This window comes from Tenacibaculum sp. Cn5-46 (genome assembly GCF_022347705.1).
Lineage (GTDB): Bacteria > Bacteroidota > Bacteroidia > Flavobacteriales > Flavobacteriaceae > Polaribacter > Polaribacter aiptasiae.
This window is the reverse complement of the sequence record NZ_JAKRGD010000001.1, coordinates 634,387-692,057: the sequence shown is the minus strand read 5'-3', so window position 1 is coordinate 692,057 and position 57,671 is coordinate 634,387. Positions and strand designations below refer to the sequence as shown.

The following is a 57,671-nucleotide window of genomic DNA, read 5'->3' as shown; positions in this document are numbered from 1 at the left end:
ACAGTTTCTAAAGAACCTTTCTTATTTGAAATTCACGAATTAATCAACAGTATTAAAGCTGAATTTGCAACTTTAGAACCTAATTTATCTATTGAATTAACACCTGCTGAAACACCAAATAAAGTAATGGATTTAGGAGTTCAAGAAGGTTTAATCAAATCTTTATACACTGCTTTAAACGGAGTATATCGTATGAGTCCAGATATCGAAGGATTGGTAGAAACGTCTAACAATATTGCTCGTGTTATTGTTAAAGAAGGAAACATTAAAATAGGATGTTTAACACGTTCTTCTTCTGAAACAAACAAATGGGATTTAGCAAATTCATTGCGTGCTGCTTTTGAATTAGCAGGATTTAACGTAGAGTTTTCAGGGTCTTACCCAGGTTGGTTACCTAATGTAAATTCAGAAATACTACAAACAGTTACAAAATTATACGAAGATTTACATGGAGAAAAACCTAATGTAGCGGCTTGTCATGCTGGATTAGAATGCGGAATCTTAGGTCAAAACTACCCTAACATGGATATGGTTTCTTTCGGACCTAATATTAAAGGGGCACATTCTCCTGATGAACGCGCTCAAATTTCTTCGACTCAAAAGTATTGGAAGTTTTTATTGGAAATTTTAAAAAACACTCCTATAAAATAGTCAATGATTTACTTAAACATTAAAAAACTACCCTTAAGGGTAGTTTTTTTTTGCCTTAAAACACAGTCTTAAAACAAAATTATCATTTTTAAAAAAAACACATATATTTACAGTAAAAAACTGAAAAAGAAAAAATTAACCAACCAAAAAACGCTATTTAATTGAAAAAAATCTTCTCTATCTCTCTGCTATTGTTGTATGCGCCTATATGTATATTTTCTCAAAATTTACAAGAAAACAAAAAGCATCTCATAACCTTTGATTCCATTATTGGACAAGAAAACACAAACTTAAATTATGGTATTCTTTATGAAGAAAAATACAAAACTAAAAAAGGAAACCATCATTTTTTTAAAACAAATCAATTTCAAAAAGGTAGTGTAAATTATCAAAATGAAGATTTTTTTAATGTTCTTTTAAAATACGATTTAGCTGATGAGCATTTGATTGTTAAAATCAAAAAAGCGTACAAATACTATCCTACTATATTAAGTAATTCCTTAATTAAAGAATTCAAATTAGGTGAATATAATTTTATTAATGATCCTAAATACGGATTCTTAGAAATATTATTCGATTCTGATAAAATCAAACTTTTAAAAAAACACACAAAAGAAAAGCTCAAAAGATTAACCAATACTCATCGATATTATAAGTTTCAAAAACACGAAAACTTATTTTTTTATTATGAAAAAGAATTTATAGATCTTAAAAGCAAAAAGAAACTCTACAAAATCTTCTCTAAAGCAAAAATCAAACATTTTTATAAACAGAATTCTCGTCTATACAAAAACAATAAAGATCTATTCTTCATAAAATTAGCTAGACTTATAGCATCACCTAAATTGTAAAAATGAAAAAGCAAATCCTCTTTATACTCCTTTTATTGAGCATTAAGGTAAATGCTCAAGTAAAAGAAACCAAAATTTCAATTGAATTTAAAAATCTAAACAAAAAAGAAGCCATTGAACATATTCAAAATAATACTAACTACACTTTTTTTTACTTAGATAATTGGCTAGATAATGCTAGAAAATCTAAAAAATTTAACAATGCTACTATTAATGAAATTTTAGATTTCATCTTCACAGACTCAACCTTAAACTATTATATACACGATAACAATAAAATAATACTAACACAAGGTAATTTAATTAGAAAAAGTATTTATGAAGTTGAACAAATTGTTCAAAATTCAAACATTCCCACTGAGAACGTTGTTGAACCTGTAATAATTAATTCTAATACTTACAAAAACACTAAACCAATTAAAATTGGAAAAGAACAAAGAAAAAATCCGCAATCAACATATAATCTAACAGGTATCATAGTTGATCAGAAAAGTAAAAAACCTATTGAGGGTGTTATCTTAATTGAGAGAGCCAAAAATATTTCTACAACAACAAATAAAAATGGTGTTTACAATTTAAAACTTCCATATGGAGAAAATAAAATTGAAGCACTCTTAATTGGATACAATAACATAAAGAAAAAATTAATTATTTATAACAACGGAAACTTAAACTTTAAGTTATCTGAAAATAGTGAACAACTAGATGAAGTAACAATAAATACTAATAAAAATAAAAACACCAAACAGGTAATTTCTGGAATAACCGAACTAAAAGCGGAAGAGATAAAAACTATTCCTTTGGTTTTAGGGGAACGAGACATTTTAAAAGTAGCTACCACCATGCCAGGAATAAAATCATTAGGCGAAGGTGCTGAAGGAATTAATGTAAGAGGAGGTAAAATAGATCAAAATTTATTTTTGTTAGACAATGGTGTTATCTACAACCCTACTCATTTTCTTGGATTGTTTTCCGCTATAAATCCATTTACTACTAATAATATTAAAATATACAAAGGAAATATCCCATCTGAATTTGGAGGCAGGATTTCTTCTGTTTTTGATATACAAACAAAAGTTGTAGATAAGCAAAAACTAAAAGGAGAAGTTTCAATTGGTCCAGTTACAGGAAATGTAAGTATCCAAACACCTATCATAAAAGATAAATCGGGTGTACTAGTAGGAATTAGGAGCACCTATTCAGACTGGGTTTTAAAAAGCTTAAAAGAAGAAAAACTTGCTAAAAGCAGCGCTTCTTTTTTTGACTTTATAACCAAATATGACCATCTTTTTAATAAAAAAAACTCGCTATTTATAACAGGTTATCATAGTAAAGATAAATATCAAATAGCTTCTGACACTATAAACTCTTATCAAAACACAATTGTTTCTTTAAATTGGAAGCACTCATTTAATGATAAAAACACTGGTAACCTTATTCTTTCTAACAGCACCTACAGTTTTAACTCAGATTATGAAAGTAACGGCAACAATAATTTTAATTTAGATTATAAATTAAACGAAACTAATTTAAAACTAAAGTTTAAATACGTACACTCTAAAAAACATAGCTTCAACTATGGATTATCCTCCAAACTTTATAACATATCTCCTGGAAACTTAACCCCAAAAGGAAACAGTTCTTCTGTAATACCAGTTTTAATTCCTAAGGAAAAAGCTGTGGAGAACTCTGTATTCCTTTCCGACAAATACAATATATCAAAGAAATTTTCTTTAAACCTCGGTTTAAGATATACTTTATACTCAGCTCTAGGGGCTTCAACTCAAAATATCTACAAGGAAAACTCTCCTAAAAACGGGGCTACTTTAGAATCTGTTAAAAATTATGAAAACAATGAAATATATAAAAACTATCAAGGATTAAGCTATCGATTATCAGGAAGATATCTTCTAAATAAAAACTTAGCATTAAAAGGTAGTTTTAGCAAACTATTTCAATTTATTCATCGATTAAGTAACAATACATCTGCCTCACCTATTGACACATGGAGACTATCTAACCTCAATATAAAACCACAAGATGGAACACAGGTATCTTTAGGTCTTTTTCAAGATTTAAAAAACAACTACGAAATAAGTCTTGATGGATATTATAAAAAGTATAATAATATTGTTGACTATAAGGTGGGAGCTAGTTTACTATTAAATAAAAATATAGAAACCGAAATCTTACAAGGAGAAGGAAAATCGTATGGTATAGAATTTTTATTGAGAAAAAATACAGGAAAACTAAACGGTTGGTTGAGTTATAGCTACTCAAGATCTTTAATTAAACTCGATAGTAAACACCCTGAAGAAAGAGTTAATAACGGTCTCTTTTTTCCTACAAACTTTGACAAACCTCATGATCTTAACATTATTATAAACTACAAACTAACCAAAAGATTTAGCTTGTCTTCAAACTTTTCCTATCAGTCAGGTAGACCTGTCACCTATCCATCTGGAAAATACATTTTAAATGGAACTGAATATCTACTATATAGTGATCGAAACACATTTAGAATACCAGACTATTATAGACTAGACATAGGATTCAATGTAGAAGGGAACCATAAAATAAAAAAGTTTGCTCATAGCTTTTGGAATATCTCGATTTACAATGTCTTAGGAAGAAACAACCCTTATTCTGTTTTTTTTGAAACAAGAAATGGCAGGGTATCAGCATATAAAAGCTCTGTATTCTCTGTCCCAATTCCTACAATTACTTATAACTTTAAATTTTAATTTATGGATTATTCAAAAAACATATATTATCTTTTTTTCATTTACTTATTATTTTCTTCTTGTACAGAACCTTTTCAAGTAAAATCTCTTAACTATGAAGATTATTTAGTCATAGAATCAACTATTACAAATGAATTTAAAAAACATCAAATTAAACTATCAAGAACTTTTAAAATAGATTCTTCTGCACCTAAATTAGAAACGAATGCTTCAGTTCATATTGTAGACAATAATCAAGTGATTTATAATTTTAAAGAAATTAATGACGGAGTATATGAATCTGAAATAGCTTTTGCTGCAGAAGAAAACAAAGAATATACTTTAAAAATAAAAACTACCAATAATGAGACATATACTTCAACACCTGAAAAACTAACTTCAGAAACTAAAATTGACAACATTTCATATATTTTAGAAGAAAATAAACTTGGAGAAAAGGGAGTTACCTTTAACGTTAATAGTTTCAACCCTAAAAATGATGCCAAGTACTATCGTTATGAATATGAAGAAACCTATAAAATAATCCCTCCGCGCTGGTCTGAATTATCTTTAAAAATAATCTCAGAGACTTTTCCTTACAAAGTGGAAACTGTAGCCAACTCATTAAAAACCAAAATTTGCTATAAAACTCAAAATTCAAAAGGAATTATAATTACAGAAACCGCATCATTATCTGAAGATAGAGTAAAAAATTTCCCTGTTAGATTTATTGCCAATACTAATTATATTATATCCCAAAGGTATAGTATACTTGTAAAACAATATGTTCAAAATTTTTACTCTTACAATTATTACAACACCTTAAAAAACTTCACTAGCGATCAAAGTTTTTTTTCTCAAATACAAACAGGTTTTTTAGAAGGAAATTTAAGTTCTGAATCAGATCCTAACAAAAAAGCAATCGGCTTTTTTGAAGTTTCATCCGTTAGCAGTAAAAGACTATTTATAAACCGTAAAGACATAACTGATAAAGAGCCGGAACCTGACTTTATTGAAGAATGTAGATTTATTGCTCCTCGTCTAGTCGACCCAATATCTGGTGAGTCATACTTAATCAAAGCTTTAAAAGAAGGATATCTATATTATGCTGAAAACGACTTAGGAAGTCCAGATTTAGAAGGACCTTATTTATTGGTAAAGAAAATTTGTGGAGACTGTAATGAATTAGGGACAAACATAAAACCTCCTTTTTGGATTGACTAAACTTAAAGCTATGAAAAACATATATCTATTAATATTAATACTACTTTCAATAAAATGTATATCTCAAGAAAAAAATACTAACACTTATACATTACCACAAGAAAAAATATATCTTCATTATAACTCTAACTTTCTTTTATCTGGAGAAAAATTATATTATAAAATATACAACCTAACAGAAAACAACCAACCATCAAAACTAAGTAAGATAGCCTATATTGAAGTTATTAACGAAAAAAAGAACAGTGTATTTAAACAGAAAATACAATTAGAAAAAGGAACTGGTTATGGAGATATATTCTTTCCAAGTAATTTAAAAACGGGAACCTACAAATTAATTTCCTATACAAATTGGATGAGAAACAACAATTCTTTCTATGAAGATTTCATTTACATTATAAACCCTTTTATCAACAAACTAAAAGCAAAAAAAGCTTCAACTAAAAATCTAAACTTATTAGATAATTCAACAAGAAAAAGTTATGCTAAGAGAGAAAAAGTTACTCTAAAATATCCTGAACAAAAAGGTAATTATTCTATTTCAGTTAGAAAAATCACTAACGATATTCCTTCTAAAACTAGTATAAAAACTTTTTCTCAAAAATATGATTTCGAAAAAGTCAACGATAATTACAACTACATTCCAGAGTTAAGAGGGAACCTTATATCTGGAACTATAGAAAGTTTTAAAAACCAAAACAAGCATGGAAAAAAAATAGCCCTCTCTACTATTGAAGAATATCCTTTTACTAAAATTACAACCACCAATAAAAATGGTGAGTTTTATTTTAATTTAAAAAACAATAACAATTCCAAGTTATTACTTCAAATCCTTGACAAAGACAGAGAAGCCTATACCATAAAAATTAATAATAACCCTTTTATTTATAAAGATTTAAAATTTGACTCTAAAATATCATTAACAGACAGTTTAGTTAAAACTATAAACGAAAGAACAGTTTATATGCAAATAGAAAACTCATATAGTATCATAAAACGAGACTCAATTTACTTTAATAAAAAAAAGGAATTTATATCATCACTTAAAAAAAAGGTATATGTACTTAACGACTACAAACGTTTTAAAACAGTAAAAGAAACTACTGTTGAAATTTTAAATGATGTTTGGTTAAGTAAAGAAAAGAATAATTACACCTTTCATGTAAGAGATCAAAACTTAAAAACGAATAAAGAACTACCTACACTTTTAATTGTTGATGGCTATATTGTTTTTAATCATAATGATTTAATTGACTTTAATACAAATAAAATAAAACAAATCTCCATAGCTAAAGAAAAATATGTTTATGGTGGTAAACTATACCAAGGCATAATAGAAGTTAAAACTTTTGATAAAGATTATTTTCAAAAATCTAAAAACACACTAACAGTCAACATATTAAAACCAGAAAGTTTAAAAAAATACTTCTTTCAAACATATAAAAGCAATAATAAAAGACAAAATAAAATACCAGATTACAGAACACAACTTTTTTGGAATCCTAACATAAAACTAAACAATCAAGAGATTTCTTTTTACACCTCAGATGTAATTGGAAATTATAAAATTGAAATTCAAGGATTTGACAATAAAGGAACTCCTGTACATATTGAAAGTTATTTTTCTGTACAATAAATAAGAGGAGCTATTTTCTAGTTATTTTTTTTGTTTACATTTATCAAATGAATTTTTTAGCCCATCTATATCTATCTGGAAGTGATACTGAGTTGATGATTGGAAATTTTATTGCCGATCATATTAAAGGAAATAAGTTTTCACATTTTTCCGAAGGCATAAAAAAAGGCATTATTTTACATAGAGAAATAGATACTTTTACTGACACTCACGAAATCGTTAGAAAGAGTAAAAGGAGATTACATGAACGTTACAGGCATTACAATGGAGTTATCATTGATATTTTTTACGATCACTTTTTAGCTAGAAACTGGAAAAAGTACTCAGAAATACCACTTGATGTATATACTAATTCAGTATATAAATTACTAGAAGAAAACATTGACATACTCCCTGAAAAAACACAAGAACTACTTCCTTATATGATAAAGTATAACTGGCTCTACAATTACCAGTTTGCCAAAGGAATTCAAGAAGTATTAAACGGAATGAATAGACGAACTCAAGGTAAATCAAAAATGAATTTAGCGACTGAAGATCTATTAATCCATTATCAAACATTAGAAGAAGACTTTACCTTATTTTTTGAGGAACTACGTAATTTTTGCAACTCAAAACTAAATCAGACTGCTTAAACATATGAAAAAAACATTTCTAATCGCTCTTTCAATAATTAGTATTGTTTGTTGTAAAACAACACCTAAAGAAAAAGAAAAAATTACAGGTTTAATTACCGATAAAGCTATGGTTGTTTCTGCTCGTGAAGAAGCTTCTAAAATTGGTTCAGACATTCTTAAACAAGGAGGTAATGCTTTCGACGCAATGGCTGCAACTGAATTAGCTCTAGCGGTAGCTTATCCATATGCGGGAAACATTGGAGGTGGTGGTTTTATGGTATATCGTAAAAATGATGGAGAAATTGGCGCTTTAGATTATAGAGAAAAAGCACCTTTAGCATCATCAAAAGATATGTTTTTAGATGAAGAAGGTAATATTATTAAAAACAAAAGTACTTTAGGAGCTATGGCAGTTGGAATTCCTGGTACAGTGGCAGGAGTTTTTGAAGCTCATAAAAAGTTTGGAAGCTTACCAATGTCTAAAATATTAACTCCAGTAATTGCTTTAGCTAAACGAGGAGTTATTGTTACTGAAAAACAGGAAAAAAGAATAAAAAAATATCAGCCTTATTTTTCAAAGGCTAACAAAGAACCAATCATTTTTGATAAAAACTGGAAAAAGAACGATACTATTAAATATCCAGCTTTAGCAGAAACTTTTAAACGTATTTTAAAAAATGGACGTGATGAATTTTATAAAGGAGAAACTGCTAAACGTCTCGTAAAATTTATGCGAGACAACGGTGGAATTATGACCGAAGAAGATTTAGCTAAATACGAAGCTAAATGGCGTACACCAATCACTTTTTCATACGATGATTTAAGAGTAATATCAATGTCTCCACCATCAAGTGGAGGAATTTGTTTAGCACAAATTATGAATGCTATTGAACCTTATGATTTAGATAAGTATGGACATAACTCTACAAAAACCGTTCAAGTAATCACAGAAGCAGAGAGAAGAGCTTATGCAGACAGAAGTCATTTCTTAGGAGATCCAGACTTTGTAAAAATTCCTTTAGAAACATTAATTAGTAAAGAATACACAAAAGATAGAATGAATGATTTTTCTTTTGAAAAACCAACATCATCAAAAGATGTATCACACGGAAGCATTGAAATGGTTGAGAGTAACGAAACAACACACTACTCAATTGTAGATTCATTTGGAAACGCTGTATCGGTTACCACAACAATTAATGGAGCTTATGGTTCTAAACTATACTGTTCAGATTTAGGATTCTTTTTAAATAATGAAATGGACGATTTTAGCAGCAAACCCGGAGTTCCTAATATGTTTGGTTTAATTGGAGCAAAAGCCAATGAAATAGCGCCAGAAAAAAGAATGTTAAGTTCTATGACTCCTACCATTGTTGAAAAAAATGGTAAATTATGGATGGTCGTTGGAACACCAGGAGGATCAACTATTATTACTTCTGTTTTACAAACTATTTTAAATGTACATGAATTTAAAATGGGAATGCAAGAAGCTGTGAATCAACCACGTTTTCACCATCAATGGTTACCAGATGTAATAATGATGGAACCCAATAAATTTGATACTATAGTAAAACAAGATTTACAAAAAATTGGATATACGTTAAATGAAGAAGATGCTCCAGTTATAGGTAAAGTTGAAGGAATCTTAGTTCTAAACAACGGAAAATTGGAAGGAGGAGCAGATCCTAGAGGTGATGATAAAGCTGTTGGGTTTTAATCAAAAAGATATTACCACAATGAAGCTTCACCAAAAAACAAACTTCCTCTTTTTATCTTTTCTATTTATTTGTAATATAATTTTCATTGTAATCAACTATAACATCTACAATGAATATATGTCAAGCTCGGGTAAAAAAAGGGCCTTATTTGGACTTCATTATATTAAATATTTTTATGTAGTATACTTATTTATTTTTGAGATTTTTGCCTTTCTAATTATTTTAATTTCTAATAATTTAAAATTAACCATATACATTTCTTTAATTCTTCTTATTATTTCGGCTATATTGATTTTTGCAGAACCTTGGTAATGGTTTATATAAATTTATGAAACATATAGAAACTCACAAAGTTCCTTTATTAGAAACTCCTATTCGGTTACAAGAATACGCCGTTGGAATATTTAAAACTATCCCAACAAAATCTGGTATAAAAAAGGCCATAAAAAAAGAGTTAGTTTTTGTTAATGGAAAAATAGCTTCTACCGCTTTATTTATTAGAGGCAATGAAACAATAGAGCTATTTAAAATCGAACAAAATTCTACAGTTAAGAAATTCAATTTTTCTTTAGAAGTTTTGTTTGAAGACGAACATTTGGCTATTGTATACAAACCTTCAGGGATTTTAGTTAATGGAAATTCTTTTGCTACCATCGATAATTCTTTAGAACAAAACCTAACAAAAAGTACTTTATTTGATGCTGTACGTCCGAGACCAGTTCACCGTTTAGACTACCCCACAAGTGGACTACTTTTAATCGGTAAAACGACCTCAAGCATTACTTTACTAAATCAGTTATTTGAAAACAAGAATATTCAAAAGACATATCACGCAATTAGTATAGGAAAAATGGAATCTATCGGCGAAATAAATTCTCCTATCGATTCTAAAAGCGCTCTTACTCATTACAAAACAATACAAACAGTTTCTTCACCACGTTTTACATACTTAAACTTAGTAGAATTAAAGCCAGCCACAGGAAGAAAACATCAACTAAGAAAACACCTACTTTCCATAGGAAACCCTATACTAGGTGACAAGGAGCATTGTATAAAAGAATTAGTTTTAAATGGTAAAGGATTGTATTTACATGCCTCATCATTAGAGTTTGTACATCCATTTACAAATGAGTTAATAAACATAAAAAAAGAGCTTCCAAAAAAGTTTAAAAAAATATTCCCCAAATCCTAAACTAACTTGTCAGTTTTTCATTTTTTTTCCGACTGTATTGGAAACTGTTCTCATATGAAGTTAGTACTCTTTTTTTTAATTTTCTTTAGTTATACAATCACTGCCCAAAATATGAATATTGAAAAGCTAGATGAGATTATAACTAAAAGTTCAGATAGTCTTATGACTAAAAATAACACATGGAAATTTATTTATAAAAACAGAATATTAATTTGTGTTGCTGATAAAAAAGCAAATCGAATGAGAATTATTTCTCCCATAGCCAAAAAAGAACAACTTACTGAAGAATTAATTTTAAATTCCTTAGTTGCAAACTTTCATACTGCTTTAGATGTAAAGTATGCACTTTCAGATGAAATTTTATGGTCAGTTTTTACACATCCTTTAAAAGAATTGACACCTCAACAAATAGAAGATGCAATATCTCAAGTGTACTATGCAAATATAACTTTTGGAACATTGTATTCGAGTACTTCATTAACCTTTCCAGGAAATACAAAAAAGAAAGAACTTAAAAAAGAGATACCGTTTAAAGAGAAAATTTAAACTTTCTGCAAAGAATTTCTTAAAAAAGAAATTATAATTCTTGTACATTTGCAGCTATGCGTATAGATATTATTACCGTAGCTCCAGAACTACTTAGAAGTCCGTTTGAACATTCAATGATGAAACGTGCTATAGATAAAGGTTTAGCCGAAGTACATTTTCATAACTTAAGAGATTATGGGATAGGTTCCTATAAAAAACTAGACGACATGCAATTTGGTGGAGGTGCTGGTATGGTTTTAATGATTGAACCTATAGCTAAATGCATTGAAAAACTTCAAGCAGAGAGAGTGTACGATGAAATTATCTACATGACTCCAGATGCCAAAACTTTGAATCAAGCTACGGCAAATTCTTTGTCATTAAAAGAAAATATCATTATCTTGACAGGACACTATAAAGGTGTAGATCAGCGAGTTCGCGATAAATACATCACTAAAGAAATTTCTATTGGTGATTATGTTTTAACCGGAGGCGAATTAGCTGCTGCAATTTTATGTGATGCTGTTATTCGATTAATACCAGGAGTACTTGGAGATGAACAATCTGCCTTAACTGATAGTTTTCAAGATAACTTACTATCACCTCCTGTATACACAAGACCTTCTGAATATGAAGGTATGAAAGTACCAGAAATATTATTATCTGGTAATTTTCCAAAAATAGAAGAATGGCGAAACGAAAAAGCATATGAGCGGACACAACTAATTAGGCCAGATCTTTTAGATGACTAAACTTATCAATTTCACCAAACAATATCCGATAATAAGTATTATCCTTGGATTTCAGTTATTCCGACTAATCCTTCTCCCTTTTATGGGATTGATGCCACAAGATGCTTATTATCATTTTTACGGTGAAAACTTATCCCTATCATACTTCGATCACCCTGGTATGATAGGCTATATTTTAAGAGGTTTTACTTTTCTTTTTGGAAAATCTGTTTTTGTAGTAAAATTAGCCGATTTTACCATTACAGCACTTACTCTTATTTGTTTTTATAAACTTGCTTCTAAATTTCTTTCTAAACAAAAATTAAACAACGCAATAATTCTTATAACATCTACGCTGTTTATTTCAATACTATCTTTTAACTCAACACCAGATGTTCCTCTTTTGTTGTTTTGGACACTAAGTCTTTTATGCTTATTTAAAGCTATTTTTGAGAATCAAAAATTATATTGGGTTTACGCTGGTATTGCTATGGGACTGAGTTTTAATAGTAAATACACCGCTTTATTATTACAATTTGGATTGATTGCCTTTGTTTTGTTTTCTAATAAATACAGAAAATTATTTTTAACACCTTGGCTATGGATTAGCTTAATTATCTCAATATTAATAACCTTTCCTATTTGGTGGTGGAATTATCAACATGATTTTGCTTCATTTGTTTTTCAATCCTCTAATAGAACTGGAGATATTTCCGAGTTTAACTTATCTCCTGAATATTTTTTAGGAGCTATTTGCCATCAAACTTTATTGCTTTTACCTGTTCTTTTTGGAATTATTGTTGTTTTTACTATCAAATACATAAAAAGAGCATTTATTAAATTCAAACTACCTAGTAGCGAAACATTATTTTTATTAGCCTTTTTCATACCTACGTTTATTGGATTTTTTGCTATTTCTCCAATTTATTGGGTTAAATTAAACTGGATGATGCCTTCATACATCACTGGAATTATTTTAGCTGGAATGTTTATTTCCAAGAAACTCGTTAAATATCAACTAATTTCTTCAATAGGATTACACTTACTACTAAGTCTTCAAGTTTTATTTTATTTAGTTCCTATTAAAAGTGATGATACTTGGGTTGGCTGGTGTGAATTAGCAAGTAAAACAAAAGACATACAAAAAACTTATACTCCTGACACTTTCATCTTTGCTGATGACGGCTATAAGACTTCTGCAGCTTTGAACTTTTTTATGGAAGAAAAAGTTTATGCCCAAAATATTATTGGTTTACCAGCTTTACACTTTGACTATCTAGGAGACAACTTATCATTGTTAAATAATAAAAATGCTATTTTTCTAGATTCTGACAAACGATTTAAAAATAAAAATATGAAAGGAGACATACCTAAAAAACTCCTCCCATATTTTAATACTGTTACCGAACTAAAACCTATAATACTTCATTATAATAACAAGGAGGTTCGCAAATTCTGGGTCTACTACTGTACCAATTACCAAACTAAACCCTAGACATCTTATACAAAAAAAGATACTTAACAACTACTCCCCTCCTCTTTATTGGAACAGCTTTTATCATTGAAATATTTTGGTATTTATCCCCATATAAATCCTTAGGGTCTTTGAAATTCCTACCATCAGTTATATACAAAGCTTCATTTCCTAATTTTGGATTCTCTTTATTAATCCAATAATACTTATGTATTCTATCTAAAGTTCCAAGCCCATATACACTCATATCATTTGGTCTAGCGATATAATAATCTATATGTGCAGCTGGATACCAATTATTCGATATAATAGGAATTTGGTTCAAATCATGCTCTTTAAAAATTATTGATAATTTTTCAGAAGCTTGTTCCCAACCATACATATCTAATAGAACATCATTTTTTCCTAGTTCTTCCTTTTGCATGGTAGTATCGGTAGGCAACATTATTCCTCTATTTATTACTTGTGAAGCTACAATTAACAATACAGAAATTCCAATGATACCAACTGATAATTTCTTTATAATATTCTTTTTTTCTACTACAAACAATGCTATAATTGGTAATAATGTTACATAAGCAACCCCTGACCAATGCGGTAATGTACTTCTATATAGCGAAAGATAGATTGTAGTTAAAATTAACGGAACACTACATAAATAAAAAAAGTATTGTATCGGTTTATTGAACACAAACTTTTTCTTAAAAAAAGAAATCAGTACCAATATAAAAGTAATAACTATGTATGGATTATTATAAACAAACTGTCCTAATACCTCCCTCATAAAAGAATTGATATTAAAATCTAAACTAAATAGTGAAACTCTTTTATTATGAAACTTATAACTAATAAAGTCATTCTCATAATTCCAATAAAAGATTAGTCCAACAGCTATCAAAGGAAAAATAATTCCTACATACAGCCATATATTTTTCAACCAAGATCTTGAAAAGAAAATTATATATAAAACTATACCAAACAATAAAAAAATTGCCTGATATTTAGAATAAACAGCACACGCTGCAAAGAAAAATGCTAAAAGCAATTTAATATTTAATTCTTTACTTGATTTTTGAGGTAAAACCTGAATAAAAAAGTAGAAACTCAATAACCAAAAGAAAACTAATGGAGAATCAGGAAGTATAAATGTACCAGCAATTATAAAACCATAAATATGTAAGTGATACAATAGTACAGCGATAAAGCCTACTTTTTCATCTTTAATATAACTTCCTATTAAAAAAACAACATACATATTTATACTTGTAGGTATAATCGCCGCCAGTCGAATGAAGAGTTCTGAGTCGAAATATAAATTTCCAGTAAAAAATTGGATAAAAAAACCAACCATTGGAGGATGATCAAAATGGCTTAAATCTGGAAATTTTGCGTATAACCAATAATAAACTTCATCGTTTCCAAACTCCAAAACTCCTCCTAAAAAAAGCCTTAATAAAGTTCCTAAAACTATAAGCGCTATTGTCGCTTTTTTATATGACCATTTCATTAACTTAACTTATTTCTTTTAGAACAAAATAATCTCATACTTACAAAACCTATAAATATACCTATAATTGACCCTATAAAAACATCAATCCAAAAATGCTGAGAAAGATATACTCTGGATATACCAGCTATCAGCGCTAGTCCTAACCATAAATATTGTAAAACACTTTTTTTGAAGTATAAACATAGAACAGTAAAGATAGCAAAGGCAGTAATTGTATGACCAGAAGGAAAAGTATTCCAATACGCCATTTTTACACCTTTAATCAAATATAAACTTTCTTCCCCTAAAGCTCCAACTGGTCTTGGCACCCCTTTAAAAATTATTTTTTTAAAAAAGTGAGTTACAACTAGTGTTAAAACTCCACTGGTTAAAAAAATCAAAGACATTCTTTTCTTTATAAAAAGGAAAATTAAGATCAAAACACCAAACATAACTCCGTCACCTAAATGTGTTGTATATTTAAAAAAGAAATCGAAAAAAGGAGTATGAAATTGATTTATATATAAATGAAGTGAGAGTTTATTAAACAAGCATACTAAAAAAAGTGAGCTTAAAAAAAACACTCCATAAATAAAAAACACTTGTTTTTTTACCGATAAGAATAAATCCGTTAGGACATGCTTTTGTTTTTTTAACTCAACACTAGAAGAAATAGCACTACTGTAGTTCATAAACTAAATACTTTTACTAAAATTATTTTAACAATTGACCAACAAAAGTATAAAGCGCAGTAAAGCATTTATTTACAAAGGAATCCCATAACATGTTTTAGGAGTCATTTCGGTTTTTAGGACTTATTCTACATAAATCCGGACTTATTTTATGGTTAAAATTTTAGGGTAAAACACAATAATTCCCTTTTTATATTTTCTTATCACAAAATAAAATTGATCCTATTTAAACTTTACAACAATTCTTTATTCTTATTGCTATAAAACTATCTTTACGACATTCGTAAAACATCAAATTAACTTTAAGTATTTTTAACCATTTATTACATAATTCACATTATGTCAACCCTTTATTAAAACAGCTTTGAAAAATGCTAACAAAAAAATAATTAACCAATAGAGCTTAATTATTAGAAAATAAGTCTTAAATTTGCAGCCACAAAATCAACCTCTGACGAAAATCGTGAATGTTGCTTTTATACAACCATATAAATATTTATTAAAATGGATTTAGTAAAATTTGTTCAAGAAGAATTTGTAACAAAAAACGAATTACCAGAATTTTCAGCTGGAGACACTATTACAGTGTATTACGAAATTAGAGAAGGAGAAAAAGTACGTACTCAGTTCTTTAGAGGAGTAGTAATTCAAAAAAGAGGTTCAGGTACTTCTGAAACATTTACTATCAGAAAAATGTCTGGTACTATAGGTGTTGAACGTATTTTCCCTGTAAACTTACCTGCTATTCAAAAAATTGAAGTTAATAAGAGAGGTAAAGTTCGTAGAGCTCGTATCTACTACTTTAGAGGTCTTACTGGTAAGAAAGCAAGAATTAAAGAAAGAAGAAACTAAGAATTTTTCTTTCCAAAAGAAATTAAAAAGCATTCTGTTCAAACAGAATGCTTTTTTTATTCACAAATGTTAATAAACAACGTTTATATCTTGTTGATATTTAAAACGTTAAATATTTTATTTCAAGAAAATCGTATCATATCTTTGAACAGAGTTTATTCTTAAATAGAAATAGTTACTACTATATATAATTTAAAATAAACTTATAAAGTAACGTTCTTTATATAAAGCTTTTAAAAACTTTAAAGATAGTAGAGAATATCAATTGAAAATAATTATAAGTTATTTCATAATTTATAATTATTGGTTATAAGTAATTATTAATACATTTAACTTTAGAGTTCGTTAAAAGCAAAAGAAACATTAAAATTTATAAATGAATATTTATAAAATTATGTTTCGATTTGAATATAGTTAAGTAGTAATTTCTAAGGAAATAACATAAACACTGTTTTATTTGACGATGTAGCAATACAGGTCAGTGCAAATACTATTTCAAAAGAAAGCCATGTTAGACAAGAAATTGTTTGATATGGCTTTTGTTTTTAATAACAAAAACTGCTTCTTTCTTTTTTATTTTATCATATTCGCAATAAAACAAACTAATTAATAACATTTTAGCATCAAAAAACTCATTGCGAATTCTTAAATTTGCATCACTTCAAAATTAATTTAATTTTTTATCTATAAATATGAACAAGACTGCTAAAATTATGTATACAAAAACGGATGAAGCTCCAGCGTTAGCTACACGTTCGTTTTTACCAATTGTAAAGGCATTTACAAAATCATCTAACATAGAGATAGAAACTAAAGATATTTCTTTAGCAGGAAGGATTCTTGCTAACTTTTCAGACTATCTAACAGAAGAGCAAAAAGTAGAAGATGCTTTAGCCTTTTTAGGAGATTTAGCTAAGAAACCTGAAGCTAATATTATAAAATTACCTAATATTTCTGCTTCTGTACCTCAGTTAAAAGCTGCTATCAAAGAATTACAAGCTTTAGGATATGCTTTACCAGACTTCCCAGAAGAGGCCAATACAGAAGAAGAAAAAGCAATTTTAGCACGTTACAACAAAGTTAAAGGATCTGCTGTAAACCCAGTTTTACGTGAAGGAAACTCTGACCGTAGAGCTCCAAAAGCCGTAAAAAATTACGCAAAAAAGAATCCTCACTCAATGGGAGCATGGAGCTCAGACTCTAAAACTCACGTAGCAACTATGTCTGATGGAGATTTTGCTCACAGTGAAAAATCAACAACAGTTCCAGCAGCTACTGATGTACAAATTGTTCATACAGATGCTAACGGAAACAAAACTGTTTTAAAAGAGAAAGTTTCATTATTAGCAGAAGAAGTAATTGACGCTTCAGTAATGAGTAAAAAAGCTTTACTAACTTTCTTAGAAGAACAAGTAAAAGATACTAAAGAAAAAGGATTATTATTTTCTTTACACATGAAAGCTACAATGATGAAGGTTTCAGATCCTATCATTTTTGGTCACGCTGTTCGCGTTTTCTTTAAAAATTTATTTGCTAAACATGGACAAACTTTTGAAGAAATTGGTGTAGATGTAAATAATGGATTTGGTAATTTACTAAGTAACCTTGAAGAATTACCTGCTGATAAAAAAGCTGAAATCTTAGCTGACATTGATGCTATTTACGCAAGCAACCCAGATGTAGCTATGGTTAATTCTGATAAAGGAATTACCAACTTACACGTTCCTTCTGATGTTATTATTGACGCTTCTATGCCAGCAATGATTCGTACTTCAGGACAAATGTGGAACAAAGAAGGGAAACAACAAGATACTAAAGCTGTAATTCCTGATAGTTCTTATGCTGGATTATATCAAGAAACTATCGACTTCTGTATAAAAAATGGTGCTTTTGATCCAACAACAATGGGAACAGTTCCTAATGTTGGTTTAATGGCTCAAAAAGCTGAAGAATACGGTTCTCATGATAAAACTTTCCAAATTGCTTCTGACGGTAAGGTTCAAGTAATTGATGCTAGCGGAGCTGTTTTATTAGAGCACAATGTAGAAGAAGGTGATATCTGGAGAATGTGTCAAACAAAAGACGCTCCAATTCAAGATTGGGTAAAATTAGCTGTAACAAGAGCTAAAGCTACTCAAACACCTGCTGTTTTCTGGTTAGGAAAAAACAGAGCTCATGATGCTGAAATTATTAAAAAAGTAGAAAAATATTTACCAAACCACGATACAACTGGTTTAGAAATAAAAATCTTATCTCCAGTAGAAGCTACTAAATATACTTTAGAAAGAGTAAAAGAAGGAAAAGACACTATTTCTGTTACTGGTAACGTATTACGTGATTACTTAACAGATTTATTCCCTATTTTAGAATTAGGTACATCTGCTAAAATGCTTTCTATTGTTCCTTTAATGAATGGTGGAGGTTTATTTGAAACTGGTGCTGGAGGATCTGCTCCTAAACACGTTCAACAATTAGTTGAAGAAAACCACTTACGTTGGGATTCTTTAGGTGAATTTTTAGCTTTAGCTGTTTCTTTAGAACACTTAGGAGAAACAAACAATAATAGCAAAGCAAAAGTATTAGCAGAAGCGCTAGATGACGCTACTGATAAATTACTTGACAATAAAAAAGGACCTTCAAGAAGAACTGGTGAATTAGACAATAGAGGTTCTCATTTTTATTTAGGTATGTACTGGGCACAAGCATTAGCTGCTCAAGATAAAGATGCTGAATTGAAAGCTCAATTTACTCCTGTAGCAGAAAAATTAGCTGCAAATGTAGATACAATTGTAAATGAATTAAACTCAGTTCAAGGGAAAGAAGTTAATATTGGTGGATATTACGAGCCTACTGATAATTTAGCTGATGATGTTATGCGTCCAAGTGAAACATTAAATACTATTTTAGCTAGTATTTAATAACACAGTAATAAACAAATTTAAAAAGCAGATGAGATTTCATCTGCTTTTTTTATTTAAACACAATACTTCTAACCTCCTCTCCTACCTTCTATTTAAACATCTATAAATAGCTTTACATTTATAGCTTTCAAAAGTTTATAATTAGTAAATTTGAATTATGAAATTCACCAAAACAACAGAACAAGATTCTAATTATAATGATTTAGAAAAAATGAATATTTCTGAATTATTATTCAACATAAATAAGGAAGACCAAACGGTACCTTTAGTTGTAGAAAAATCATTACCACAAATTGAAAAACTAACTGAACAAATAGTTTTAAAATTAAAAGAAGGTGGACGATTATTTTATATAGGTGCTGGGACTAGTGGTCGTTTAGGAATTGTTGACGCCAGTGAATGCCCTCCAACTTTTGGTGTATCTCATGATTTAGTAGTTGGTTTAATTGCTGGTGGAGATACAGCTATTAGAAAAGCTGTAGAGTTTGCAGAAGATTCAACAAAACAAGGATGGCTAGATTTAGTTGATTACAACATTTCAGACAAAGATATTGTAATTGGTATCGCTGCTTCTGGAACTACTCCTTATGTAATTTCAGCCTTAGAAAAATGTAATGAAAACAATATAATCACAGGCTGTATTACTTGTAACGAAAAAAGCCCTTTAGCATTAACAGCTAAATTTCCTATAGAAGTTGTTGTAGGACCAGAATTTGTCACAGGAAGCTCCAGAATGAAAGCAGGAACAGCTCAAAAATTAGTTTTAAACATGCTTTCAACCGCTACCATGATTCAACTTGGAAAAGTAAAAGGTAATAAAATGGTTAACATGCAACTATCTAACAACAAGCTTGTAAATCGTGGAGAAAACATGTTAGTTTCTGAATTAAAGATCGACAAAAAAAAGGCAAGTCAGTTACTAGAAAAATACGGAAGTGTAAAAGAAGCTATTAAAAATTTTAACAATGACTAAAACTACAACTTTTGATAAAGTAGTAAAACGATTCTTAATTCTACTTGGATTATTAATTGTATCTCCAATAGTTTTAAGTATTGGATTCAAAGCTTTTCGAGTTTTTACCGAGAGCCCTAAAAATTATATAGCCTACACACTACTAACGCTAGGTGGTTTTTTAATTTTATTTACCGTTTATTATGGATTTAGAACTATAAAAGCTTTCTTAGACAATCTATTTCAAAAATAAGTTGAAGTCAAATATCAAATTAACAAAGCTCTTAAATTGGGAACATTGGCCTTCTTACATGTTCTATATTCCCAACATCCCTTTTGCTTTTTATCATGGAGTAAAAGCTGGTAGTTTAGTTTTCTACACAGCAACAAACCCTGGTATTGAAAATTCTGGAATTGGAACAGAATCTAAATACAAAACACTTCAATTATTACCTCAGGAATATTTACCAAAAACGATATTTCATAAGGCTAATTCAAATATAGAAGACACTTTAAAAGCAGTTAATAACAGCAAAATAACATATCCTTTAATAGCTAAACCTGATATTGGTTTTAGAGGCTTATTAGTTAAGAAAATTGAGAATAAAGAAGATTTAATTAACTATCTAAAAAAGTATCCAATAGACATTTTAATTCAAGAGTTTTTAACTGAAGAAAATGAGTGTGGAATATTTTATCATCGACTACCTAATGAGAAAAAAGGTAAAATTACCTCTATTACTTTAAAAGAATTTTTGAATGTTACTGGTGATGGAACATCAACTATTGAAGAACTCATAAAAAAAGATAATAGAGCTAAAATTTATTTAGAGCTAGTTAAAGAGAATTCAAAAAATATAGATTTACAAAGAATTATTTCAAAAGGTGAAAAGATAAAATTATCATCTATTGGAAATCATTCAAAAGGAACTCGTTTTATAAACGGAAATCATCTTATTTCAGAAAAACTTGAAGCTACTTTCAATAAATTAAACAATCAATCTAACGATTGGTTTTATGGAAGATTAGACCTTAAATACGATTCTTTTAATGATGTAGAAAACGGAAATTTTAAGATTCTAGAATTAAATGGAATTTTAGCAGAACCCACTCACATCTATGATTCAGAGAACATTAATTATCTTCAAGCATTAAAAGAAATTAGAAAACATTGGGCACAATTAAACAAAATAGCAAGATATAATCACGACCAAAAAAACGTACCATACAGAACGACAATAGGTTTACTTAAAGACGTTAAAAAACTAGTCAATTATACTAAATATATTGCTAAATTAAATAAAAGTTAATGTACCTTTGTGACCTTTTAAAAAACTCTGTGTCAAAAGAATAAAACAAGGTTTTTCTGGTTAAATTTATTTTTTTTTAACAAAAAATTTAGTTATTATTGTAATACTAACCCCCACAAGTATGAAGGTAAAAATCTCTTTAATACTTCTCCTTATCATTCAAATTCCTTTTTACGCTCAAGTAAAAATTGGAGACAATCCTTCGGTTATACATCCAAGCTCTGTATTAGAATTAGAAAGTCCAGATAAAGTTTTAGTAATTAGTAGAGTTAGTACTTCTGTAATGAATAGTATAACACCACTTGAAGGTGCATTAGTATACAATACTGATGTAAAGTGTGTTTTCTTTTTCAATGGAACTACTTGGGAAAACTTGTGTAATAACGGAACTAGCACTGGAATAAATGTAACAACATCTGGAACTGCACCTACTAGCAATAATACTGGTGATTTTTGGATTGATAATTCTAAAAATAACGCAGTTAGCATTTGGAATGGAACCACGTGGATTAGAATAGATTCCAACCCAACAAGAGGTAATGGACCTCCTCTTTTCAATCCTTCTTTAACACCTATAGCAGGTGATGTATACGTAGACCAAAGTAATGGTAGGATTTATGCGTACAATGGGACAAATTGGGTAGCTGCTGGAAGTAATTCTGGTACAAGTTTAAATATCAATGCAAATAACGGATTAGCTGCTACAACAAATAGTTCTGGCACAACAATAGAACTAGGTGGCGTTTTAATCAAACCTACAATTATAGAAGCATCTGCTGTAAACACACTTTCAATCATAGGTTTACAAGATGGTGACACAACACAAGACGACATAGTAACTGTTAATAAAACCACTGGACAGTTAAGAAAAGTACCTTCTTCTGGTTTCTTTAGAGAAGAAGTTACTGAAATAGTTGCCACAGACGGGCAACTACAATTTACCCCTTCTATACTTATTAGCGATTCTAAAAAAGTAAATGTTTACAGAAACGGAATAAGAATAGATTTTACTGTTGTAAATAATACAACTATAGAAATAGAACCTGAAGCAGTATGCTATCAGGGTGACCAAATAAGAATAGTTCAATTTTATTAAACCCTATATATAAATCTTAAAACAATTATGAAGACAATTACGAACAAATTTAAATTAGCATTAGCCGCCATTGGTTTATTAGCTATTGGTACTGTGAATGCACAGACAACTACAGGTGATATTACTAAACAAGCGGATGCTACGTTAAACTCATCAAATACTGCTGTAAAATTAGTAGACAACAAAGGTACTATTAAGTACTTACAAGCTGTTAATGGTTTAACTTCATTCACAAATACAACTCCTTCTGGTGGTGTAGTAACTACTTGGCAATTAGGAGGTGTATTAACTGATAACACCTATATTACAGCTGATGCTGCTAAAGAATTTGCTTTAGATGGTTTACAATTAGTTACAGATGTTACTACTGCTTCTACTAATGCTGTAGATCGTGAAGCTCACGGTAACGTTGGTACAGGTTTTACTGTGTTAATTAGAGATGAAGCTTCTGGAGCGGTTCAAAAAATGCAATTATCAGATTTATTAAAAGTTGATGGTATTAGAGTAGACTACACACAAGCTGCTAATGCAACTGCTGATGTAGACATTACTGTTACTGGATTACCTACTTTAACAGCTCTTACAACCGCTGCAAAATTATTTGTGTATAGAAATGGTGTAAAGTTAAGATTTGGAACTGATTTTTCAGTTACTGCTGACACTGTTACAATTACATATAGTGCTACTGATTTACCAATGTACGCTGGTGATATTGTAGAAATCCAATACATTAAATAATAATTTTTAATGGTTAATAGTAGTTTTCTAAAATTGACTCTAACAACTTTGGCATTGATTTTTTTTTCTTTAAAAATCAATGCTCAAGAAGTTAGTGTAGTTGACAATAAAGGAACTATAAAAGCCATTAATAATAACAATGTATTTACAGCTACAACAGACCCTAATACACCTACAGTTGTAGCAGTAGAAAATGATATTTGGATTAACACTAGTACTAATCCAAATTCAATAAATATATGGAACGGTACAGCGTGGGTAGACATAGCGCATACCGGCACAACAGGTTCTATATTTTTTGCGGGAACAGACGGTAAACTTACTGAAAACAACACTAATCTATTTTGGGATAACACAAATAACCGATTAGGAATTGGTAACAATACTCCCAATGAGAGTCTGCATATTACAAACAACATGCAATTAGACGGAACCTTTAAAGATAAGGATGGAGATGAAGGAACATCTGGTCAAGTCTTATCTTCAACGAGTACCGGAACAGACTGGGTAGATTTAAATTTAGCTTCAGTAGTTAATAAAACTTCAAATTACACATTAGTTGCTTCAGACAACGGAAAAGTAATTACATTTAATAGTGCTTCAAACGTTACGCTTACAGTACCTACAGGTTTACCTATTGGATATAACATAAGCATTTACCAAACAGGTAACGGAAGAGTTACTATCAGTGGAGCTGGAGGAGTTACTATTTTAAATAGACTTTCAAGGTTTATTACAGCTGGTAGAGATGCAGGTGCTGGATTAGTGGCAACAAGCACTAATACTTTTCATTTAACAGGAGACCTAAGGAGATAAATCAAATATTATGATTAAACAAAAAATTATTTTATTGTTTTTTTGTTGTATTTACTCCTTTACTTACAGTCAAATAGTAAAATACAATAACTTTCCTACAATGAAGCCTCATCATATACTTGATGAAAATTTAGGAAATATTAGTTTTGCTTTTTCGATGAGAGTTATTGAAAGTGATTATAACGGCCCTTTAGTTAGATTAAGAAGAGCTGGAGATAACGCTGAACAAGACTTTACATGGGGAGATAATGATATTGTAGACATAGCAGCCATAAATGCTTGGCGAGGCGGAAGCAATGTTTTTATCCACACATGGTACGATCAAAGCGGATTAGGCAGAGATGCTATTCAAACAACTAGAAATCGACAACCTCGATTTTATCCAGACACAAGTAACCCTTATTTTCAAGGAGATGGATCAAATGACCATTTAGTTATTGATACTCCTAACGGAATTCAAGATGTTACCAATGCTGGAGATGAAGGAACAGTAATTACAATAGCAAGGGCTACAAATAATTATCAACACTCTTTTGGTGTATTAACTAACGCCAATAGATGGGCCACTCACATAAATTGGGGTAATGGAAGGCTTTATTTTGACCCTGGTGTTTGTTGTAATGCTACACGTTCTTTTATCAATAATTCAAACAATAATGTTTGGGAAATATATACTTTTATGAAAACAAACACCAATACAATTGCTCGTTCTGGGGGAACACAGCGATTTAATGGAGTTTATAATAATGGTAGATGTACCCGAACAGAAGATTTTACAATTGGATGGGCCAACGGTAATCAAACAGGAAATCATGCAAGAACTAGTTTTACAGAATTTATAATGTACAACAGAGATATTTCAACGGCACAAATACAAGAAATAGAACAAAATGCAATTACATTTTGGGGTATTTAAATTAATATAATCATTAAAGTAAACATTGTTTAAAAATTTATGATCCACTCTAGTAACATACTAAAGTTTACAGTTACAATTTTATTGTTAACATTTACCATTTCAACACAATCTCAAGAAATCAATGTAGTTGATAAAAAAGGAACAGTTAATACGGTAAACAACAATAATGTTTATACCTCTGCAACAGATCCAAACACCCCTACTCCAGTTGCAGTAGAAAATGATATTTGGTTCGATACAAGCACAACACCAAACACCATAAAAGTATGGGATGGAACAACTTGGTTATCATTAGCTAATAATTTTTGGTCACTAGCTGGTAATGGCGGAACAAATCCTACGACTAACTTCCTAGGAACCAGTGATGGACAAGATTTAGCATTTAGAACAAACAATATAGAGGCTATGAGAATAAACCAATCAAACCAGTATGTCGGCTTAGGAATAGTAGGAGCTACAAGTCCTCTTCATATTAGCAGAGACTTAGCTGATGGTATTGGAATTATTCGTGTTCAAGGAACAGAGCCTGATATTAATTTCAATGATACTGATGGTGGATTTAACACCTTTACATTTGAAAACGCGGGAGTAGCTAAATTTGCTTTCGGAAGAAGAAATACTGATGCTTTTTACATCACTAGAAACGATGGCACTTGGCATGATGAAACATTCAACATTTTAAACAACAACGGACATGTTGGTTTAAACACTGACGCACCTACTGAGCGTTTGGATGTTAATGGTAAACTTAGAGTGAGGGACATCTCTACAGTTACCACTAATAATAATATTTTAACAGCAACAGCAACTGGTGTTGTTGAAAAGAAAGAATTAATTGCAGCTGAAACTGATAATCAAATAACCACAGGAGCAAACGGAGGAGTTTATTTAGGTCCTACTGTTTTTGTCGGTTCATTTATTATTAACGGTCCTGGCGGAGGTTCAGCTACATTTACACAAGATATAACAGGACTACCTTTTCAACCTTCACAAATAACATTTACAGCTCACGCAAATATTGAGTCAGCTAATATTGATAATGATAATGGGGTTGGAAACAACAATGCATGGATTAATAATTCATTCGGGACAATGAATGGTTTTGTAAGAGACACTGGGGCGCCTTTTACACAACAAGTTATCTATGTTGGGGGACACGGAAATTCGATAAATGACATCTCTCGTTATGCTTCTAATTCAAATTGTATAGGAATTAGATACGGAAGTCAAAACGGTGATGATTTAGGGAAGATTACCGCTTCTTTAAATACTTTTTTATCTAATGGATTTAGACTTAATGTAGCCTATTCTTTAGGAACAATAGGATCTACTGCAAGGAGAAATGATGTTTTAAATGAAAGTTTATTAGTGATTTATACAGCTTACAAATAAACATATTTTTTAGCATCAACTACACAATACACAACCCTAACTAATTAATAACCTATTAGTTAAACAAAATTTTAACAAATAAAAGCGTAAGAGTCTCAAAAAAACACATTACTTTTGCAGCTTCAAAATTAAAAGTTTAATCCTCTTAAAAAAATTATAACATTTAATGCACAGAAACCTACTACTACTTCAATAATAGTTTATATAACTATTAAAATATTTTCGTCTGAAAGTATATAGAACAACTATAATAATATGCGGGTGTTATCATAATTATTTTATATGTTTTGTGTTAACTTAAATTCAGTTGAAATCTAACTGAAACATCTTTTAACGTACGTTAAAAAACAGTAAAACCTTATTCAAAAGACGAATCCACTAGCCAGAAGAAAGATATACTTCAACTAATCTATGTATCAAACTTAATTGATTCATGGAAATTTTGAAGTGTAAGTAGGAATTATGCATCACAGTGTAATGAGGACAGTTACAAAACGACAACCATGTGGTTTTTAACTAAATGAAGATTTAATACAGTGGTATTATGAAGACGATAATTAAAATAACAATATTATTATTTACATATTCTGTAGGTGCTCAAACTGCATTTCACAATTTTGGTAATGTAAAAATGCATGCTAATGCTAATATTGGGTTTCATACTGATTTAACTAATGATGGTACTCTTGATGATGACAATGCTGGATTAGTTGGTTTTTATAGTAATAATGAAACAAGAATAGTATCTGGAAATAATAAAGCTATCTTTTATAACGTAGAAATAGATACTAATAATGATTTAGAACTTAGAAACTCTTTAGGAATAACTAATGAGTTAAGCTTTATAAACGGAAAAGTTATCACTCCAAAATCGGACGCTAGTATATCTTTAGATTTTATTCAACATGATTTTTATGCTGGTGAAGATGATAACAGACATGTTGATGGTTACACTTCTGTTTTTGGAACTGAAGAATTTGTTTTCCCTATTGGTGACGACAATAGATTAAGACCAATGATTATTCCTACTCAAAATCAAAATTCTACCTTTAAAGGAGCTTATTTTAACGAAGACCCTAATTCACCAACTACATTTGCTCAAACCTTTTTAACAAACCAAAAGCAAGCTTTTATAGAAAACATTAGTCAACTTGAGTTTTGGGATTTAAATGGAGCAAACAAAACAACAGTTACATTAACTTGGGATAACCAAAGTGATATTGACGCTATAGCTAATAATGTAGAAGAATTAAAAGTTGTTGGTTGGAGCAAGACTGAAAACAAATGGATGGACCTTGGAAGTAGTAATGTATCTGGAGACTTAACTTCTGGTCAAGTAACTTCAAACGAGTTTATTCCTAATGATTATGAAATCATTACTATAGGTGCTGGTGTTCCTGACGGTGAATTAGACGACGTAAATATTATCTTTTCTCCTAATGGAGATAGTACTAACGAAACTTTAGTATTTGAAGGATTAGAGCAATATAACAAAAGCGAATTAGAGATTTATAACAGATGGGGAAACCTTGTTTATAAAACATCTGATTATAAAAACGATTGGAATGGAAAGTCTTCGGGAAGAGCTACAATAAACTCTAATGATGATTTACCAGTTGGAACTTATTTCTATACTTTAAAGTTTGGCCAAGATAAATTAAGTAAAAAACAAAAAGGTTGGGTTTATATTCAGAGATAGAACAACTTCAACATAATTTTAAAATATTTAAAACTTATATGAATACCATTTAACGTACGTTAAATGGTATTTTTTTGACCATGATTTTTCTAGCCAAATTCGCTAGTCGGTAGAAAAACACAGTTCAACTAAAACCGCCATTAATCCTTATTGATTTAAAGCATCTTTGAAGTGTAAATACAAAGAAACATTTACATAACAACAACCATTTTAAATCAATAATTATGAAAACAATAACTAAAATAGCCGTATTATTATTTACATATTCTGTAGGTGCTCAAACTGCATTTCACAATTTTGGTAATGTAAAGATGCATACAAACGCTAGCGTTGGTTTTCATACTGATTTAACTAATGATGGTACTCTTGATAATAACAACGAAGGTTTAGCTGGTTTTTACAGTAATAACGAAACAATAACTGTTTCTGGAAGCAATAAAGCTACTTTTCAAAATGTAGAAATAGATGCTACTAATAATGTAGAACTTAAAAACTCTTTAGGAGTAACTAATGAATTAAGCTTTATAAATGGAAAGGTTGTTACTCCAAAATCAAATGCTAATGTTTCTTTAGATTTTATTCAACATGATTTTTATGCTGGTGAAGATGACAACAGACATGTTGATGGTTATGCTTCTGTTTCTGGAACTGAAGAATTTGTTTTCCCTATTGGAGCTGATAACAAATTAAGACCAATGATTGTTTCTGCTCAAAACCAAAACACTTCTTTTAAAGGAGCTTATTTTAACGAAGATCCAAATTCACCAAATACTTTTGCTCAAACTTTTGTTACAAATCAAAAGCAAGCTTTTATAGAAAACATCAGTCAAGTTGAATTTTGGAACTTAAAAGGAACTAACAAAACAACAGTTACCTTAACTTGGGATAGTCAAAGTGATATTACAGCTATAACTAATAACATAGAAGAATTAAAAGTTGTAGGATGGAGTAAAACTGAAAACAAATGGATGGATCTTGGAAGTAGTAATGTATCAGGTAACTTAACTTCTGGTCAAGTAACTTCAAACGAGTTTATCCCTAATGATTATGAAATCATCACTATAGGTGCTGGTGTAGCTAATGGAAAATTAGATGATGTAAATATCATATTCACTCCAAATGGAGATAGCACTAACGAAACTTTAGTATTTGAAGGATTAGAGCAGTATAACAAAAGTGAATTAGAAGTTTACAACAGATGGGGAAACCTTGTTTACAAAACAACTGATTACAAAAACGATTGGAATGGAAAGTCTTCTGGAAGAGCTACAGTAAATGCTAACGATGATTTACCAGTTGGAACTTACTTCTACACTTTAAAGTTTGGTAACGATACATTAAGTAAAACACAAAAAGGTTGGGTTTATATTCAGAGATAGAACAACTTCAACATAATTTTAAAATATTTAAAATTTATATGAATACCATTTAACGTACGTTAAATGGTATTTTTTTGACCTTGATTTTTCTAGTCAAATTCGCTAATCGGTAGAAAAACACAGTTCAACTAAAACCGCCATTAATCCTTATTGATTTGAAGCATCTTTGAAGTGTAAATACAAAGAAACATTTACATAACAACAACCATTTTAAATCAATAATTATGAAAACAATAACTAAAATAGCCGTATTATTATTTACATATTCTGTAGGTGCTCAAACTGCATTTCACAATTTTGGTAATGTAAAGATGCATACAAACGCTAGCGTTGGCTTTCATACTGATTTAACTAATGATGGTACTCTTGACAACAACAACGAAGGTTTAGCTGGTTTTTACAGCAATAATGAAACAATAACTGTTTCTGGAAGCAACAAAGCTACTTTTCAAAATGTAGAAATAGATGCTACTAATAATGTAGAACTTAAAAACTCTTTAGGAGTAACTAATGAATTAAGCTTTATAAATGGAAAGGTTGTTACTCCAAAATCAGATGCTAATGTTTCTTTAGATTTTATTCAACATGATTTTTATGCTGGTGAAGATGATAACAGACATGTTGATGGTTATGCTTATGTTTCTGGAACTGAAGAATTTGTTTTTCCTATTGGAGCTGATAACAAATTAAGACCAATGATTGTTCCTGCTCAAAACCAAAACACTACTTTTAAAGGAGCTTATTTTAACGAAGATCCAAATTCACCAACTACTATTGCTCAAACTTTTGTTACAAATCAAAAGCAAGCTTTTATAGAAAACATTAGTCAAGTTGAGTTTTGGAACTTAAAAGGAACTAACAAAACAACAGTTACATTAACTTGGGATAGTCAAAGTGATATTACAGCTATAGCTAATAATGTAGAAGAATTAAAAGTTGTAGGATGGAGTAAAACTGAAAACAAATGGATGGATCTTGGAAGTAGTAATGTATCAGGTAACTTAACTTCTGGACAAGTAACTTCAAACAAGTTTATCCCTAATGATTATGAAATCATCACTATAGGTGCTGGTGTAGCTAATGGAAAATTAGATGATGTAAACATCATATTCACTCCTAATGGAGATAGCACTAACGAAACTTTAGTATTTGAAGGATTAGAGCAATATAACAAAAGTGAATTAGAGGTTTACAACAGATGGGGAAATCTAGTTTACAAAACAACTGATTATAAAAACGATTGGAATGGAAAGTCTTCTGGAAGAGCTACTGTAAATGCTAATGATGATTTACCTGTTGGAACTTACTTCTACACTTTAAAGTTTGGTAACGATTCATTAAGTAAAACACAAAAAGGATGGGTATACATTCAAAGATAAAAATAAATGCAACACTTAAGAGACAGCTCTCTTAGGTGTTGTTGGATTATAACCAAAATCAGGATCAGGTAGTTCTATATCTAATTGATTAATAATAAAACCAATACTTGCAAAATGATGTATTGCATGACTATGAGCTTGAGCCAGAGCACTCGCTAAAGTATAATTAGTAGTTACTTTACCAGTTCCTAAATCATCAGTAACAGAAATAATCTTATTGAAATCAGCTGGATTCAATGAATGTAATTGACAAATTACACTATTAAAATATTCAATACCCGCAGCTGTTTTTTCTTCCGCTAATTGATTACGCTCTCTATTAGAAAAATCAACACAATTTGTATCTAAACCACTAAAAATGCACGCAAAAACATCTAAGATATGACGCATGTTGGCTCCGATACTTGAATAGTAAGGAGGCACATTCTTATTACTATATTGTTCATCGGTAATAGAATTTAATAACTTAACTCCTCTTTGTAAGTTTTTCTCAATTGCATCAATCATTTGTAAATCTAAATTTTTCAAGTGTGTCGTATAAATATAGAGCTTTTTACAAGTACTCATAAAATATTTTTGTAAAATTTATCAAACAACTCATTATCAAATAAATAAAACTACATTTCTTCTCTTAAAAAGTCACGATAGCCTGTTACTTCATTTTTTTGGCACGCTCTTTGAAAATTACACTTCAAACGCGGAAGCCGAAAAGCGAACAGAGTAAGCATAACCCTAAAATTAGCAATTATGAGAACAGGGATACTTTTTTTATTAGCAATCATGTCATTAGCAACAGTAAACGCTAATAACACAAACAAATCAACTAGCAAAATTGGGGTTACAAATCGCTATGATGATGTAGTTACCTTCGTAGAAAGAGGTGTGCAATTTCATGTATTTTTAAATGGTGATTTTGACTTTAACACTCACTATAAAAACACTAGGTATGTAGATTATTATGGTAGACGCACTAGAGTAAACCGTGGTGTTAGAATTGAACGTGACTTCAAAGGGAGAGTAAGACGTGTAGGTAATACTTTTATAAACTATGATAGCAGAGGAAATGTAAAACGAATTGGTAGTGTTTATATAAGATATCGTTTTGGACAATTATCTAAAGTCGGTAATTTAACAATTAGATACGATCGTTGGGGAAATCCAAGATTTTATGGAAATGTAAAATTTGATGAGTACTGTGGAGATGATGTATATTATAATGACAACATAGATATTGATATTAATATTGGAAGTGTATTTGATTACGATGATGTATATTTCTACAAAAGAAACTTCAGAAGAAACTACCGTCAATTTAAAGAAGATAATAACTTCTATTATTACAGAGCAGTACCAAATGCAAAAATTGGTAAGAGAAGTAGAATTATTAAAAGACGTAAGCAAAGAAGAAATCACAATGACGATTTATACTTCAAAGCAACTCCAGAACAAAAAGGAAAATCAAGAAGAAATAGATAACAAAAAAGCCTCATCAAATGATGAGGCTTTTTTTATTGATTAAGCTATTAATTATTTAGCAACATTAACAGCTCTTGTTTCTCGTATTACAGTTACTTTAACTTGCCCTGGATACGTCATATCATTTTGAATTTTTTGTGAAATATTAAATGATAACTCAGCAGCTTTAGCATCGTTTACTTTAGCACTCTCAACCATTACTCTTAATTCACGTCCAGCTTGAATTGCATAAGCTTTTTGAACTCCATTAAACCCAAAAGCAATGTCTTCTAAATCTTTTAAACGTTGAATATAAGAATCTAATACTTGTCTACGAGCACCAGGTCTAGCTCCAGAAATAGCATCACATACTTGTACTATTGGCGATAATAAACTCTTCATTTCAATTTCATCGTGGTGCGCTCCAATTGCATTACATACATCTGGTTTTTCACCATATTTCTCAGCCCATTGCATTCCTAATAATGCGTGCGGCAATTCACTTTCTGTTTCTGGCACCTTACCAATATCGTGTAATAAACCAGCTCTTTTAGCAGCTTTAGCATTCAATCCCATTTCAGCAGCCATAATACCACAAAGGTTAGCTACTTCACGAGAGTGTTGTAATAAATTTTGCCCATAAGAAGAACGGTACTTCATACGTCCTACAGTTTTAATTAACTCAGGGTGTAATCCATGAATTCCTAAATCTATAACAGTACGCTTACCAACTTCTATGATTTCTTGACCAATTTGCTTCTCGGTCTTCTTTACAATTTCTTCAATTCTTGCTGGATGAATTCTTCCGTCAGTTACCAATTTATGCATTGATAAACGAGCAATTTCTCTACGAACTGGATCAAAACAAGATAAAATAATTGCTTCTGGTGTATCATCAACAATAATTTCAACTCCAGTAGCAGCTTCTAAAGCACGTATGTTACGTCCTTCTCTACCAATGATTCGCCCCTTAACATCATCAGATTCTAAGTTAAATACAGACACACAGTTTTCTACAGCCTGTTCTACTCCTACTCTTTGAATAGTATTTAAAACAACTTTTCTAGCTTCTTGTTGAGCTGTCATTTTTGCCTCTTCTACAGTGTCTTGTACAAAAGACATTGCATCAGCTTTAGCTTCATCCTTTAACGAAGCTACTAATTCTGTTTTAGCGTCTTCAGCAGACAAACCTGAGATTTGTTCTAGCATTTCTACATGACGCTTATGAAGCTTATCTAATTCAGTTTCTTTTTTATCTAAAAAGTCTAATTTATAATCTAAATCTCCTGCTTTTTTCTCAAGTGATTTATTTAATTTTTTATTCTTATCTAATTCTGAAGAAACTTGACTTTCTTTATCTCTTATTCTCTTTTCTACGTCAGAAACTTTCTTTTCCCTTGATAAAATTACCTTTTCGTGTTCAGATTTTAATTCTATGAACTTTTCTTTGGCTTGTAATATTTTATCCTTTTTTATTGCATCTGCTTCTACTCTTGCTTCTTTTACAATATTCTTAGCCTCTTTCTTAGTCTCTTGAATTAATTTATTAGCGTTAGATCTCTCTAACATTTTAGCAATAAAGAACCCTATTGCTACCCCTATAATCCCTGCTAAAACAGGGAATAATATTCCTTCCATAATTTTGATTTGATTGTATAAAAAAACCTACATTAATAGGGTTTTATAAACTCCAAAAAACAAGTTTAGGACTAACTGGCTTATCAAGGATCCGAATAAATCGGCATGCTTTACTAACCAAGACTCATCCTTTCTAAATAAATAGTGTTGAGTTTAACAAACAATGTACTAATGTAGGCAGTAATATTAAATTTATGTATTTTAAAGAACGTTATAAATGATCTTCTAACAACTTAGTCAATTCATTTATTTTATGTAATACTTCGGTATTTTCTTTAGTATTTGTTAATGATACTATTTCTGCTTTTGACGCATATTGCAATGCACACATTGCTAACACATCTTGTTTATCTGCTACCGCATAATTTTGTTCAAACTTAGCAATCAACTCATTAATGTTTTTTGCAGCCTTACGCATTCCTTCCTCTTCATTTGTGTCTTTCACACTTAACGGATACGTTCTACCAGCAATTACTACATTAACCTTTATTTTTGCCATGTAAAGAACTTTTTATGAATTCAAAAGAGTAATACATTTATCAATCTCTCGAACTAAAGCATTTATTTTGAGTTTTGTTTCTCTCGTGTTTTCGTTACTACCTTCTATAGTTTTTGCAACTTTAAGCAATTTATATTCTTCATCTCTTGCTTTTAATTGTTGCTCTTTCTCTTCTAATAAAATATGTAACTTAGCATTATTTTGAAGCAGAACCTGATTTTCTTCTTTTAAAAATTCATAATAAGAAAGTAGTTTTTTCAACTTATCTTCCAGTAAATGAACTGCTTCTAAAGGGTTACTCATTTAATTTTTAGAATAAAACTATATCTACAAAGTTATTAATATAGATTTTAAATCGCAACTCTTTTGCTATATTTTACTAAAACACTAGTAATTAAGCGTCTAACTCTTTGATATTATTTTAGTATTTTTGTTTAAAACTGTTATCATTTGAAATTTATTTTCTCTTTCTTTTTAAGCTTCGTTTTTTGTTTTAGCTACGCGCAAAAACAATATCCAAAAAACTATTTTTCAGCACCTTTGAAAATTCCTATTGTACTTTCGGGTACTTTTGGTGAATTAAGAAGTAATCACTTTCATTCTGGAATTGATATTAAAACTCAAGGAAAACAAGGAATTCCAATATATGCTCCTGCCGATGGATATGTATCTCGTATCAAAGTAAAGCAATATGGTTATGGTAAAGCCCTATATGTAAAACACCCAAATGGTTATACTACTGTATATGGGCATCTTAAAAAATATGCACCAAAAATTCAGAAGTATGTAAAAGCTATACAGTACAAAAAAGAAAACTATAACACTGGAAACCTTTTTCCTAAACCAGAAAAATTTCCTGTAAAAAAAGGAGATATCATAGGTTATACTGGTGATACAGGAAGTTCGGGAGGACCTCATTTACATTATGAGATAAGAAATACAGAAACCGAACACATTATCAATCCAATGCATTTTGGTTTAACTGTGGCCGACGATAAAAGTCCAAGTATAAAAAAATTAATCGCCTATCCACTTAATGATAATTCTCGTATTAATAACTCTTCATTAAAAACTCTCATATCGTTTAAAAGTATAGGAGACAATAAATTCATCAGTGAAAGTATTAATGCCAGCGGTGTAATTGGTTTTGGAATTAGTGTTTTTGACAGATTAAATGGGGCCTTAAATAAAAACGGTATTTATAGTTTAGAAATGAAAGTAAATGGTAGTAGAGTTTATTACCACGATGTTGAAACTTTTTCTTTTGCTGAAAGTAAATACATCAACTTATTAATTGATTACGAACATTACAAAACCTATAAGAACAGAGTTCAAAAAACTCATAAGGTAGAAGCTAACAGATTAAGCCTTTATGAAGACTTAGTGAACAATGGTAAAATAAATATCGAAAAAGGAGCTAGTTACAATATTGAGATTATTGCCAAAGATTTTAAAAACAATATTTCTACGTTAACTATTCCAGTAAAAGGAGTAGAAAGTAATTTAGTTTTCATGCGAAAAGACACTACTAATTACAAAGTAATAGCCAAAGACTTTAATAAGTTCACGCTTAAAAACATAACTATAGCTTTTCCTAAAAATACATTCTATGAAGATTGCTTCATTGATTTTTCTTTAGACAATGGAATTGCTAAAATTCATAACCCTACCATTCCTCTTGACAAAAGATATACATTAACGTTTGAAACATCATTTTTAAATGAAGAACAAAAGCAACATGTATATATTGCAAATGTTACCAATCCAAAATATCCAAGATACGTTTCAACTAGAAAAAGAATTGATAAAGTATTTACCACTACCAAAGTACTAGGTGATTATACATTATTATTCGATAAGGTAAAACCAACCATCCAATCTTATAATTTTAAAGATGGACAATGGATTTCAAAAAACAAAACTTTAAAATTAAGAATAAAAGATCGCGAATCTGGAATAAAAAATTATCGCGCAACCATAGATGGTAAGTGGGTTTTAATGGAGTACAACCATAAAAAAGGCATCCTGACTTACGATTTTTCCGATAAAAAGTTGGTAGGTAGCAAACATCTTTTTAAACTTGTAGTATCTGATAATGTGGGAAATACTAAAACTTTTTCCGCTACATTTTTCAAAAAAAATAAATTATAAAACCCTTGAGAAAACTACTTTTATTACTACTGTTCCCTTCATTAGTTTTTGCACAAAAAACAGTGATTGTAAAAGGAAAAATTACAAACAAATATAATATACCCATTGAAGGAGTAGCGATTTCCTACTTATCAAAAGGTACAACTACTAATGCTGATGGTACTTATCAATTTACCATTCCTATGCGAAAAACGGTTGCTGTAACTTTTAGTCATGTATCCTATAAATCAGTTGTAAAAAAGTTTACCTCAAGAGGTAGAAAAGTTTTTAACTACTCTCCTACTTTAAACTTCAAATCTCAAGAATTAGAAGAAGTAGTTATAAAGAATCTAAAAAAAGAAGCTCAAGGAATTACTAAAATAGAAGCCAAAAAAGCAACGACTATTTTAGGTGCCAATGCTGGAGTAGAAAATATTTTAATGACACTTCCTGGGGTTAGCAATAACAATGAACTAAGTACCCAATACAATGTTCGTGGAGGAAACTTTGACGAAAACCTAGTGTATGTCAATGGTATTGAAGTATACCGCCCTTTTTTAATTCGTTCAGGACAACAAGAAGGATTGAGTTTTATAAATCCGCATTTAGTACAAAATATTAATTTTTCGGCAGGAGGTTTCCAAGCAAAATATGGCGATAGACTTTCTTCTGTTTTAGACATTACCTATAGAAAGCCTAAAGATTTTGCAGCTAAATTAGACTTAAGTTTATTGGGAGGAAGTTTTTCTATTGAAGATACTTTTTTAAACAATAAACTAAGTGCAATTGTTGGGCTTCGTTATCGAGACAATAGCTTATTTGTAAATAGTAAACAAGTAGAAGTTAATTTTAGACCTCGTTTTACAGATGTACAAACTTTTTTATCATACAAAGCTACAGATAAACTTACCTTAAATTTATTAAGTAACTTTTCACTAAACGATTATAACTACAAACCTTTAACGAGAAAAACTCGTTTTGGTACCCTTGCCAATCCTTTAGAGTTGATTGTGTTTTATCAAGGACAAGAAATAGATCAGTTTAAAACACTTTTCGGAGCTTTTTCTGCGGAATATCAAGCTAACGAAAACTTAAAAATTACAGGAACAGTTTCTTCATTTAACACTCAAGAAGAAGAACATTTTGATATTGCTGCTTCCTATAATTTAGGCCAAGTTGATAGTAATATAGGTTCTGAAAGTTTTGGTGAAGTACAATTTTCTCAAGGAATAGGATCGCAAATCAATCATGCTCGTAACGATTTAGATGCCTTGATTAGTAATGTTCAACTTAGAGCAACGCTAAAAGATGGAAAAAATGAATGGAGAGCGGGAATAAAATATCAAACAGAAAACATTAAAGATCGTATACGCGAATGGGAAGTAATCGACTCATTAGGGTTTTCGGTACGCCCACCTCATCATACAGGAAATAATCAACCTTACCAACCATTTACTGGCCCTATAGAACCTTTTAGAAATATTAGAGCTGAGAATGAAGTAGACATTAATCGTTTTTCAGGATTTGTTCAATTTAGTAGAAAAACAAACTGGGGAGATCATCAGGTTTGGATGAATATTGGTGTAAGAGGACAAACTTGGAAAGTAAAAACAGCTACTACTAGTAGTAGTGATAATCAATTTATTTTTAGCCCAAGAGCACAATTTGCTATAAAACCAGATTGGGAAAAAGACATGCTTTTTAGAATTTCAGGAGGATGGTATTCTCAACCCCCATTTTATAAAGAACTACGTGGTTATGATGGACAAATAAATCCGAATGTAAAAGCTCAAAAGTCTATTCACCTTGTTGCGGGTAATGACTACAGTTTTATACTATGGGAACGTCCATTTAAACTAACTACAGAATTATATTATAAAGACTTATCTGATGTTAATGCTTATTCTGTAGACAATGTTCGTATACGTTATCGTGCCGATAATGTTACTGATGCCTATGCTTATGGTTTAGACATACGTTTAAATGGTGAATTTGTTCCTGGTAATGATAGCTGGGTAAGTTTTGGATACTTAAAAACAGAGGAAAACATTAATAATCGAGGTTATATTGCAAGACCTACCGACCAACGTTTAAAATTTGGTGCTTTATTTCAAGATTATGTACCTAATTTACCAGATTTAAAAGCGCATTTAAATATTGTTTACAATACAGGATTACCTGGTGGGGCTCCTGCTTATGCAGATGTTTATCAATATCAAACTAGGTTAGACGATTATAAACGTGCAGATGTTGGTATTTCTTATGTCTTTGCCGATGTTAACAAACAACACAAGACTGGTTTTTTAAAGAATTTTAAAGAGTTTACCGCTGGTTTGGAGTTATTTAATGTATTTGATATACGTAATTCAATTACCAATACATGGGTTAGAGATGCTTATAGTAAAGCACAATACGGAATACCGAATTTTATGACTGGTAGAGTTTTGAATTTTAGAGTAGGAATGCAATTTTAAGTTTCTTATGTGAACAAATAACAAGAAATTATGAAAAAAACGTATCTGATAATTTTAGGTCTTTTAGCTATTCTTTGTAATTCTTGTTATTCATATAAAATTTATCCGAAAGAGTATAGAAAACTTAAAAACAACAATCCGAAACCTAGTGTATATATTGATAATGATACTTTAAAAAAGGAGCTTAAAATATTAGCTTCTTCAAACTTATTTAATATAATTTCCGATAGCACCAAAGCTGATTTAAAAATAAAACTTTATCCAATAAGAAAGAGCTTTGTTTGTGGGCAACCCTTAACAGCTTCAATGTTAACTATTGGACAATTGCCTGTCTATTTACCAGATGGATATTATTATCGATTTGACGAAATTGAAAATGGAAAAGTAACTAAACGAAAATTTGAATTGAAAATAGCCCAACGTATTTGGTTTTGGGACATGTTTACTTTTAATAAAAATTTTGAGAAAAAAGCAGGAAAAGCAGTTTTAGGTGAATATTACTCTAATAAAAAATAACTACTCAATTAATATAAAATCACAGATATTCTAAGCGAAACTTGGTTGAAACTCACTTAGAATTAATCCCTTTCATACTTAATCTAAGTATTAAAGTGTATTATTCCTTAGTTAATTCCCGTATTTCATTAAATAAAACCTTTTATAAAATTTTAGTTATTTAAACCATTTAAAAGTTTTAAAGTCTATAGGATAGAATAAAACTTTTAGATATGAATAAATTAAATTTAACATTGCTATTTCTTATAAGTGTTGTTTTTCTTTCTTGTAATGAAAACGATAATCCCCCTGAATCAATTGTAATTGCTAATTTTGAAACTGAAATACTATTAGGCGAAAATCAAGCGATTGTAGCTCTTACTAATTTATCTCAAAATGCAACTACCTACAAATGGTCATCTTCTGATGGAGTAATTGAAAATACTACAGACGACAATACTTCAATTTATTTTACAGAAAATGGTACCTATCAAATTACATTAGTAGCATCTAATGGTGTAAGTTCAAATACTAAAACAATTGATTTTACCATTGATAACATCACTAATAGCGGATATACTCCCTATCGTTATCTCGAAAACGATGGTATCTTTATGTATTATGAAACTGACAATGTAGAAGTATATAAAAGCTTAATTCCTGATGAATTTAATATGCCAAGTCGTATGATAGTCTTTGCTTTCTTTAATGACTTTTATAAGTTAGATTTCGGGGCAACACCATATAAAGAAAATGCAATATCAATACTTGTTGAATATCAAGGTCAAGAATTTTTTCACTGTGTTTATATGCCTGTAACCGATGAGCATTCAATGAGAGCTGGTATTATTGGACTAGGCTTACCTAAAACAATGGGAGATATTAATTTTTTCAGAAACACTCCTTTATATTATGGATATGCAGAAAATCAATTAGGAGGTACAATGAATATGAGTATCAATACTGAAAATTATAACATTAGTAACGATGTTAAGCAAGAAATGATTAATCTACAATTATTAAAGTCTCTACAAATTAGAAATGGGAAAATAATAGTAGTTGGGAATACAGGTGGTAATGAAAATAGCGTTATTCAAACAGCTAATCAATATCCGAATTTGATAACATTAAAATTCGGTAAACCATCAATTACAACCAATACCGATGCTATTTCATTTAACCATCCTTTAGATTTAAAACCTTCTCGTATAATTGGTGGCTTCTATCTTAAAAATACGATTCCTTTTGGGTTAACAGGAAATGCTTTTTAATGTTTTAATAAAATACTGTGGGCTATATGTTATATTCCAATGATAATTCTATTTCATTTTAGAATAAAATTACTACCCATAGCTCATGAAAATTGCTCTCTCTTAAGTGAGCAATTTTCCAATGTAACTATGATTTCAAAAATTTTCTAGTATGATAAATTGTTATGAACTAAAAAAACTTTTGAGGAATTATAATATTCTCTTTCTTTATATTGCAAATGATAAAAATTGAAAAAGATAAACGGAACTTATTTTATTGAAAGTTCCATATATAAAAAGTTGGCGTTAATTAAATGATAGTAGAGATTAAACAATGAGAATCAGTCTGTATAAAGAAGAAGAACACCTGGAAATTAATTCGTTAGTAGAAGAAATAGCAAAAGAATTTGAAGAACCGATAGTATCATCAAATTCGTCTACAAAGAAGAATTTTGACAACTTATGGTTAGTAAAGAAGGACGAATTATTAATTGGTACAATTGGAGTTATTAGGCTTAAAAATAATAATGCTATTTTAAAAAGTATGTTTGTTAAAAAAGAGTTTAGAGGTAAAAATATTGGTGTATCAAGATTATTAATCCAAACCGCAATTGATTGGTTACGAGATGAAAAAATTGAGAGAATATATCTTGGTACAATGAACCAATTCAAAGCTGCTCAAAAGTTCTATACCAAAAATGGATTTTTTAAAATTGACAAAATGGAACTACCATCTGATTTTATCAATAATTCGATAGATAATCTCTACTATAGAATGAATTTGACAATAGATAACAATTGACTTAAAATAAAAAAGTCAGTGTACAACAACACCTATAGGTAATGCCCTTCGGGATACTGCGCATAACCAAAACCCTTACACCCACTTCTTATGATAGACTCTAAAACTGGAAATATTAGTATAAATAATATATTGACATTGAAACCTAATTTTAGATTTCAAGAAATAAAAGAATTGAAATTAGGAGAAATCCAAGAAACTAGGGAAATGGGAACTGAATGGAAATGGATTGACATTAAAAACCTAAAAATTGAAAACGAATATTATTTATTTTTTCTTGGGTTTAAAAACGAAAAGCTCAAGCTTATTTCTTTCAATGTTAATACTAAACCTTTTGAATTAGATTCGAACTGGAATTCGTGGACTGAAAAACAAGAATTAAAGAAATATAAATATCTCAAAAAATGGCTGAACATAAAAGTAGGCAAAGACAGTGAATTTGATTGGGGAAGTATATCCACATCATATGATCCCAAAGGAGGTTTTAGCGCTATTAAAATAAAATACAAGAACTAAACACTATAACCCCTTGTGATTCAACAATTAACTAAAAAAAACTTTTCTTATTTTTAAACTACAATTCCTTCAACAAAAAAATCCTATGGATTTTTCAACAATGAAATCATAATACGGATCATTGGTAAGCATTGTAAAACTATAAACTCCAATAATAAAACGATAAGAGAGATGGCAAAAAATAAGACAACTGAAACGGAAGTGAATGTATTTGATTTTATAGAGTCATACGTTGATAATGAACAAAAAAAATCTGATAGTCATAAACTAATAGAATTAATGAGTAAATGGTCAGGATTTGAACCAAAAATGTGGGGACCAACAATTATTGGCTTTGGAAGTTATCACTATAAATATGCTAGTGGTCATGAAGGCGATGCTCCTTTGATAGGATTTTCACCACGAAAAGCACAATTTTCACTCTATGTCTATTCGAAAACAGAAAAAAGCGATGTCCTTTTGAAAGATTTAGGCAAATTCAAAATGGGAAAAGCTTGTATTTATTTTAAGAAATTAGAAGACATAAATATCACAATTGTAGAAAAACTATGTATGGAAACAATCGCTTACCTTAATGAACACCACGAGTGTGCTTGCAGAAATTAGAACAACCAGCCAACAATATCTTTAATTCATTTCTTATTTGCTAACTTAGACCAACGTAACGAAACCATTAATGAACATGTTACGGATCATATAAAACAAGTAAATACTAGAATGAAAAGAATTACAATTTTTTGCGGTTCAAGTTTTGGGACTGACAATAATTTTGAACTTCAAGCAAAAGAGCTTGGAAAAAAGCTAGCTCTTGAAAATATTGAATTGGTTTATGGTGGAGCAAATGTTGGATTAATGGGAGCAGTAGCTAATGGAGCACTTTCAAATTCAGGAAAAGTAATAGGTGTTTTACCAACTTTTCTTAAATCAAAAGAAATAGCTCATACTGGATTAACTGAATTAATCTTAGTGGATTCCATGCACGAGAGAAAAACCAAAATGAATGAGCTTTGCGATGGTGTTATTGCTTTACCTGGAGGTTTTGGAACCATGGAAGAACTTTTTGAAATGCTAACGTGGGGACAATTAGGTTTGCATAAAAAACCAATTGGAATTCTTAATATTAATGGATTTTACAATAACCTTATTACTTTTTTAGATCATATGGTTACAATGGGACTTTTAAAAGAAAGAAATAGAAAAATGGTTTTAATTAGTGACCATATTGATGAGCTTCTTACTAAAATGAAAACTTATCAAGCTCCAACCACTGGTAAATGGATTACGAAAGAAACTACTTAAAATTCAATAAAACAATATCTACTTCTCTGTATTACTAACTGAAGTTTAGTACATTGAACTCTTATAATAAGAAAAGTAAACTAACTTTTAGCTCATATAAATAAGCTGTGATTTATGTCGAGAAAACAACTAAATAAAACAATATTTGAGATATCAAAAATGGATTGTCCTTCAGAAGAAAACCTCATCAGAATGAAATTGGATGGAATCTCAAGCATTGCTAATTTGAACTTTGACATAGCAAACCGAAAATTGACTGTTTTCCACAACGGAGAAATTCACCAAATCGAAAAATCAATTCTTGAACTCAATTTGGGAGGAAAAAAGATCTCAACTGAACAAACCGACAAAACAGATTTCAAAGAAAATGCAAACCAGAAAAAACTACTCTGGTCTGTATTGGGAATTAACTTTACATTTTTCTTAATAGAAATGACAACGGGTATAATCTCAAAGTCAATGGGGTTAATTGCAGAAAGTTTAGATATGCTTGCAGACAGTTTGGTTTACGGGATTAGTTTGTTTGCTGTTGGTGGAACTTTAATTAAAAAAAAACGAATAGCAAAACTGGCTGGATATTTTCAAATAACTCTAGCTGTTATAGGTTTTATTGAAGTGTTAAGGAGATTTTTCGGCAATGAGAAACTTCCTGATTTTTCAACAATGATTGTCGTTTCAATTTTTGCGCTCATCGCAAACGGGATTTGTCTTTACATTTTACAAAAGTCAAAAAGTAAGGAAGAAGCCCATATGAAAGCAAGTATGATTTTTACTTCAAACGATGTAATTATTAATTTTGGAGTAATAATAGCTGGACTTTTAGTAAACTGGTTAAATTCAAGTAAACCTGATTTAATTATTGGAACAATCGTTTTTGTTTTAGTTATTCAAGGAGCGTTTAGAATATTAAAATTAAGTAAATAACTTTTTATTCTCTCTAGCTCTTGAGCAATTACTCATTCATACGGGTAGTAAACATTCACTCGTACTAGTGAGTAAGTACCACTAAAAATTCATTCCTTGTTATACTTACCGAAGTTTAGTACCTTGAACCCATAAAATTGAAAAAGAGAATTAGCTAGATCATAGTAAATGAAAAAGTATATCAAAGGATTTGTAAAAGAAATAATTCCTGTTTTTTTTGGAGTATTAATTGCCTTATGGATTAATAACTGGAATGAAGAAAGAAAAGACAAAAAATACATTGATAACTTCTATTCTTCTTTGAAAAAAGAGCTTAGTGATACTAATAAGGAGATGATTAAAAAAAGACCTTCTCAAAAAAAATTAGTAGACACCCTTGATTTTTACTCAAAAAATAATACAATTTCTTTACTTCAAGTTATTAGTAAAGCAGGTGGTATTAATGGTCCACTCATTAAACTTAATTACTGGAATGCCTTATCTAACTCAAAAATAGAATTGATAAGCTATGAGAAACTGGCTATATTAACAGAAATAGAAGAAGGAAAAAGTCTCTTAAAATACAAACGAAATAAACTTATTGATTTCATCTATTCTAATATGACTAAAACAACTAAAGAAGAAAAAATAGTACTAAAAATTATGATATTAGAATTAATGAATACAGAAAAACAAGTTCAAAGAAATATTCAAAAAATTCTGAACGAATAAACAATTCTTCCAGCAATCCTTTTTTATTAATCAAGGTATATTACAATCAAAAAAATAATTGTTCCAATATCATTAATACTGCCTTTAACAAAGACTATTCCAATACATTCATGACACAAATAATTAAATCAAGTTGGAAATGGGATATAAAAGAGAATTCTTTTGGTATAAACTTGGGTGATGATATAGCTGACTTAATTTCTAGAAATATTATCAGAAAAAATGCCAGTAATGAATATGAAAGTGTTAATGAACAAGTTTGGAGTGTTGGAGAAACAAACGGAAAAGTAACTTCAATTGCGTTTAGAAGAAGCTTTTTTGAATTTATTAGAGATGACCTTTGGGAATTGGAGTACACTAAATTTGAAAGCGAGCTAAATAGTAAATTAACAAAAGTAAATGACGAATTTAAAGGAGACTCTTTACATGTAGTCTTTAGAGGAAACTTCATTGCAATAGCAATCTTGAAAAGGACCTAATATAATCTATATAAAAAAGCATTACATATATTTATCATTTACAATTTAAAAACAATTGAAACTAAAAAACTTACTACATATTTTGATACAAGAAAACAAAAACTCAGAATTAGCTGATAAAGAAATTACTAATCAAAAACAGAGCTCAAAATTAATTAATGCTTTACTAATTGGTTTTTTAGTAGGCATCATTGTTACTGGACTTGTTGCTTGGATTATTGCAAAAAAAACTTGGGGAATTGTTCCAATGATAGCTCCTATCTTTATAATCTACTTATTAGTAAAAAAGAAAAAAACGGTTAATTAGCCATACAATTTTGGTTACTAAACAGCTAAATTTAGCATTGATGAAATATTGTATTTGATAATTTAAATAGTTAATTTGAAAATCATCAAATACAATACTTTATTAAAAGTTCCATTTAGAAATAAGTATTATTGTTTCTAAACTTTCCTCCAATCATCCAAAATAAGAATCTCATGGAACCATGAATTGGTTGAACAGAATCCCAATGTTCAGTAATTTCACCATTTTCAACCTTCCATACATCCATAATATTTAATCCTTTTTTAGGATTGCCTCTGTGCTTTTTATTATTTGTTGCATGAGAATGTACAATTACAAATGGTCCATCTACGTACATATGTTTTACATCGTATGTATAATCAGGATAGCGCTTAGCAAAATTAGATACAACTTCTAACACTCCTTTTAACCCATCAACCATGCTTTGATTATGCTGTTTGTATTTATGGTTACCGTATTTCTTTTTTACATACTCAAAATTATGATTATTCATAATATTCTGTACAAAATCTACAACAACCTCAGCGTTTTCAAATTCCTGATTTGTCCAATTTTCTCTTTTAAATCTGTTTAAATTAATCTCAAAAGTTTCCATTTTATTAATTTTTTACATTAACTTGCATTTCGCAAGCAAAGATAATTATTTACTTGCAAAAAACAAGTAAACATGAAAAAAAACACAAATCGTTCGAACTGCCCTATTAGTTACGCTCTTGATTTACTGGGGGATAAATGGAGTTTATTAATTATTAGAGACCTCGTTTTTGATCAAAAAAAATTTTATAAAGAATTTCTACAATCCAAAGAAAAAATAGCGACTAATATATTATCTGATAGGTTAAAAAGGCTTGAAAAAGCTGGACTTATTGAATCGAGAGTTTATGAGAAACTAAGAACTCAAAAGGTATATTCTTTGACAGAAAAAGGAAAAGACTTAATACCTGTTTTAGTAGAGCTTATCCTATGGTCTGCAAAGCATGAAGAGGGATTAGCTGTTACTGACGAGTTTGTTCAAAAAGCTACTGAATACAGAAATGAAGTCGTTCAAAATATTACATCAAACTTAGAGTAAGTCTAATGATAAAAACAGAATAATAACTTTGAATACACAATAAGTTAAAATAAACTTTGAATTAAATAAATCAATAGAGGTTTTAGAAAAAACTCCTCTAGTTTTAGAGGCCTTATTAAATGGTTTGTCAAAAGAATGGATTGTAAATAATGAAGGTAAAAATACTTGGAGTCCTTATGATATTGTTGGACATTTAATCTTTGGAGAAAAAACAGATTGGATGGTTAGAATCAAAACGATTTTAAGTAAATCAGAAAACAAACTCTTTGAACCTTTTGATCGTTTTGCTCAACTTAAAGAAGACCAAAACAAACCAATTCAAGAGCTAATTAAAGAATTCAAAACAATAAGAAAAAGCAATCTTAACGAATTGATTTCTTTAAACATTACTACTAAAGATTATAATCTTACAGGAATTCATCCTGAGTTTGGTCAAGTAACACTCAAACAGTTAATTTCAACTTGGGCTGTACATGACTTAGGCCATATTGCTCAAATATCTAGAGTCATGGCCAAACAATATACAGAAGAAGTTGGCCCTTGGATAAATTATCTAGGAATACTAAAGTCAAATATTTCTAAAAACAAATAAAAAGCATGATAATTAATATTTTAAAACATTAATTATCATGCTTACATAATTTTATCTAAATCGTCAATGTTTAATTGTCTCTATTAACAAACACAATGAGACCAATCTAATCCATAAAGCTCTAATTGACTTTGGATATAATAAGCTGGATCTCTCCAACTAGTTCTGCAAAAATCTGCACAACTAAAAAACATTCTTCCTCCTTTAATTTCTTGTTGATCTTTTTTGTTTAGTACTTTACCTAAATCTAAAATTTGTTTTTTCATAAAAATATATTTTTAATTACTCAAACATAGATAATTAGCTTTAAATTAAGTAAGAAAAATCCGTAATAATAGTAAGGATATACCTTCAAATACAATTAAAATCTTATCAAAACAGTAACCTTTTATAAAATAATGTCATCTATATAAAAAGCTTATGAATGAACCTCAAATCTAAATTAAAAATGTTACTTCTTGTATTGCTATGCTTATTTCAAAAAACTGTAAACAGTAATCTTACATGGAACATTAGATCCAAAGACGCATTACAAAGGAGCGCTTCGTCATTATGAAAAAATGACTAAAAAAAATGATATAAAATTTATTAGTGTAAAAGATGCTCCGCATTTTATCGCTTTATTTGCGCCTATGGCTTTTAGTTCAACTGTTACATCATTTATGAACGGTCAGAAGCTAACAAACAAAACAATCATTGATAAAAACACATTGATTCAATAAGTATAAAATTCAATATTAAAACAAAAGACCATTCATTAATATTTATGAATGGTCTTTGTATTTATTATTTTCTTTGGAAATAGGTAAAGCCAGCATCGGTTCCGCCTCCATTAAGAGCAATCGAAATATTTAAATGAGCCATAGCTTCTAAATGACGTGCATTTTGAATACCTCCTACAACTAAACCTTCAAACCCAATAGTATTAGCTAGTTTTTTTACAACCTCAGCAGCACCTTCATCATTAGAGGCTATAAAAGCTGTAAGTTTATTTCCACTAATTTCTTGTTTACCTGTTTTCATTACATCAGCAAATATGGTATTAAATGCTTTTACCACTTTAGTTTCGGGTAATAACCTAGCGGTTTGCTCTCCCCCACTATCTTCTCCTAAAAATAAAGGAGCCCAATTTTCTATATCAATAGCGTTTGTAATATCTATTACTATTTTTCCTTTTAAAGCTTCCTTGTTTGCTAACAACACATTATTCATTGCATTGTATGGAATTGCAAAACAGACTATATCTCCACTTTCGCAAGCTTCTGAAATAGCTATTTGATTTTCTTTTGGATTTGGAGTTGCATACTTTACTTCATAACCAGCATTTGTAAATAATTCTCCTAAGCTCGATGCTACATTTCCTGCACCTATAAAGTTAATTTTCATCTGAATACGTTTTAAATTCTATGCAAAATTGTATGTTTGTATAACAATAACCAAACAGTAAGCAACTAACAAAAAGGTAAGTATGAGAAAAAAAGCGTCAACTAATTTTGAAAATGAAAAGTTTTTGGAATATGATTGTCCATTCATGACAACGTTACGTTTTATTGGTAAGCGATGGAAACCAGCTGTCTTATGGAAAATAAATGATGGCAAAGTTAGGTTTAATCAGCTCAAAGAAGCTCTACCTTATATAAGTGATAAAATGTTAGCAAATACAGTAAGTGAATTAGAGGCTGATGGAATTATTGAAAAATTAATTTTTAAAGAAGTTCCTCTTCGTATTGAATATAAACTTACTAATTTTGGACTTGGAATTTTACCTGTCTTATCTGAAATGAATAAGTGGGGATCTATAACTAAAGAGAATTTGAAATCTTAGTAACAAGCAAATGAATACAAAACCTTTATTAGATTATATTAATAAACATATTTCCTTAACAGAAAAGGAAGAAGATATTCTTAACGCTAAAATTACGTTCAGAAACTATTTAAAAGATCAATATATAGCTCAGCAAGGCGATGTATGTAAAACGGTTAATTTTATAGTTTCAGGGTGTACTAAAACCTTTTACACAAACCAAGAGGGACAAGAACATGTTGTAATGTTTTCTATTGAAGATTGGTGGGCTTCAGATTTAGGAAGTTTTATAACACAAACTCCTTCTGATTTTAATGTTCAATGTATTGAAGCTACTCAGCTTATCCAATTTACTTTTGAAAACCTTGAATATTTATATGCTGAAATTCCAAAATTAGAGCGCGTATTTAGAAAAATAGTAGAACGTGCTTTTGTTGCTTCTCAAAAGAGAATTATTAAAAACTTTAGTCTTTCTGCTAAGGAACGTTATTTAATTTTTAAAGAAACATATCCTAAAATAGAACAACGAGTTCCTCAATACATGATTGCTTCTTACTTAGGAATTACTAAGGAATTTTTAAGTAAAATTAAAAGTCAAATTATTCAAAACCAATAAAAGTTAATCTAGTTTAACATCATTTCATAATCTACTTCATTTTTAGTCTTTTTTATGCTTTAGATATTTGTCCCATAATATTTAAACAAAAAAAGATGAATACTTTATTAGAAAAAATCAGCACTGTTAATGATATGATTCTTCAAGGTAAAGCCTTAGAAGCTTTTGATCAATTTTATCATGATGATGTTGTAATGCAAGAAAATAACGATCCAATTGTTGAAGGTAAATCTGCTAACAGACAACGTGAAGAAGAATTTTTTGCTGCTATTACAGAATTTAGAGCTGCACAACCGTTAAAAGTTACTATTGGAGAAAATACAACTATGGTCGAATGGCATTTTGATTATACTCATAAAGATTGGGGGATTAAAAACTTTACACAAGTTGCCGTTCAAGACTGGAAAGATGGAAAAATAATTAAAGAAAAATTTTATTACAACTCTTAAAAACAATAAAAATGAAAAATACAATTAAAAATATCGGAGCCATAGCATTATTAGCTTTTCTTACATTTTCTTTCACTACTATAAAAGACACTAAGAAAGATATTAAAATTAAAAACAGTAAAATTGTTTGGAAAGGATACAAAGTTACTGGTTCACACGAAGGAACTATTGCTTTAAAAACAGGCTCTTTAAGCTTTAACAACAATAAATTAACTGGTGGTGAATTCACTATAGATATGACAAGCATTACTTGTACTGATCTAAGTGGTGAATATAAAAATAAGTTAGAAGGTCATTTAAAGTCTGATGACTTCTTTGGAGTTAAGAAAAACCCAACTGCAACTTTAGTTTTCAAAAAAGTAAAATCTACAGGAAAGAATTCATATAAAGTTACTGGTGATTTAACTATTAAAGGCATTACTAAAAAAGTAAACTTTGTACTTTCTGTTTATGGAAATAAAGCGAATGCTTCTTTAAAAATAGATAGATCTAAATACAATGTAAAATATGGTTCAACTAGTTTCTTTGACGGATTAAAAGACAAAGCTATTTATGATGAATTTGACTTAGTTGTTGATTTAGAATTTTAATAGAGAAAATTAATAGTTAAAATATAAAAATTCCCCTAAGCTTATACTTAGGGGAGTTTATCTTTTACTTTTATCCAAGTCCATTCTTTAAATTGATAAACTTGATTTCTTCTATTTGCTTTTCTAAAAATGTGATTGCTTTTTTACTTCTTATTCCCGACTTACAATACACAACTACATTTTTTGTTATATCTATTTCTTCAAATCGTTGTTGTAACTCTCCTAGTGGAATATGTTGTCCACCAATATGATGTTGCTCACGCTCCCAATCTTCTCTAACATCTAAAAGATGATACTTTTCAGTATTTTTTTCTAACTCAACTAATGTTATTTCGTTCGCTATTGCTTTAATTCCACAAAAAAAATCATAATCATCTTCTAGTGCTGTTACTTTTGACTTTGATGTTTTTTCTAAATTCAAAGTCATCTGACGCATATTTAAAGTATTATACATTAAAAGCTTATTGGCTAATACTTCTCCAATTCCGCAAATAATTTTTATTGCTTCATTTGCTTGAAATCCACCTATAATTCCTGGTAATACTCCTAGTACTCCTATTTGTGAACAATTAGGTGATTCCTCTGGTTTTGGTGGTGTAGGATATAAACATCTATAGGTAGCACTCCCATTATAATTAAATACACTTACTTGCCCTTCAAATTTAAAGATTGCTCCGTATACCAATGGCTTATTCGTTAGTACTGCTGCATCATTGGTTAAATATCTTGTTGAAAAATTATCACTTCCATCAACAATTACATCATATGCATTAAACATTGAAATTGCATTATCTCTGGTTAACTTTTCTTTATAAACATTAAACTGGATAAATGGATTTAGTTTTGACAACCGTTTTGCAGCGCTTTCTGCTTTTGAAAAACCAATATCGTCTATAGTATACAATATTTGACGTTGTAAATTACTTTGATCTACCACATCATCGTCAATTATTCCAATAGTTCCAACTCCTGCTGCTGTTAAGTATTGTAGTACTGGACAGCCTAAACCTCCTGCTCCTATTACTAAAACTTTGGCTTGTTTTAATTTTAGCTGTCCTTCTACACCTATTTTATCTAAAATTAGATGACGATTGTATTGTTTCTGTTCTTCTTTGGTAAACATATTTTCTTTTAACTAAAAACTTCCCAATCCTTCCAAACTACTTCTAATCCTTGTTCTTTTAGCATGGAAACTATTTCTTCTGTGCTTCTTTCGTCTGATATTTCAAACTGCTCTAATGACTGTGGTTCAACACTATAACCTCCTGGATTGGTTTTAGATTCTGCACTCATAGAAGTAGCTCCTAAATTAACAATATTATTTCTAAACACTTCACTTTCTCTGGTAGACATTGAGAGTTCTAAATCTTCATCTAGTAGCCTAAAAGCACATATTAACTGTACCAAATCTGCATCGGTCATTTCTACCTTTGGTTCTAATCCACCAGAATGAGGACGTAAACGCGGAAACGATATTGAGTACTTAGTTTTCCAATAGGTTTTCTGTAAGTATTTAAGATGTAAGGCAGTAAAAAAACTATCTGCTCTCCAATCTTCTAGTCCAAACAAAGCTCCCAATCCTATTTTATGTATTCCTGCTTTTCCTAAACGATCTGGAGTATCTAATCGATATTCGAAGTTTGATTTTCTCCCTTTTGGATGATGCTTTTTATATTCATCTTTATGATATGTTTCTTGATATACCAAAACCGCATATAACCCACTCTCTATAAGCAATTCATACTCTTCTTGATCTAAAGGTTGCACTTCTATAGTAATGTTTGAAAACTGTGAACGTATTAACTCTATAGCGTTCTTTATGTATTCAACACCAACTGTTCTATTGGCTTCTCCTGTTACCAACAATATATGATCGTATCCTTTTTCTTTTAAAAAAGCTACTTCTTTTAATATCTCAGCATCTGTTAAGGTACGGCGCGGAATTTTGTTAGTTAAGCTAAAGCCACAATAAGTACATATATTTTGACACTCATTACTTAAATACATGGGAGCATACATTTGTATGGTATTTCCAAAGCGCTTTTTGGTAAGCATACGGCTTCTTTGTGCCATTTGCTCCAAATAAGGTCTTGCTACTGGCGAAATTAATGCCTTGAAATCTTCCAAATCTAGTTTTTCCTTTGCCAAAGCTTGTTCAACCTCTCCTGCTGTTTTCTCAAAAATGCTTTGGAGGGTAGTATCCCAATTATATTGGTTGAATATGTTTTCAAAAGTTTGTTCTATCACAATTCACTTTTTGTTATTTCATCTTAAACTCTGATGAAATATGTTGTAATTCAATAATTTTTAAAAATTACTTTGTTAACTCCTTTTTAAACTGTCTTAATTTAAAAAACTTGTCAATGGACTACTTGCTTCTGCTTGTTTCTTTACAGGTGCTAATTTAGCCTCGTAAGCCATTCTTCCTGCTTCTACTGCCATCTTAAATGCTTTTGCCATGGCTACTGGATTTTCTGAAACGGCTATAGCTGTGTTTACTAATACTGCGTCAGCTCCTATTTCCATTGCATGTGCTGCGTGAGATGGTGCTCCTATTCCTGCATCCACTATTACTGGTACATTAGACTGTTCTATAATTATTTCTAAGAACTCTAAGGTTTTTAATCCTTTGTTACTCCCTATTGGTGCTCCCAATGGCATTACACATTGTGCTCCTACTTCTTCTAATCGTTTACACAAAACAGGGTCAGCATGTATATAAGGCATAATTACAAAGCCTTGCTTTACCAACTCTTCTGCTGCTTTTAAAGTTTCTATTGGATCTGGTAATAAATATCTTGGATCTGGATGTATTTCTAATTTCACCCAATTTGTTTCCAATGCTTCTCTTGACAATTGTGCTGCAAAAACGGCTTCTTTGGCTGTTCTTACTCCTGAAGTATTAGGCAATAAATTTATTCTTGAATGATTTAAATGTGTTAAGATATCGTCATCTTCATTTTGTACATCTACTCTTTTTAACGCTACCGTTATTAATTCACTTTCCGATGCTAATAAAGCATCTCTCATTAATTGTGACGTACTAAACTTTCCTGTTCCTGTAAATAATCGTGAATTGAAAGTTTTATCTGCTATTTTTAATTCTGTGCTCATAGCTTCTATTTATTATCACCCAATTTATACACCTGTTCATTAGTGCTTGGTGCTTTTAATATTTTATGAAATGCTCCTATTTTGTTGAAGTCTTTAGTTATTTCTCCAGATACTGCAATACCATATACTCCTGTATTTATAATCTCTGGAACATCTTCTATAGTAATTCCCCCTATAGCAATAATTGGAGTTTCTGTTTTTAGTTCTTCTAACAATACTTGATATCCTACAGTTCCTAAAACTGGACTTAAATTCTTTTTAGTTTCTGAAAACCTAAAAGGTCCTAGCCCTATATAATCTACTTTCTTTTCTAAAAGTTTCTTACAATCATCTAAAGTATTGGCAGTTCCTCCAATTGTATAGAATTTCCCTAAGTAATTACGTGCTTTTAAAGGGCAAGTATCTTTCTTTCCTAAATGAACTCCATCTGCATTTACTTCTTTCGCTACTTTATAATAATCGTTAATAATTAGCCTTGTTTGAAAATGCGCTGTTATTTCTCTAGCTTTCTTAGCTGTTTCTAAAATTGTTTTAGGATCTAATTTTTTTAATCGGAGTTGAACCCATTCTGCTCCCGATGAACATGCTCTCTGAATATTTTCTAAATGCTCTTCTGGAGTGCTTCCTTGTGTTATGTAGTGTAATTTACTTACCATCTTAGTTATAATTATGAACTCCTAGTAAAGTTTCATTTGAATTTAAAAATTGTTCTGTATACCATTTTGCTTCTTTACAAGCATCTTCCAATGGTTTTTCATTGGCTATATTAGCTGCTAAGGCTGCTGATAATACACAACCACTACCATGCTTTTGAAAAACAGCTGCTGTATTTGGAGGAATATTCATTTTTACAATTTTACTGTAATACACTTCATCCCATCCTTTTTTTTCTATTCTATGCCCTCCTTTTAAATAAACATTTGTTTTTTCTGAAATAAAGTCAATTGTTTCCTCTATTGTCTTTTCTGGAAATAATGCTTTTATCTCTTCATAATTTGGAGTAATAAATTCACATTCTTTCAATACGTTTTCAAGTATTTCTAAGTTTTCCTTTGTATGAAATTTAAAACCTGCACTTGCTTTTAATATAGGATCTAGAACTATTTTTATTGATGGATTTAACTCCTTCAATGTTTGTAATATTTCCAGTAGTGTTTCCCACGATTGAACAATTCCAATTTTTGCAACAGGAATAGTAAACCGATTAAAAAGCAATGTTATTTGCTCTAAAATCATTTCCTTTTCAATCCAATTGCAAGCTTTAAAATCAATGTCATTTTGAGCCGTTACTGCAGTACATACAGACAATCCATACAAACCATGAGCCTCAAATGTTTTAATATCTGATGTTATTCCTGCTCCACTTGATGGATCCAAACCTGCTATGGTAAGTATATAGCTTTTTGTATCTTTTTTAATCGACATTTTAAAACTTTAACTGGAGAATCTATTGCTTTGTACTTTCTTCGTAACTACGTTTAATTTCCTTAAAACTCTCTACTGGATTTTCAGCATTCCATACTCCACCTAAAACTCCAATTCCTTGAAATCCTAAAATGAGTGTTTTACCAATTGTACTTGCATTTATTCCTCCCATACCTATAATAGTTTTATCTACATGACTTACATCAAAACCTCTTCCCTCATACCCTTTCTTAGATATTGATGAAAATACTGGACTTAATAAATGATAATCAAATTCAATATCGCAAGCTGCTAATTCTTCTGGCTCATGAAACGAACTACTCATTGTTTTCCCTATCATGTTTAATCCTATAAAATATTCTTTTCCATTTTCTAAAGCGTCTATTCTTTTTTGTTCCTGAAAATGAATTCCTTTTAGGTCAAACTCATTGATTAACTCATGAAAATAATGTGTTACAATTCTATCATGATATTTCTTATTAATTTGATTTAAATAGCTAACATGTTCTTCATATGTTTTAGATGGTTTTCTAAAATGATAATACATTAATCCTTCTTCAAATAATTGATGTAAGATTTCTATTTCTTTATCTATATCTATTTCCGGTGCTATTAAAACAATCATGATATTGGTTTATTTATTATGAATTACGAATGTACAATTAACTGCTAACTGTACATTCGTATTCAACAAAGATTATAAGTATACTTCCGATCCTTTATCAATAAACTCTTTTGACTTTTCTTGCATACCTTTCTCAAACACTTCATCTCCCTCTACTTTGTTTACAGCTGCAAAATCACGTACTTCTTGTGATATTTTCATTGAACAAAACTTAGGTCCACACATAGAACAGAAATGTGCAATTTTAGCTCCTTCTGCTGGTAGTGTTTCATCATGGTATTCTCTAGCTAACTCTGGATCTAATCCTAAATTAAATTGATCTTCCCATCGGAATTCAAATCGAGCTTTACTTAATGCATCATCTCTATGCTGTGCTCCTGGATGTCCTTTTGCTAAATCTGCCGCATGTGCTGCTAGTTTATAGGTTACTACCCCTGTACGCACATCATCTTTATTTGGTAATCCTAAATGTTCTTTTGGTGTTACATAACACAACATTGCACATCCAAACCAACCAATCATTGCAGCTCCAATACCTGATGTTATGTGGTCATAACCTGGAGCAATATCAGTTGTTAAAGGTCCTAATGTATAAAATGGTGCTTCATCACATGCTTCCAGCTGCTTATCCATATTTGCTTTAATCATGTGCATTGGAACGTGACCTGGCCCTTCTATAAAACATTGTACTTCGTGTTTTCTAGCTATTTGTGTTAATTCTCCTAAAGTTTCTAACTCTGCAAACTGAGCTTCATCATTCGCATCTGCAATTGAACCTGGACGTAATCCATCTCCTAATGAAAAAGCTACATCATAAGCTTTCATTATTTCACAAATTTCTTCGAAATGAGTATATAAAAAACTCTCTTTATGATGTGCTAAACACCATTTTGCCATTATTGATCCTCCTCTTGATACAATTCCTGTAACACGTTTTGCAGTCATTGGTACATAGCGTAAACGTACTCCTGCATGAATTGTAAAGTAATCAACTCCTTGCTCTGCTTGTTCTATTAAAGTATCTTTAAATATTTCCCAAGTTAAATCTTCCGCAACTCCATTTACTTTTTCTAGTGCTTGATAAATTGGTACGGTTCCAACTGGTACTGGCGAATTTCTAATAATCCATTCACGTGTTTCATGAATGTTCTTCCCTGTAGATAAATCCATGATATTGTCTGCTCCCCAACGACAAGCCCAAACGGCTTTTTCTACTTCTTCTTCTATAGAAGAGGTTGTTGCTGAATTTCCAATATTGGCATTTATTTTTACCAAGAAATTACGTCCTATAATCATAGGCTCTGCTTCTGGGTGATTTATGTTTGATGGAATTACTGCTCTTCCTCTTGCTACTTCTTCTCTTACAAACTCAGCAGTAATTTTTGAAGGAATACTAGCCCCAAAATCTTGACCTGGATGTTGTTTA

At 30.1% G+C, this 57,671-nt stretch carries 59 protein-coding genes and 1 other RNA gene (2 of these 60 only partly in view); 43 read left to right on the top strand and 17 right to left on the bottom strand.

The annotated features are described in order from the left end of the window. The 11 genes from MHN29_RS03235 to MHN29_RS03185 form a co-directional block, all read left to right on the top strand. Nucleotides 1-651, top strand: the 3' end of a protein-coding gene (locus tag MHN29_RS03235) for an aminoacyl-histidine dipeptidase (protein ID WP_235272946.1). The gene continues 810 nt to the left of window position 1, outside the view; 651 of the gene's 1,461 nt are visible here — the last part of the coding sequence; the start codon falls outside the window, past its left edge; its stop codon occupies nucleotides 649-651. Nucleotides 652-812: 161 nt separating this feature from the next. Then, nucleotides 813-1,502, top strand: coding sequence for a hypothetical protein (locus MHN29_RS03230; RefSeq protein WP_235272948.1), 690 nt, complete (start codon nucleotides 813-815; stop codon nucleotides 1,500-1,502). Between the two features lie 2 nt (nucleotides 1,503-1,504). After that, nucleotides 1,505-4,246 (top strand): TonB-dependent receptor domain-containing protein, encoded by a 2,742-nt coding sequence (locus MHN29_RS03225; protein ID WP_235272950.1) that lies wholly within the window; start codon nucleotides 1,505-1,507, stop codon nucleotides 4,244-4,246. A 3-nt stretch (nucleotides 4,247-4,249) separates the two neighbouring features. Beyond that, complete coding sequence (locus MHN29_RS03220; RefSeq protein ID WP_235272954.1) at nucleotides 4,250-5,449, top strand: DUF4249 domain-containing protein; 1,200 nt, start codon at nucleotides 4,250-4,252, stop codon at nucleotides 5,447-5,449. A gap of 10 nt (nucleotides 5,450-5,459) precedes the next feature. After that, complete coding sequence (locus MHN29_RS03215) at nucleotides 5,460-7,085, top strand: hypothetical protein (RefSeq protein WP_235272956.1); 1,626 nt, start codon at nucleotides 5,460-5,462, stop codon at nucleotides 7,083-7,085. 47 nt (nucleotides 7,086-7,132) lie between these two features. Next, nucleotides 7,133-7,720 carry an ACP phosphodiesterase gene (locus MHN29_RS03210; RefSeq protein WP_235272957.1) on the top strand — a complete coding sequence of 196 codons (588 nt, stop codon included), beginning with the start codon at nucleotides 7,133-7,135 and terminating at the stop codon, nucleotides 7,718-7,720. Nucleotides 7,721-7,724: 4 nt separating this feature from the next. Further along, nucleotides 7,725-9,419 carry a gamma-glutamyltransferase gene (gene ggt / locus MHN29_RS03205; protein WP_235272958.1) on the top strand — a complete coding sequence of 565 codons (1,695 nt, stop codon included), beginning with the start codon at nucleotides 7,725-7,727 and terminating at the stop codon, nucleotides 9,417-9,419. 329 nt (nucleotides 9,420-9,748) lie between these two features. Continuing rightward, nucleotides 9,749-10,612: an RluA family pseudouridine synthase gene (locus tag MHN29_RS03200; RefSeq protein ID WP_235272960.1), complete on the top strand. Its 864-nt coding sequence runs from the start codon at nucleotides 9,749-9,751 to the stop codon at nucleotides 10,610-10,612. Nucleotides 10,613-10,723: 111 nt separating this feature from the next. Then, nucleotides 10,724-11,158 (top strand): hypothetical protein, encoded by a 435-nt coding sequence (locus tag MHN29_RS03195; protein WP_235272962.1) that lies wholly within the window; start codon nucleotides 10,724-10,726, stop codon nucleotides 11,156-11,158. A 56-nt stretch (nucleotides 11,159-11,214) separates the two neighbouring features. Continuing rightward, entirely contained in the window at nucleotides 11,215-11,892 is a 678-nt protein-coding gene (gene trmD / locus MHN29_RS03190) for a tRNA (guanosine(37)-N1)-methyltransferase TrmD (RefSeq protein ID WP_235272964.1), read from the top strand. Next, a complete protein-coding gene (locus tag MHN29_RS03185; protein ID WP_235272967.1) occupies nucleotides 11,885-13,366 on the top strand; it encodes a glycosyltransferase family 39 protein in 1,482 nt (493 codons plus the stop codon). The genes trmD and MHN29_RS03185 overlap by 8 nt, the downstream gene beginning before the upstream one ends. On the opposite strand, the gene MHN29_RS03180 is transcribed toward MHN29_RS03185, so the two are convergent. Both MHN29_RS03180 and MHN29_RS03175 read right to left on the bottom strand, forming a co-directional pair. Continuing rightward, nucleotides 13,356-14,852 (bottom strand): glycosyltransferase family 39 protein, encoded by a 1,497-nt coding sequence (locus MHN29_RS03180; RefSeq protein WP_235272969.1) that lies wholly within the window; start codon nucleotides 14,850-14,852, stop codon nucleotides 13,356-13,358. The genes MHN29_RS03185 and MHN29_RS03180 overlap by 11 nt on opposite strands. Next, nucleotides 14,852-15,526: a phosphatase PAP2 family protein gene (locus MHN29_RS03175; protein WP_235276238.1), complete on the bottom strand. Its 675-nt coding sequence runs from the start codon at nucleotides 15,524-15,526 to the stop codon at nucleotides 14,852-14,854. Before MHN29_RS03175 ends, MHN29_RS03180 begins: the two co-directional genes overlap by 1 nt. A gap of 504 nt (nucleotides 15,527-16,030) precedes the next feature. Here MHN29_RS03175 and rplS point away from each other — a divergent pair. The 13 genes from rplS (at nucleotide 16,031) to MHN29_RS03110 (ending at nucleotide 30,979) form a co-directional block, all read left to right on the top strand. Then, nucleotides 16,031-16,378, top strand: coding sequence for a 50S ribosomal protein L19 (gene rplS / locus MHN29_RS03170; RefSeq protein WP_150899700.1), 348 nt, complete (start codon nucleotides 16,031-16,033; stop codon nucleotides 16,376-16,378). A gap of 692 nt (nucleotides 16,379-17,070) precedes the next feature. Then, complete coding sequence (locus tag MHN29_RS03165) at nucleotides 17,071-19,296, top strand: NADP-dependent isocitrate dehydrogenase (protein ID WP_235272973.1); 2,226 nt, start codon at nucleotides 17,071-17,073, stop codon at nucleotides 19,294-19,296. Between the two features lie 160 nt (nucleotides 19,297-19,456). Further along, entirely contained in the window at nucleotides 19,457-20,272 is an 816-nt protein-coding gene (murQ, locus tag MHN29_RS03160) for an N-acetylmuramic acid 6-phosphate etherase (RefSeq protein ID WP_235272975.1), read from the top strand. Beyond that, entirely contained in the window at nucleotides 20,265-20,504 is a 240-nt protein-coding gene (locus tag MHN29_RS03155) for a DUF6095 family protein (protein WP_235272976.1), read from the top strand. Before murQ ends, MHN29_RS03155 begins: the two co-directional genes overlap by 8 nt. Nucleotide 20,505: 1 nt before the next feature. Further along, a complete protein-coding gene (locus MHN29_RS03150) occupies nucleotides 20,506-21,561 on the top strand; it encodes a D-alanine--D-alanine ligase (RefSeq protein WP_235272978.1) in 1,056 nt (351 codons plus the stop codon). A 121-nt stretch (nucleotides 21,562-21,682) separates the two neighbouring features. Beyond that, nucleotides 21,683-22,657, top strand: coding sequence for a hypothetical protein (locus MHN29_RS03145; RefSeq protein WP_235272979.1), 975 nt, complete (start codon nucleotides 21,683-21,685; stop codon nucleotides 22,655-22,657). Nucleotides 22,658-22,684: 27 nt separating this feature from the next. After that, complete coding sequence (locus MHN29_RS03140) at nucleotides 22,685-23,395, top strand: hypothetical protein (protein WP_235272980.1); 711 nt, start codon at nucleotides 22,685-22,687, stop codon at nucleotides 23,393-23,395. Nucleotides 23,396-23,443: 48 nt separating this feature from the next. Beyond that, nucleotides 23,444-24,211: a hypothetical protein gene (locus MHN29_RS03135; RefSeq protein ID WP_235272981.1), complete on the top strand. Its 768-nt coding sequence runs from the start codon at nucleotides 23,444-23,446 to the stop codon at nucleotides 24,209-24,211. A gap of 100 nt (nucleotides 24,212-24,311) precedes the next feature. After that, nucleotides 24,312-25,127 (top strand): hypothetical protein, encoded by an 816-nt coding sequence (locus MHN29_RS03130; RefSeq protein WP_235272982.1) that lies wholly within the window; start codon nucleotides 24,312-24,314, stop codon nucleotides 25,125-25,127. 39 nt (nucleotides 25,128-25,166) lie between these two features. Beyond that, the gene (locus tag MHN29_RS03125; protein ID WP_235272983.1) at nucleotides 25,167-26,522 is read left to right on the top strand and encodes a hypothetical protein; all 1,356 of its coding nucleotides are present in this window, start codon (nucleotides 25,167-25,169) and stop codon (nucleotides 26,520-26,522) included. Between the two features lie 544 nt (nucleotides 26,523-27,066). Further along, nucleotides 27,067-28,221 carry a gliding motility-associated C-terminal domain-containing protein gene (locus tag MHN29_RS03120; RefSeq protein WP_235272984.1) on the top strand — a complete coding sequence of 385 codons (1,155 nt, stop codon included), beginning with the start codon at nucleotides 27,067-27,069 and terminating at the stop codon, nucleotides 28,219-28,221. Between the two features lie 224 nt (nucleotides 28,222-28,445). Next, nucleotides 28,446-29,600, top strand: a complete 1,155-nt coding sequence (locus tag MHN29_RS03115) for a gliding motility-associated C-terminal domain-containing protein (RefSeq protein WP_235272985.1) — start codon at nucleotides 28,446-28,448, stop codon at nucleotides 29,598-29,600. A gap of 224 nt (nucleotides 29,601-29,824) precedes the next feature. After that, on the top strand, nucleotides 29,825-30,979 hold the full coding sequence (locus MHN29_RS03110) for a gliding motility-associated C-terminal domain-containing protein (RefSeq protein ID WP_235272986.1): 1,155 nt from the start codon (nucleotides 29,825-29,827) through the stop codon (nucleotides 30,977-30,979). Between the two features lie 15 nt (nucleotides 30,980-30,994). Here the strand turns inward: MHN29_RS03110 and MHN29_RS03105 are convergent, their stop codons facing one another. Beyond that, nucleotides 30,995-31,507, bottom strand: a complete 513-nt coding sequence (locus MHN29_RS03105; RefSeq protein ID WP_235272987.1) for a DinB family protein — start codon at nucleotides 31,505-31,507, stop codon at nucleotides 30,995-30,997. A 219-nt stretch (nucleotides 31,508-31,726) separates the two neighbouring features. Here MHN29_RS03105 and MHN29_RS03100 point away from each other — a divergent pair, with 219 nt between their 5' ends. Continuing rightward, nucleotides 31,727-32,455, top strand: coding sequence for a hypothetical protein (locus MHN29_RS03100; RefSeq protein ID WP_235272991.1), 729 nt, complete (start codon nucleotides 31,727-31,729; stop codon nucleotides 32,453-32,455). A gap of 51 nt (nucleotides 32,456-32,506) precedes the next feature. Here MHN29_RS03100 and rny read toward each other — a convergent pair whose 3' ends face one another. From rny to MHN29_RS03080, 4 genes are all read right to left on the bottom strand, one after another. Then, complete coding sequence (gene rny / locus MHN29_RS03095; protein ID WP_150900249.1) at nucleotides 32,507-34,072, bottom strand: ribonuclease Y; 1,566 nt, start codon at nucleotides 34,070-34,072, stop codon at nucleotides 32,507-32,509. A 47-nt stretch (nucleotides 34,073-34,119) separates the two neighbouring features. Then, nucleotides 34,120-34,225, bottom strand: a non-coding RNA gene (gene ssrS / locus MHN29_RS03090) — 6S RNA. Nucleotides 34,226-34,283: 58 nt separating this feature from the next. Beyond that, nucleotides 34,284-34,571, bottom strand: a complete 288-nt coding sequence (locus MHN29_RS03085; protein ID WP_235272992.1) for a cell division protein ZapA — start codon at nucleotides 34,569-34,571, stop codon at nucleotides 34,284-34,286. Nucleotides 34,572-34,583: 12 nt separating this feature from the next. Then, complete coding sequence (locus tag MHN29_RS03080) at nucleotides 34,584-34,874, bottom strand: hypothetical protein (protein WP_150900251.1); 291 nt, start codon at nucleotides 34,872-34,874, stop codon at nucleotides 34,584-34,586. Nucleotides 34,875-35,111: 237 nt separating this feature from the next. Here MHN29_RS03080 and MHN29_RS03075 point away from each other — a divergent pair, with 237 nt between their 5' ends. From MHN29_RS03075 to MHN29_RS03020, 12 genes are all read left to right on the top strand, one after another. Further along, nucleotides 35,112-36,722, top strand: coding sequence for a M23 family metallopeptidase (locus MHN29_RS03075; RefSeq protein ID WP_235272993.1), 1,611 nt, complete (start codon nucleotides 35,112-35,114; stop codon nucleotides 36,720-36,722). A 5-nt stretch (nucleotides 36,723-36,727) separates the two neighbouring features. After that, on the top strand, nucleotides 36,728-39,175 hold the full coding sequence (locus tag MHN29_RS03070; protein WP_235272995.1) for a carboxypeptidase-like regulatory domain-containing protein: 2,448 nt from the start codon (nucleotides 36,728-36,730) through the stop codon (nucleotides 39,173-39,175). A 30-nt stretch (nucleotides 39,176-39,205) separates the two neighbouring features. Further along, nucleotides 39,206-39,691, top strand: coding sequence for an SAF domain-containing protein (locus tag MHN29_RS03065; RefSeq protein WP_235272997.1), 486 nt, complete (start codon nucleotides 39,206-39,208; stop codon nucleotides 39,689-39,691). A gap of 212 nt (nucleotides 39,692-39,903) precedes the next feature. Further along, entirely contained in the window at nucleotides 39,904-40,941 is a 1,038-nt protein-coding gene (locus MHN29_RS03060; RefSeq protein WP_235273003.1) for an acetoacetate decarboxylase family protein, read from the top strand. A 313-nt stretch (nucleotides 40,942-41,254) separates the two neighbouring features. Next, complete coding sequence (locus MHN29_RS03055) at nucleotides 41,255-41,722, top strand: GNAT family N-acetyltransferase (protein WP_235273004.1); 468 nt, start codon at nucleotides 41,255-41,257, stop codon at nucleotides 41,720-41,722. A gap of 90 nt (nucleotides 41,723-41,812) precedes the next feature. After that, nucleotides 41,813-42,238 carry a hypothetical protein gene (locus MHN29_RS03050; protein ID WP_235273006.1) on the top strand — a complete coding sequence of 142 codons (426 nt, stop codon included), beginning with the start codon at nucleotides 41,813-41,815 and terminating at the stop codon, nucleotides 42,236-42,238. 171 nt (nucleotides 42,239-42,409) lie between these two features. Next, nucleotides 42,410-42,844, top strand: a complete 435-nt coding sequence (locus MHN29_RS03045; protein ID WP_235273008.1) for a DUF1801 domain-containing protein — start codon at nucleotides 42,410-42,412, stop codon at nucleotides 42,842-42,844. 111 nt (nucleotides 42,845-42,955) lie between these two features. Further along, complete coding sequence (locus MHN29_RS03040) at nucleotides 42,956-43,537, top strand: TIGR00730 family Rossman fold protein (protein ID WP_235273010.1); 582 nt, start codon at nucleotides 42,956-42,958, stop codon at nucleotides 43,535-43,537. Nucleotides 43,538-43,651: 114 nt separating this feature from the next. Next, entirely contained in the window at nucleotides 43,652-44,461 is an 810-nt protein-coding gene (locus tag MHN29_RS03035) for a cation transporter (protein WP_235273012.1), read from the top strand. 168 nt (nucleotides 44,462-44,629) lie between these two features. Further along, the gene (locus tag MHN29_RS03030) at nucleotides 44,630-45,172 is read left to right on the top strand and encodes a hypothetical protein (RefSeq protein WP_235273014.1); all 543 of its coding nucleotides are present in this window, start codon (nucleotides 44,630-44,632) and stop codon (nucleotides 45,170-45,172) included. Nucleotides 45,173-45,282: 110 nt separating this feature from the next. Further along, nucleotides 45,283-45,651, top strand: coding sequence for a hypothetical protein (locus MHN29_RS03025; protein ID WP_235273015.1), 369 nt, complete (start codon nucleotides 45,283-45,285; stop codon nucleotides 45,649-45,651). A gap of 82 nt (nucleotides 45,652-45,733) precedes the next feature. Further along, complete coding sequence (locus tag MHN29_RS03020) at nucleotides 45,734-45,958, top strand: hypothetical protein (protein ID WP_235273016.1); 225 nt, start codon at nucleotides 45,734-45,736, stop codon at nucleotides 45,956-45,958. 115 nt (nucleotides 45,959-46,073) lie between these two features. Here MHN29_RS03020 and MHN29_RS03015 read toward each other — a convergent pair whose 3' ends face one another. Then, on the bottom strand, nucleotides 46,074-46,553 hold the full coding sequence (locus tag MHN29_RS03015) for an ester cyclase (RefSeq protein ID WP_235273024.1): 480 nt from the start codon (nucleotides 46,551-46,553) through the stop codon (nucleotides 46,074-46,076). Nucleotides 46,554-46,625: 72 nt separating this feature from the next. Here MHN29_RS03015 and MHN29_RS03010 point away from each other — a divergent pair, with 72 nt between their 5' ends. Together MHN29_RS03010 and MHN29_RS03005 are read left to right on the top strand one after the other, a co-directional pair. Then, entirely contained in the window at nucleotides 46,626-47,030 is a 405-nt protein-coding gene (locus MHN29_RS03010; RefSeq protein ID WP_235273026.1) for a helix-turn-helix domain-containing protein, read from the top strand. Nucleotides 47,031-47,154: 124 nt separating this feature from the next. Continuing rightward, on the top strand, nucleotides 47,155-47,622 hold the full coding sequence (locus MHN29_RS03005) for a DinB family protein (RefSeq protein WP_235273027.1): 468 nt from the start codon (nucleotides 47,155-47,157) through the stop codon (nucleotides 47,620-47,622). 83 nt (nucleotides 47,623-47,705) lie between these two features. On the opposite strand, the gene MHN29_RS03000 is transcribed toward MHN29_RS03005, so the two are convergent. Next, nucleotides 47,706-47,888, bottom strand: a complete 183-nt coding sequence (locus MHN29_RS03000) for a hypothetical protein (protein ID WP_150900269.1) — start codon at nucleotides 47,886-47,888, stop codon at nucleotides 47,706-47,708. A gap of 520 nt (nucleotides 47,889-48,408) precedes the next feature. Then, nucleotides 48,409-49,008 (bottom strand): NADPH-dependent F420 reductase, encoded by a 600-nt coding sequence (locus tag MHN29_RS02995; protein WP_235273028.1) that lies wholly within the window; start codon nucleotides 49,006-49,008, stop codon nucleotides 48,409-48,411. A gap of 82 nt (nucleotides 49,009-49,090) precedes the next feature. Here MHN29_RS02995 and MHN29_RS02990 point away from each other — a divergent pair, with 82 nt between their 5' ends. The 4 genes from MHN29_RS02990 to MHN29_RS02975 all read left to right on the top strand — a co-directional run bounded on the left by MHN29_RS02990 (nucleotide 49,091) and on the right by MHN29_RS02975 (nucleotide 51,081). Then, nucleotides 49,091-49,447 (top strand): helix-turn-helix domain-containing protein, encoded by a 357-nt coding sequence (locus MHN29_RS02990; RefSeq protein WP_235273029.1) that lies wholly within the window; start codon nucleotides 49,091-49,093, stop codon nucleotides 49,445-49,447. Between the two features lie 10 nt (nucleotides 49,448-49,457). Then, nucleotides 49,458-50,042, top strand: a complete 585-nt coding sequence (locus MHN29_RS02985; RefSeq protein ID WP_235273030.1) for a Crp/Fnr family transcriptional regulator — start codon at nucleotides 49,458-49,460, stop codon at nucleotides 50,040-50,042. A gap of 95 nt (nucleotides 50,043-50,137) precedes the next feature. Continuing rightward, a complete protein-coding gene (locus MHN29_RS02980) occupies nucleotides 50,138-50,491 on the top strand; it encodes a nuclear transport factor 2 family protein (RefSeq protein WP_235273031.1) in 354 nt (117 codons plus the stop codon). An 11-nt stretch (nucleotides 50,492-50,502) separates the two neighbouring features. Next, on the top strand, nucleotides 50,503-51,081 hold the full coding sequence (locus MHN29_RS02975; protein ID WP_235273032.1) for a YceI family protein: 579 nt from the start codon (nucleotides 50,503-50,505) through the stop codon (nucleotides 51,079-51,081). 70 nt (nucleotides 51,082-51,151) lie between these two features. On the opposite strand, the gene moeB is transcribed toward MHN29_RS02975, so the two are convergent. The 7 genes from moeB to thiC form a co-directional block, all read right to left on the bottom strand. Then, entirely contained in the window at nucleotides 51,152-52,204 is a 1,053-nt protein-coding gene (gene moeB, locus MHN29_RS02970) for a HesA/MoeB/ThiF family protein (protein WP_235273033.1), read from the bottom strand. An 8-nt stretch (nucleotides 52,205-52,212) separates the two neighbouring features. Continuing rightward, nucleotides 52,213-53,325, bottom strand: coding sequence for a 2-iminoacetate synthase ThiH (gene thiH / locus MHN29_RS02965; protein WP_235273656.1), 1,113 nt, complete (start codon nucleotides 53,323-53,325; stop codon nucleotides 52,213-52,215). A gap of 99 nt (nucleotides 53,326-53,424) precedes the next feature. Next, nucleotides 53,425-54,195 carry a thiazole synthase gene (locus tag MHN29_RS02960; protein ID WP_235273035.1) on the bottom strand — a complete coding sequence of 257 codons (771 nt, stop codon included), beginning with the start codon at nucleotides 54,193-54,195 and terminating at the stop codon, nucleotides 53,425-53,427. 5 nt (nucleotides 54,196-54,200) lie between these two features. Beyond that, on the bottom strand, nucleotides 54,201-54,851 hold the full coding sequence (gene thiE / locus MHN29_RS02955; RefSeq protein ID WP_235273037.1) for a thiamine phosphate synthase: 651 nt from the start codon (nucleotides 54,849-54,851) through the stop codon (nucleotides 54,201-54,203). 1 nt (nucleotide 54,852) lies between these two features. Further along, on the bottom strand, nucleotides 54,853-55,620 hold the full coding sequence (locus MHN29_RS02950) for a hydroxymethylpyrimidine/phosphomethylpyrimidine kinase (protein WP_235273039.1): 768 nt from the start codon (nucleotides 55,618-55,620) through the stop codon (nucleotides 54,853-54,855). Nucleotides 55,621-55,642: 22 nt separating this feature from the next. Then, nucleotides 55,643-56,245 carry a thiamine phosphate synthase gene (locus MHN29_RS02945; protein WP_235273041.1) on the bottom strand — a complete coding sequence of 201 codons (603 nt, stop codon included), beginning with the start codon at nucleotides 56,243-56,245 and terminating at the stop codon, nucleotides 55,643-55,645. Nucleotides 56,246-56,317: 72 nt separating this feature from the next. After that, nucleotides 56,318-57,671, bottom strand: partial view of a phosphomethylpyrimidine synthase ThiC gene (gene thiC / locus MHN29_RS02940; protein WP_235273042.1) — the 3' portion only. Its footprint extends 503 nt past the window's final position; the window shows 1,354 of its 1,857 coding nt (coding positions 504-1,857); its start codon lies off the right edge, out of view — the gene reads right to left on this strand; its stop codon occupies nucleotides 56,318-56,320.

What these genes read in the sequence shown, in the direction of transcription:
- MHN29_RS03225 (WP_235272950.1), top strand. Translation starts at nt 1,505, where the DNA reads ATGAAAAAGCAAATCCTCTTTATACTCCTTTTATTGAGCATTAAGGTA.
- MHN29_RS03220 (WP_235272954.1), top strand. Translation starts at nt 4,250, where the DNA reads ATGGATTATTCAAAAAACATATATTATCTTTTTTTCATTTACTTATTA.
- MHN29_RS03215 (WP_235272956.1), top strand. Translation starts at nt 5,460, where the DNA reads ATGAAAAACATATATCTATTAATATTAATACTACTTTCAATAAAATGT.
- MHN29_RS03210 (WP_235272957.1), top strand. Translation starts at nt 7,133, where the DNA reads ATGAATTTTTTAGCCCATCTATATCTATCTGGAAGTGATACTGAGTTG.
- ggt (WP_235272958.1), top strand. Translation starts at nt 7,725, where the DNA reads ATGAAAAAAACATTTCTAATCGCTCTTTCAATAATTAGTATTGTTTGT.
- MHN29_RS03200 (WP_235272960.1), top strand. Translation starts at nt 9,749, where the DNA reads ATGAAACATATAGAAACTCACAAAGTTCCTTTATTAGAAACTCCTATT.
- MHN29_RS03195 (WP_235272962.1), top strand. Translation starts at nt 10,724, where the DNA reads ATGAATATTGAAAAGCTAGATGAGATTATAACTAAAAGTTCAGATAGT.
- trmD (WP_235272964.1), top strand. Translation starts at nt 11,215, where the DNA reads ATGCGTATAGATATTATTACCGTAGCTCCAGAACTACTTAGAAGTCCG.
- MHN29_RS03185 (WP_235272967.1), top strand. Translation starts at nt 11,885, where the DNA reads ATGACTAAACTTATCAATTTCACCAAACAATATCCGATAATAAGTATT.
- MHN29_RS03180 (WP_235272969.1), bottom strand. Translation starts at nt 14,852, where the DNA reads ATGAAATGGTCATATAAAAAAGCGACAATAGCGCTTATAGTTTTAGGA.
- MHN29_RS03175 (WP_235276238.1), bottom strand. Translation starts at nt 15,526, where the DNA reads ATGAACTACAGTAGTGCTATTTCTTCTAGTGTTGAGTTAAAAAAACAA.
- rplS (WP_150899700.1), top strand. Translation starts at nt 16,031, where the DNA reads ATGGATTTAGTAAAATTTGTTCAAGAAGAATTTGTAACAAAAAACGAA.
- MHN29_RS03165 (WP_235272973.1), top strand. Translation starts at nt 17,071, where the DNA reads ATGAACAAGACTGCTAAAATTATGTATACAAAAACGGATGAAGCTCCA.
- murQ (WP_235272975.1), top strand. Translation starts at nt 19,457, where the DNA reads ATGAAATTCACCAAAACAACAGAACAAGATTCTAATTATAATGATTTA.
- MHN29_RS03155 (WP_235272976.1), top strand. Translation starts at nt 20,265, where the DNA reads ATGACTAAAACTACAACTTTTGATAAAGTAGTAAAACGATTCTTAATT.
- MHN29_RS03145 (WP_235272979.1), top strand. Translation starts at nt 21,683, where the DNA reads ATGAAGGTAAAAATCTCTTTAATACTTCTCCTTATCATTCAAATTCCT.
- MHN29_RS03140 (WP_235272980.1), top strand. Translation starts at nt 22,685, where the DNA reads ATGAAGACAATTACGAACAAATTTAAATTAGCATTAGCCGCCATTGGT.
- MHN29_RS03130 (WP_235272982.1), top strand. Translation starts at nt 24,312, where the DNA reads ATGAAGCCTCATCATATACTTGATGAAAATTTAGGAAATATTAGTTTT.
- MHN29_RS03125 (WP_235272983.1), top strand. Translation starts at nt 25,167, where the DNA reads ATGATCCACTCTAGTAACATACTAAAGTTTACAGTTACAATTTTATTG.
- MHN29_RS03120 (WP_235272984.1), top strand. Translation starts at nt 27,067, where the DNA reads ATGAAGACGATAATTAAAATAACAATATTATTATTTACATATTCTGTA.
- MHN29_RS03115 (WP_235272985.1), top strand. Translation starts at nt 28,446, where the DNA reads ATGAAAACAATAACTAAAATAGCCGTATTATTATTTACATATTCTGTA.
- MHN29_RS03110 (WP_235272986.1), top strand. Translation starts at nt 29,825, where the DNA reads ATGAAAACAATAACTAAAATAGCCGTATTATTATTTACATATTCTGTA.
- MHN29_RS03100 (WP_235272991.1), top strand. Translation starts at nt 31,727, where the DNA reads ATGAGAACAGGGATACTTTTTTTATTAGCAATCATGTCATTAGCAACA.
- rny (WP_150900249.1), bottom strand. Translation starts at nt 34,072, where the DNA reads ATGGAAGGAATATTATTCCCTGTTTTAGCAGGGATTATAGGGGTAGCA.
- MHN29_RS03085 (WP_235272992.1), bottom strand. Translation starts at nt 34,571, where the DNA reads ATGGCAAAAATAAAGGTTAATGTAGTAATTGCTGGTAGAACGTATCCG.
- MHN29_RS03080 (WP_150900251.1), bottom strand. Translation starts at nt 34,874, where the DNA reads ATGAGTAACCCTTTAGAAGCAGTTCATTTACTGGAAGATAAGTTGAAA.
- MHN29_RS03065 (WP_235272997.1), top strand. Translation starts at nt 39,206, where the DNA reads ATGAAAAAAACGTATCTGATAATTTTAGGTCTTTTAGCTATTCTTTGT.
- MHN29_RS03060 (WP_235273003.1), top strand. Translation starts at nt 39,904, where the DNA reads ATGAATAAATTAAATTTAACATTGCTATTTCTTATAAGTGTTGTTTTT.
- MHN29_RS03055 (WP_235273004.1), top strand. Translation starts at nt 41,255, where the DNA reads ATGAGAATCAGTCTGTATAAAGAAGAAGAACACCTGGAAATTAATTCG.
- MHN29_RS03050 (WP_235273006.1), top strand. Translation starts at nt 41,813, where the DNA reads ATGATAGACTCTAAAACTGGAAATATTAGTATAAATAATATATTGACA.
- MHN29_RS03045 (WP_235273008.1), top strand. Translation starts at nt 42,410, where the DNA reads ATGGCAAAAAATAAGACAACTGAAACGGAAGTGAATGTATTTGATTTT.
- MHN29_RS03040 (WP_235273010.1), top strand. Translation starts at nt 42,956, where the DNA reads ATGAAAAGAATTACAATTTTTTGCGGTTCAAGTTTTGGGACTGACAAT.
- MHN29_RS03035 (WP_235273012.1), top strand. Translation starts at nt 43,652, where the DNA reads ATGTCGAGAAAACAACTAAATAAAACAATATTTGAGATATCAAAAATG.
- MHN29_RS03030 (WP_235273014.1), top strand. Translation starts at nt 44,630, where the DNA reads ATGAAAAAGTATATCAAAGGATTTGTAAAAGAAATAATTCCTGTTTTT.
- MHN29_RS03025 (WP_235273015.1), top strand. Translation starts at nt 45,283, where the DNA reads ATGACACAAATAATTAAATCAAGTTGGAAATGGGATATAAAAGAGAAT.
- MHN29_RS03015 (WP_235273024.1), bottom strand. Translation starts at nt 46,553, where the DNA reads ATGGAAACTTTTGAGATTAATTTAAACAGATTTAAAAGAGAAAATTGG.
- MHN29_RS03010 (WP_235273026.1), top strand. Translation starts at nt 46,626, where the DNA reads ATGAAAAAAAACACAAATCGTTCGAACTGCCCTATTAGTTACGCTCTT.
- MHN29_RS03000 (WP_150900269.1), bottom strand. Translation starts at nt 47,888, where the DNA reads ATGAAAAAACAAATTTTAGATTTAGGTAAAGTACTAAACAAAAAAGAT.
- MHN29_RS02995 (WP_235273028.1), bottom strand. Translation starts at nt 49,008, where the DNA reads ATGAAAATTAACTTTATAGGTGCAGGAAATGTAGCATCGAGCTTAGGA.
- MHN29_RS02990 (WP_235273029.1), top strand. Translation starts at nt 49,091, where the DNA reads ATGAGAAAAAAAGCGTCAACTAATTTTGAAAATGAAAAGTTTTTGGAA.
- MHN29_RS02985 (WP_235273030.1), top strand. Translation starts at nt 49,458, where the DNA reads ATGAATACAAAACCTTTATTAGATTATATTAATAAACATATTTCCTTA.
- MHN29_RS02980 (WP_235273031.1), top strand. Translation starts at nt 50,138, where the DNA reads ATGAATACTTTATTAGAAAAAATCAGCACTGTTAATGATATGATTCTT.
- MHN29_RS02975 (WP_235273032.1), top strand. Translation starts at nt 50,503, where the DNA reads ATGAAAAATACAATTAAAAATATCGGAGCCATAGCATTATTAGCTTTT.
- moeB (WP_235273033.1), bottom strand. Translation starts at nt 52,204, where the DNA reads ATGTTTACCAAAGAAGAACAGAAACAATACAATCGTCATCTAATTTTA.
- MHN29_RS02960 (WP_235273035.1), bottom strand. Translation starts at nt 54,195, where the DNA reads ATGAGCACAGAATTAAAAATAGCAGATAAAACTTTCAATTCACGATTA.
- thiE (WP_235273037.1), bottom strand. Translation starts at nt 54,851, where the DNA reads ATGGTAAGTAAATTACACTACATAACACAAGGAAGCACTCCAGAAGAG.
- MHN29_RS02950 (WP_235273039.1), bottom strand. Translation starts at nt 55,620, where the DNA reads ATGTCGATTAAAAAAGATACAAAAAGCTATATACTTACCATAGCAGGT.
- MHN29_RS02945 (WP_235273041.1), bottom strand. Translation starts at nt 56,245, where the DNA reads ATGATTGTTTTAATAGCACCGGAAATAGATATAGATAAAGAAATAGAA.